The following is a 56,878-nucleotide window of genomic DNA, read 5'->3' on the forward strand; positions in this document are numbered from 1 at the left end:
CGGCGGTCGGCGGTCGGCGGTCGGCGGTCGGCGGTCGGCGGTCGGCGGTCGGCGGTCGGCGGTCGGCGGTCGGCGGTCGGCGGTCGGCGGTCGGCGGTCGGCCAACGGTCCCGCGGGACGGCGGGACGGCGGGACGGCGGTCCGCCGGTATTCCCGCCGGAACGGCGGCTCAGCGGTCGGCCAACAGTCCCGTCAGCACGGCGATCTCCGGGCTGTCGGTGCCGTCGAGTGCGTCCAGGGCGCAGTGCCACTCCTCGTACGCCTCCGCCTTGAGGCCCTGCACATGCAGCAGCAGGCCCTTCTGCTGGCGGGCCAGGCCCTCCGTGAAACGGTCGGCGCGCTGCGCGGCGAGGTCCAGGAGCAGATCGCACTCGCTGGTGGCGTGCTCGAAGCGCCCGAGCTCCCGCAGGGCGCGTACATGGCCGAGGCGGGACTGGGACTCCCCGTGCCAGTCGGGGTCCTCCTGGATGATGCGCAGGCTCGCCTCGAAGTGCCGTGCGGCGGCGGCCGGTTCGCCCAGGGTGAGGTGTGCGTACCCGATGTTGCACCGGGCGGTCTGCCGGATGAGGACGCTGCCCATCTCCTCGCCGAGCGCGAGGCTGCGCTCGTGGTACTCGATGGCGGTGCGGGCGTCGGTGTGCTCGTAGAGGTTGCCTAGGTGACTGAAGGTGATCGCCTCGCCGTGCGTGTCGCCGAGCTCCCGCGACAGGGCGAGGCTCTGCTGCAGGGCCTCGTCCGACTCGGGGTACCGGCCGAGGCGTTCGAGGAGCAGGCCGCGGTGGTTGAGGCCGCGGCGGATGCACGAGGTGATCCCGAGCTGCTGCCACAGGGCGAGCCCCGCGTCGTTGAGGGCCAGCGCCTCGTCGCCCTGTCCCTTCATGAAGTGCAGCCCCGCGAGGTCCGTGAGTGCCACCGCCTCGCCCTCGGCGTCCCCGAGCCGCCGGGCCGCGTCCAGCGCCTGGCGGCCGAGCACCTCCAGCTCGGCGAGCCGGCCGCGGCGCTGGAGGTAGGGGAAGAGGAAGCGCACCAGCTTGGGTACGAGCGCCGACGTGTGGGCGTACCGCGCGGCGAGGGCCACGACATTGGCCAGCTCGCGGTCGGCCCAGGCCAGGGCGTTCTCGGGGGTGGGGAACGCCGGAACCGCGACGTCCGGGGTCAGCGGCTCGGCCGATCCGTGGAGCCGGTCGTCACGGGCCCAGCCCGAGGGCTCCAGGGCGAGCAGGGTCTGGCGTGCGGACTCGGTGTACCAGTGGAGGGCGGTGTCGGCAGTTGCCTGCGCGGTGCTGCCGTCGGCCTCCCCGTCGACCTCCCCGTCTCGCGCACCGTCACCTGCCGCCCGGGCCGCCGCGTACGCGGCCTCGCGGGCGAAGTCGCGTACGAGGTCATGCGGGGCGTAGCGGCCGTACGCGGTCTCCTCCAGAAGGGCCACGTCGACCAGGCGGTCGAGTGCGGCCTCGGCGCGGCGCTCGTCGGTGCGCGAGAGGTGGGCGAGCAGCGGGACCCCGTAGGCCGGGAGGTCCAGCGCGCCGATGCCGAGCAGGACCCGGGCGGCGTCCCGGTCGGTCTCACGGTCCGAAGTGCGCAGTGCCTCGTGCGCGACGGCCAGCGAGCGGCGCACGCTCAGGTCGTCGTACTCCAGATGGTGCAGCCGGCCCCCCGTCGCGGTCAGCAGGTCGGCGAGCGCGTCCGGGGTGAGTGCGCGCCGGGCGGCCAGCCGGGCGGCGACGATACGGAGCGCCAGCGGGAGCCGCCCCGCCAGGTCGACGAGGGGGTGCGCGCCGTCGAGTCCGTCCCGGCCCGAGACGGTGCGCAGCAGGGCGGCGCTGTCCTCAGCCGACAGCGGCCCGAGCGCGAAGCGGTTGGCACCGTCCAGCGCGGTCAGCGGAGAGCGGCTGGTGACGATGACGGCGCATCCGGTGCCGGCGGGCAGCAGGGGGCGCACCTGGGCGGCGCTCGCGGCGTCGTCGAGGACCATCAGGGTGCGCGTGGGGGCGAGGAGCGAGCGGAGCAATGCGGCGGCCGCGTCCTGGTGTTCGGGGATGCGGCGCGGATCGGCGCCGAGGTCCCGGAGCAGGGCGGCGAGCGCCTGCCGGGGGCTGAGCGGCTTCACGCCGGGCGTGGCACCGTGCAGATGGACGTACAGCTGTCCGTCGGGGAAGCGGTCGCGCAGCCCGTGTGCCACCTGGACGGCCAGCGCGCTCTTGCCGACGCCCGCCATACCGCTGACCACCGCGACCCGGAAGCCGTCCTCACGGGGCGCGGCCAGGGCCCGGCGCAGCTCGGCGACGAGGCACGCGCGGCCTGTGAAGTGGGCCGGAGCGGGCGGAAGTTGGGCAGGGCGGGGCGAAGTGGGACTACTGGCCCCTTTGGCAGGGGTATCACCCCCTCTGAGGACGGATGAGGCGGCCTGGGCGGTGAGGGCGCCACGGCCCGATCCGGGGTGCGCACCGCCGGACGCCCCGGACACCTGGGGCGCCGTGGAACCGTGGGGGCCCGACGCGGCGGCGGCGCTCGAGGTCCCGCCTGGAACGGTTCCGGACGCGCCTTCGTACGCGGCCCCCGGTGCGCCTGCCGAACCGGCGGCCGCCGCGGGCCGCCGGACGGTGGAGCGGTCGGCCCGGGGCGCCGCGGAGGACGGGCCGCCACGCGCGGACCCGGCGCTCACCGGCCCGGCCAGGATCAGCCGGTGCGCCTCCCGTACCGCGGGGCCGGGCTCGACGCCCAGTTCCTCGATCAGGGTGCGCCGCAGCTCGCGGTGGACCGCGAGCGCCTCGGCCTGGCGGCCGGCCTGGTGCAGCACCATCATCAGCTGGCGGTGGAAGGCCTCCCGCAGCGGATACTCCGCGACCAGTTCGGCGAGTTCCGGGGCGATCCCCGCGATCTCGGCCCCGCTGCCGAGGTGCAGCTCCGCCTCGTACCGCCATTCCAGCGCGAGGAGCCGCGCCTCGTCGAGACGCTGGGCGAGGGCGTGCCCGCCGATCTCGGCGGGCAGTCCGCTGAGCGGCGTGCCGCGCCACAGCGCGAGCGCGTCCGCCGCCTCTTGGGCGGCCCGCGCCCAGTCGCGCCCGGCGTGCGCGGCCCGCGCCGCTGCGACCCGCGCCTCGAAGACGCGCACGTCCAATTCGCCCTCACCGACATGCAGTCGGTAGCCCGGCGGCACGGCCCGCAGCCGTTCCGGGTCGTCGAGGAGGCGCCGCAGCCGGGTGACGTGGTTCTGGAGGGAGGCGTGGGCGGACGCGGGGGGCGCGCCGCCCCACAGGGCGTCCTTGAGGGCGTCGACGGACACGACCCGGCCCGCTTCGAGCAGCAGCGCGGCCAGCAGTACGCGGCCCTTCGCACTGCCCACCGGCCGGGGCTCCCCCGCCTCGTCGAACACGACGGGCGGCCCGATCAACCCGAACCGCAGCTCGCCCCGCATGCCGCCGCCTCACCGTTTCATTCCAGCCGCCGGCCAGACCTCGGCTGGACCGTTGGCCACATGTTAGCGATCCGTTGGCGTGGCCTGATGTGATCAGTTCATCGGATCTGGCCCGTCGGCGCCGCGCGTGAAACGCGTAACTCGGGGGAGTGTCGCCTCCGCGGCTGGATCCGGGATGCGAAAGCCCCGGTCGGCGGAGGTGAACGACCGGGGCTCTCGGCCGTCCGAAAACAGGGCGCCGGGCCGCGTACCGCCGGGCACACCGGGCCGCGGACGGCGCAACCACCCTCAGATCACCGGCGGTCGGCCCAGCCGCGCCATGCGCGCCACCGTTCGCCATCGCATCGGGCGCCGTTCGCCGCACGGTTGGCGCACCCCCTCGACGAATCCGCCGAACCAGGCACGCAGACCGCCGAGCGCCCGCGTACGGACGAGGGTCAGCGCGGTCCACACCCCCAGGTAGACGGGGATCAGGGGCAGCGGCAGGCGGCGCCGGGCCAGCCACACCCGGTTCCGGGCGGTCATCCGGTGGTAGACGGCATGCCGGGCCGGCGATGTCCTCGGGTGCTGAAGCAGCAGTTCCGGTTCGTAAAGGATCTTCCAGCCCGCATCGAGGGCCCGCCAGGCCAGATCGGTCTCCTCGTGCGTGAAGAAGAAGTCCGCGGGCCAGTCCCCCACCTGCTCCAGCATCGGCAGGGCGAAGGCGTGCCCGCCGCCGAGGAACGCGGTCACGTATCCGCGCCGCATCGGATCGGACGCGCGCAGCCGCGGTACGTGGCGGCGCTGGGTCTCCCCCGTCTCGTCGGCGATCCGGAAGCCGACGATGCCGAGCCGCGGATCGGCCGCGAACAGGTCCCGTACCCGCCGGAAGACGTCGCCCGCCACGAGCAGCCCGTCGTCGTCGAGTTCGACGGCGACGTCCACGTCACCGAACTCGCGCAGCCTGCGCAGGGCGACATTGCGGCCACCGGGGCAGCCGAGGTTCTCGTCGAGCTCGACGACCGTGACGTCGGTGTCCTCGCCGAAGCCGAACTCCGGGGCCGCGTAGTCGGGCAGCGGGGATCCGTTGCCCACGACGACGATCCGGCGCGCCGGTACGTCCTGCTTCGCAACGGACGCGAGGAGCGCCTCGACCTCCGCCGGGCGATTGCCCATCGTGATGACGGCGACACCCAGATGCGGTGCGGACACGGACACGGCCCCTCCCGGGCGGTTCGACGGGTGCGGGCGATCGTAGCCGTTCACCGTGGAGCCGTGTGCCGTACGTCCTGTCGTCATACCGGCCGTCCCCGGCGGCCCCCGGAACACGGACGTGGCCGCGCGAGGCCCTGGACGGGACGGATGATCGTCCTGACGCCTCAACCCGCGGCCCCGAGGTACCCCGCGGCCCCCTCTTCTCCCAACCGCTCACACCGGCGGCCCGCATCCGGCACCCTGCGGCCCACGCCCCCCGCGGGCATGCGGCAGGGACCCGGGACCCGTCTCACACGGATTCGAAAACACCGCGGAGGATCCGCCCCGACCTGGGGTTTCCCCCGAGCCGTCCCCGGCCGCCCCGCCCCTCGGGGCACCCGCGTCCGGGGGTGGACGGAGCACCCTCGGAAACTGTGTAGACTTGGCGACGCCGCGGACCTCACCATGGTCAGCACGGCACGCCGCCTTAGCTCAGATGGCCAGAGCAACGCACTCGTAATGCGTAGGTCTCGGGTTCGAATCCCGAAGGCGGCTCGGTCGAAAAGCCAGGTCAGACCTCGTCTGACCTGGCTTTTTCCTTGCCCGAGAGCCCCACCTCGATCAGCCGCACGCCCTCGTGCGGCAGCACCGCTTCCCCGCACGGCCGCGTCCGGCCCGTCGACGACGGCCGTACCGGCATCAGCAGCCGGCTGCGGCGCTCACCCACCTCCCGCGCCTTCTCCGGCCAGCCGTACAGCGCGCAGTGCGCAGTTCACCGGCCACGGCGCGCGGCGTGCAGTTCGCCGGTCTCGGCGCGCAGCATGCAGCTCGCCGGGCGCGCACGGAAAATGCGCGGCCGCCTCCGTCTCGCATTTTCCCGGGGCCGTGCAGGACGCCCCGCATTTCAGGGTGCAGGCCGCATGCATTGCGGCCGGGCGGTGCGGCGGGACTCATATGCGGTCCGCCCGGCCGGCTGCCGGGGAAGTTCACTCCGCACACGCACGGAACGACATCGATTCCCCTGACCGGACAGGCACGTTCCTCACCCAGAGATGCCTGCCTTGCGGAAAATCCTGTATGAACAGCGGGCGGCCGGGAAAGAGTGGTCACAGCATCGCGTCAAAGTCCCGCTCCCGGGGTGATGCTTCCAGGGGTCGCGACGTCCGGGCATCCGCGCTTCACCCGGCGGAGATTTCCGGTCTCTGCCCTCATCCCCGTTCCGGCCGCTCGTTCCCCCGGCCCCGCGCGTCCTGCTCCGCTCCCTCCCGGAACGCGCCCCGGCCCGGCCGGACGCGTGCGTTCCTGTACGCGTCCAGAAACCGTGCAGACCTTCCCCAGCCGGGTCGATGCACACTGGCCAACGGCTCCACGGCCAGGCGTCGACAGCCAACCGTCGCCGCGTCCGCACCGGAAGAGGGGAGGTGGTCCACACGCGTCGTCCAGTCTCTGGGACCCCGCCGAATGCGACAGCCCCTCATCGAGGAAGACCCGGTGCAGTGCCGGTGGGTGCGCATGCCGCGAGCAGTCCCTTGACCGATGTGTATCCCTTCCTGGAATTCCGTCGTGCCGAATCGGCTCCGTAGAGCCGTGAATCCGGGAGTGGGCTGCTGCGTCATCAGGTGGAAACGGCACAGGGGGAGAGTCGTTCTGCTGCGCGAGTCCGATGTCTGCAGAGTTTGATCCCCCTTCGAAAACCTTCCGGGCTCAGTCGCCCCCGAAAAGGTCCGCCCCCTGCCCAGTTGCGCACGGTACGCCGACACGCAATCCGGAGGGGCGGAGCCGAATCGGGCAAGCGTACTCCACGGCTCTTCGGGAACGACCCGGAGATCCCGGAGCCCGGCAAGCAAATTCATCGAGGGAATCGAAGAGGAAGCACACACCATGTTCGAAACTGTGAGTTCTGAGGCCGGCACCGAAGCCACTGCCCCGTACCTGTCCACCGTGGACAAGATCACCGCGTGGCTCGATTCAGCACCCGAGACGGTCGACGCCGCCCTGTCGGGCAGCGAGCGCACCGCTGTCCTCGACGACGTGGCCGGCATCAACAGGGCCGCCGCCGAGGGTGACACGGCGGCGCTGTACGCGCAGCAGTACCTCCTCGACCGTATCTACCGCCTGCACACCAAGATCCCGCAGCAGGAGACTGCCGAAGGGTCCGTCGCCGTGCACGAGATAGGCCGGCTGCTGGAGGTCGCCACCGCCGAGGCCCAGGACCGGTTGATCGAACCGGGTCTGCTCGAGGAGGCCCCCTCGGAACCGCGGGCGTACCTGTCCTGGCTCAAGCAGATGGCCCGCAACCACCGGGTGTACAAGCACCCCTACTACCACGAGTTCATCCGCGAGCAGGCCACGGAGAAGGACCTGCGGAACTACGTGATGCAGGAGTCGGTGGTGGACGGCCGCTTCGACGATCTGCTCGCCATGATGCAGGTCGGCACCGCGGGCGCGGCGAAGATGGAGATCGCCTCCAACTTCTGGGACGAGATGGGCAACGGCGACCACGCCCAGGTCCACACCACGCTCTTCAACAAGATCTACGAGGTTTTCGAGATCACGGAGGAGGAGCTCGAGCGCTCGCTCACCGCCACCTCTCTGCTCAACGGCAATCTCGCGCTGATGCTGAGCCGCTACCGCTCCATGTACCCGGAGGCCGTCGGCTTCCTCGGCATGACCGAGTGGATGGCACCCGACAGGTTCGTCCAGGTCGTGCACGCATGGGAGCGGCTCGGCCTTCCCGAGGTGGGGATCACCTACCACAAGCTGCACATCACCATCGACTCCCAGCACGCCCAGGGCTGGTTCCACAACGTGGTGCTGCCCGCCGCCGAGTCGGCACACATGCGGCGCGCCATCGCGCGCGGCATCCTGTGGCGGCTCAACTCCTCGGCCGCGTACCTGGACGAGCGGATGCCGTCCGCCGCCTGATTCCGCCATCCCGACACCAGGAGGAGAACAGTCATGCCGCTCAGCAGCCAAGGGTTCGCCGTCATCGACCTGCCGGACGCCTCGCCGGACATCCTGTCCAGCTATGACGACTGCCCGGTGGACGAGTACATGGGCAACGGCACTCGCTTCAAACGCTTCTCGCAGTACCGGCTCACCCCGGAAGGCAGCGACGGGTGGTCGTTCGAGCGACTCCCGCACCGTGACTACACCACGTACAAGAAGTTCAACTCGGTCGGCGGCGGCATCCGCCGTGTCTACGAGCCGATCGAGGTGGACTTCACCCCGCTGATCGAGGTCGGCGTCCGCGAGCTCGGCCTCGACAGGTCCGAGGCCTGGCAGATCAACGTCCACCAGAACCGGACCCGGGCCGACGGCAACAAGCCGGGTCCGCTCACCCCGGAGGGCGTGCACCACGACGGGCACGAGTTCGTGATGATCGGGATCCTCAACAAGGTGAACGTGGGCGGCGGCACCACGCGCCTGTGGAATCCGGGAGCCGACGAGCCCTTCTGGAGCGACACCCTCGAGCCCGGCCAGGCGGTTCTGCTGGACGACCGGGCGCTGGCCCATGACGTCACCGACGTGCTCTCCGCGGACGGCGGCCCGGGCCACCGGGACATCGTGATCATCGCGTTCTCCCGCTGGGCGGAGAAGTGGTACGGCGACGAGCACGACGCCGCGGCGCTCGCCAACAAGTAAGGACCGAGACGCAGGGTCGTTCCGCGGGTGAACGACGCCGGGAACGGCCCTGCTTCCGCCACGGGACAGAGACCAATCATGATCGACTTCTTCAAGTATCAGGCCGCGGGCAATGACTACTTGGTGATCGACCCCCGCCACTGCGACTTCACCGTGTCCCCCGAGGCCATCCGTCTGGTCTGCGACCGGCACTTCGGCATCGGGGCGGACGGCGTGCTGTACGGGCCGCTGGAGCAGCCCCGCCCCGGCGTACCGGTGCCGCTCGAGCTGTACAACTCCGACGGCTCCGTCTGCGAGAGGAGCGGCAACGGTCTGCGGATGTTCGCTCTCCATCTCGCCGACCGGGAGTCGGGCGCCTGGGCGGACGGCACGGAGTTCATGCTCCGGACGGCCGCGGGTGACTGCCCCGTGCGGATCCTCAACCCCGCCGCCGGGCGTGTGCAGGTCGGCATGGGCCGCCCCGGCTTCGACGCGGCCGCCCTGCCGCTGCTGAACGAGGACGGGACCCCGCTCGCCGGCCGGGCCGTCGGCGTGCCGTTGTCCGTGGACGGCGAGGTGCTGACGGTCACCTGTGTCCACAACGGCAACCCGCACACCGTCGTTCCCGTGGACAGCCCGTCCCCGGAGCTCGCCCAGCGGCTCGGCCCCCTGATCGCCCGCCATCCCCGCTTTCCCGAACGCACCAATGTGCAGTTCATGCGCATGATCGCCCGGGACGTGATGGAGATCGAGATCTTCGAGCGCGGCGCCGGATACGTGGCGGCATCCGGCAGCAGCGCCTGTGCGGCCGCGTCCGCCGCGCGTGAACTGGGGATCTGCGACGACCGCGTCGAGGTCCGGATGCCCGGCGGAAGCGTGGACATCACCATCGGGGCGGACGGAGACATCACCATGACCGGGGATGCCGAGCAGGTGGCCGTCGGATCCTTCGCGCCTCCGCTGCGCACCCGCCTCGGCCGGATGTCGGAGGTCGCCCGATGACCATCCCTCTGGAACGGATACGCGACTATCCGATGCAGCAGTGGGTGTTCGAGGACGCCGCGGGGCGCTTCGACATCGACCTCGGTGACAGCAACATGCGCCCGGGGCGTCTGGACCAGCTCTCCGTGTCCCCCGGCCTGGAACTCGACTACGGGCACGACCGCGGCATCCGCACACTGCGCGACCAGGTGGCCGGACTCTACGGCGGCACGGCCGACTCGGTCCTCATCACCCAGGGCGCGCAGCAGGCGCTCTACCTCGTCTACGCCACCCTGCTGGACCCGGGCTCCCAGGTGATCGTCTTCCGGCCCGGCTGGCAGCAGTCCTGGGACGTGCCCACCGAGCTGGGCTGCCGGGTCGAACTCGTCGGGTACCGCCCCGATCTGAGCTTCGACGTCGAGGCGGCCGAGGCGTCGGCCGGGCCCGGTCTGAAGCTGATCGTGGCCAACACTCCCTGCAACCCGACCGGCCGCCACATCGCGGAGGCCGATCTGCGCGGCCTGCTGGCGCTGGCATCCCGTACGGGTGCGTATCTCCTGCTCGACGAGGAGTACGCACTCGATCTCGCGAACTCACCCGCCGTCGGCAACGACCGGGTGATATCGGTGTCGAGCCTGTCGAAGGTGTACGGGTTCCCGGGGCTGCGGGTCGGCTGGCTGTACGGCCCCGCGGCGGTGATCGAGGCGTGCGCGAAGCGCAAGTTCCTTTCCACCATCGCCAATTCGGTGCTGTGCGAGACGCTCGCCGGCGATGTTCTGGCCCATCGGGGACGCCATCTGCGCGCCTACCACGAGATCACCGGCCAAGGGCTGGCGCTCGTCCGGGACTTCGCCGAGCGCAACGCCGACGCGGTGACGCTCGTGGAGCCCCAGGGCACCCCCTTCGCCTGGCTCTGGCTCACCACCGGGGAGGAGCCGCTGGCGATGTGCCGCAGAGCGCTGGACCTCGGCGTCCTGCTCATGCCCGGCGAAACGCTGGGAGCCTCCGACGGCTTCCGGATCTGCTTCGCGCGTGATCCCGAGGACGTGGCCGAGGGGCTGCGCCGCGTGGAGCGTGTGCTCAGACCCTCCTCCCCCTCAGCCCCTTCTGCACGTACAGCCCTCATGGAACACCCCCGCGAACAGCCGAACGGAGTCTTGTGACGATGAGCACCTCGGACGCCCCCGAGTCGCGCATGCAACTGTCCTTCGGACAGGAGCAGTTGTGGTTTCTGGACCAGATGAACCCCGGGGAGACCACCTACAACGTCACCAACGCCTACCGACTGCAGGGCACGTTGGACGTCCCGGCCCTCGAAGGCGCCGTGAATCTGCTCGCCGAGCGCCATGAGCAGCTGCGGGTGACCTTCCACGCGGCGGACGGCGTCCCCTACCAGGTCGCCGCGCCGGCGGAGCACCGGCCGCTCACGGTCACGGACTTCTCCGACCAGAGTCCCGAGGACCGGGAGAGCGCCCTGGCCAAGGAGCTCCAGGCCGAAGCCGACATCCCCTTCGACCTGGCCGCTGGGCCGATCTTCCGGTTCCGGCTGTTCCGGCTGGCCACCGACGAGCATGTGCTCTGTCTGAGCTTCCACCACATCGTCACCGACGGATGGTCCGGCGGCGTGGTCAGCCGCGAGATCTCCCAGGCCTACCGTGATCTGACCAACGGCCGGGAGCCCTCGCTCCAGGAGCTGTCGGCGACCTACGCCGACCACATCCGGCAGCAGCGGGAGCAGCGGGCCGACGGCGTCTGGGACACCGAGCTGGACTTCTGGGAGGAGCGGCTGGCCGGCCTCGAGGCGCTGGAGCTGCCGGCCGACCGGGTGCGCCCGGCGGAGCCCACTCAGAACGGCGAGACCTTCGTCGTCAACTTCCCCGCCGAACTGCTCGAACAGGCCCGCGCCATGGCGCAGGAGCAGGGCGTCTCGCTGTACATGGTGGTCGCCGCCGCACTGAACGTGGTGCTCAGCCGGTACAGCGGACAGGACGACATCCCCCTCGGCGTGCCGATGCTCGGCCGGACGGAGCCCGAGCTCGAGGACGTCATAGGCCTGTTCATCAACATGACGGTGCTGCGTTCCGACCTGTCCGGCGGCGTCACCTTCGCCGAGCTGCTCGAGCGCATCGCCGACGCCAACCTCGACATGTACGACAACCAGAGCGTGCCGTTCGACCATGTCGTCGACCGGGTGCAGCCGGCCAGGGACGCGGGTCGCAATCCGCTGTTCCAGATCGCCTGCCAGCTGCTGGGCGAGACGACCACCGGCGACGCTCTCGACCTGGAGGGGCTGACGGTCGAGTCGATTCCGGTGGCCGGCACCCGCTCCCGGTTCGATCTGTCCTTCAGCTTTGTGGAGGGTGCGGAACGGCTGCGGCTGATCGTCGAGTACGCCACGGATCTCTACGACCGCTGGCGGATCGAGGCCCTGGTCCAGCACTTCCAGACGGTGCTCGCCGCGGCTGCCGCCGCCCCCGGCACCCCGGTCTCCGAGCTGCCGCTGCTGTCCGATGAGGAACGCCGCGAGCTGCTCGAGGTGGGCCGCGGTGCCGACTTCGACTATCCGACCGAGCCGGTGCACGCCACCATCGCACGGATCGCCGAGGAGCACCCCGACCTGGTCGCGGCGGTCTGCCGCGGTGTGGAGCTGACGTACGGCGAGCTGATGCGCCGCGCCGGCAAGCTCGCCCGGTACATCCGCTCCCGCGGTGTGCAGCAGGAGCAGGTGGTGGCCATTGCGATGGACCGCGACCTGGACGCGTTGGTGGCGATTCTGGGCGTCATGGTGTCCGGCGCCGCCTACACGATCATCGACCCCTCGCACCCCAACGCCCGCCTCGACCACATGCTGCGGGACACCGGGGCGCCCCTGGTCATCACCCGGGCGGCATCGGTGAAGGACCTGCCCGACTCGAGCGGCTGGGAGAGCATCCGGATCGACTCCGAGTGGGACACCATCGAGGCGGAACCGGACGACGAGCCGCTGGAGGAGTGGGCGAACCCCACCTCGCTGGTCTACGTCCTCTACACCTCGGGGTCGACCGGGCGTCCCAAGGGCGTGATGATCGAGCAGCGCGGTCTGCGCATGTTCATCGAGGCCTACCGGCGGACCTTCGGCGAGTGGACCCACGAGGACCGGCTCCTCCAGCTGCCGGCCCTGACCTTCGACATGTCGCAGGGCGAGATCTTCGCCGGTCTGATCAGCGGCTCGGCCATGGTGCTGGTGGCGCCGGAGGACGCTTCGTCCCCCGAGGCCCTGGCCGCACTGATGCGTGAGCAGCGGGTCACGTACGCCGGTCTGTCGCCCGCGATCCTCTCCGTGGTCGAGGCGGGGCCGTACCCGGATCTGAAGTACATCATGGGCGGTGCGGAGGCGCTGCCGGCCGAGCTGGTCAACAAGTGGAACCTGCCGGGCCGGAAGTTCGTGAACCTCTACGGACCGACCGAGGCGTCGGTGGCGACCACCGAGTACCTGTGTGAGCACAAGGAATGGCAGTCGTCCCCGCCCATCGGGCGGCCCGAGTTCAGCCGTCTGCACTATGTGGTCGACAAGGAGCTCAACCTGGTGCCGGTCGGCGTTCCCGGCGAGCTGCTGATCGGCGGTGACGACGGACTGTCCCGCGGCTACCTCAACCTGCCGGAGCTGACCGACGAGAAGTTCATCCCCGACCCCTTCCTGGGCGAGGGCCGGGTCTACCGCACGGGGGACCTGGTGCGCTGGACCCCTGATCTGCAGATCGACTTCATCGGCCGGCTGGACAACCAGGTGAAGCTGCGCGGGCTGCGGATCGAGCTCGGCGAGATCGAGTCCGGGCTGCTGACTCACCCCAAGGTGCGGATGGCCCTGGTGCTGCTGCGCGAGGACGGCGGGGAGAAGCAGCTCGTCGGCTACTACACCGTGCTCGGCGACGAGTCGCCGACCGTGGCCGAACTCCGTGAGCACCTGGGCCGCACCATGCCCGAGTACATGGTGCCGACGGCCTGGGTGGAGCTGCCGGAGTTCCCGCTGACTCCGGCGCGCAAGATCAACCGGGCCGCGCTCCCCGCTCCGGTGACCAGCGTGGACGGTGACGCGGACGGCTATGTCCCGCCCGCCACCCCGACCGAGGAGAAGGTGGCCGAGGTCATCGGGACCGTCCTGTCCCTGTCCCGGGTCGGCTCGGCCAGCAACTTCTTTGCCGTCGGCGGCAATTCGCTTCAGGCGATGCGGGTGGTGAGTCGGCTGAACAAGCACTTCAAAGTCAAGATCAACGTCCGTATGCTCTACGGCGGCGCGACCGTCGGCGCGATCGCCGCGGCCATCGACAACCTGCTGGAGAAGGCTTCCGGTGCCCGTGCTTGAGGCTCTGCGAGGGACGGTCCCGGCCCAGGAGGCCGGGACCGTCGGCAGCGCATCCGCGGCAGGCTCTTCTGCCGCGCCATGGAGCGGAACCGGTGGACCGAGCGCGAACGGAGACCGGGCTCAGTGACCGAATCCCCCCTGGACAGCCTGGTCCCCCTCGGGGCGACTGGCGGCGGACTGCCTCTGTACTGCGTCCATCCGGTCTCCGGCTCGCCGTACTGCTACACGGGGCTCGCGGGCGAACTCGGGCCGGAACAGCCGGTGTTCGGCTTCGAGGCGCCGGGTTTCGACGGCATCTCCGAGCCGGCCGGTTCGATCCGGGAGCTGGCCGAGCTGCACACGGCCACCCTCAGGGCCGACCGCCCGCACGGCCCCTACCAGCTGCTCGGCTGGTCGCTCGGCGGCGTCGTCGCCTATGAGATGGCGCGGCTGCTCGCTGCGGCGGGAGAGGAGGTGCCGCTGCTCGTCATCGTCGACGCGGCGGTGCCCCGGCCCGCGCCGCTCCCGGCCGAGGACGTCATGGTGCGCTTCTTCCTGCACGACTTCCTCGGGGTCACGGGCGGCCAGGCGCCCGGGATCGACAAGGCCCTGTCGCGGCTGCGGCCGGAGGCCGGGCCGGAGGAGCGGTTCGCGGCGGTCGAGGACTCCGGCGCCGTTCCCGAGGAGTTCGACGCGGAATTCCTGCTGGAGCGTTACGCCCTGTTCCGGACGCATGTCTCGGCCCTGTGGAGGCACTCCGTCGAACCGTCCCACGACGGTCCCGCGATCCTGATCAAGGCCTCGGAGTCGGACCGGAGTCTGCTGAACTGGCAGCCCTTCCTGAGCCGGCTGACCGAGTACACCGTGCCCGGCGACCACCACTCCATCTGGCGGGACTCCGGGCTCACCGCCATCGGCCGCATCGTCAACCAGGCACTGCGTGGGGGAACTTCATCGTGAGCGGGAACAGCAGGGGCACCGAAACAGCCACCGCGACCGTGGCCGAGGCGGAAAGCCCCCCACCCAGCCTCTGGCACAACCGGGACTTCCTGGTGTTCTGGGCGGGCGAGGCACTCTCCCTGTACGGCACCCAGATCACCAACCTCGCACTGCCGCTCACCGCGGTGCTGGTCTTCGAAGTGGGTCCCGAGCAGCTGGGCCTGCTGCGATTCGCCCAGCTGGTGCCGTTCCTCGCTCTCGCCCTCGTCTTCGGTGTGTGGGTGGACCGGGTGCGCAAGCGGCCGGTGATGCTGGGGGCCAACCTGGTCCGCATGGTCCTCATCGGCCTGGTGCCCCTGCTGTACCACTTCGATCTGCTGACCCTGCCGCTGCTGTACGCGCTGGCGCTCGGGGTCGGGGTGGCCGCAGTGCTCTTCGACGTCAGCTGGATGTCGTACGTCCCGGTGCTGGTGAAGGACCGGCGGAGTCTGCTCGAGGCCAACACCAAGCTCAACGCGACGCTGTCGTCCGCCGACGTCGCGGGGCCCGGTATCGCGGGCACACTGGTGAGCGCCTTCTCGGCACCCTTCGCGATGGCCGCCAACTCCGTCTCGTACGTCGTGTCGGTGCTGTCCCTGCTGATCATCAGGGCACCCGAGCCGGCCCCGCCCGCGCCCGAAACCAAACGGCAGCTGCGCACCGAGCTGGCCGAGGGCCTGCGCTGGGTCTTCGGCAACCGCTGGTTGCGCTCGATCGCGCTCGTCGGCTGCTCCTGCAACTTCTTCCTCACCATGGTGCAGTCGCTGTTCCTGCTGTACGCGGTGCGGGACAGGGACCTGTCCGCGGCCACGGTCGGCTTCGTCATGAGTGCGGCCGCGGTGGGGGGCCTGCTGGGCGCGCTGGTCTCCGGCATGGTGGTGCGCCGGCTGACCGTGGGCACGGCCTACCGGGTCTCGGTCTCGATCATCTTCCTCGGGCCGCTGCTCGTCGCTGCGGCGGGCGGACCCCGGTGGCTGCTGGTGGGCCTGTTCGTGGCCTCGTTCTTCCTGGAGTACTTCGGCAGCAGCGTCTCGAACGTCATCATCGTGAGCCTGCGTCAGACCATCACGCCGCAGAAGCTGATGGGCCGCATGACGGCCGCGATGCGCATGCTGCTGTACGGAGGCGGCGCGCTGGGTGGCCCGGTCGGCGGTCTGCTCGCGGGAATGACGGGCCTGCACGGGGCCCTGTGGATAGCGGGTCTGCTCTCTGCCGCGATGCTGATCCCGATCATCCTGTCGCCCGTCGGCAAGCTGCGCAGCATGCCGCAGCCGCCCGAAGACACCGCGGAATGAGCCCCTACCACCGAGGTGAACGCGAGGTACAGGCACGGGCCGAGGAGAGGGAGCGGGCCGATCGCGCGGCCAGGACGATCCGGGACGGCATCAGCGAGGTGATCGCCGCATTCCTCGGGATGCAGCGGATGGCGGTGGTCGGTGCCTGCGACCCGGAGGGCCGCATGTGGGCCTCGCTCCTGACCGGCCCGCCCGGCCTGGCCCGGGCCACCGGCCCGCACACGCTCTCCCTCGCCCGGCACTGGAAGGCGGGCGATCCCCTCGCGCGGACCTTCGCGGCCGGGCCGTTCCCAGTGGGGACGCTCTTCGCCGACGTCCGCAATCGGCTGAGGCTGCGGATCAACGGCATGGCCCGGCCCACCGCGCGAGGGTTCGCCGTCGACGCCGACCAGGTCTTCACCAACTGCCCCGGGCAGCTGCGCAAGCGGGAGAGCCCGGCCCCGCCCCCGGGCGCACCGCGGCAGGGCGGCGGCTCCGGGGCGGCGCTGTCCCCCGCCCAGCAGGCGTGGATCGCGGGTGCCGACACGTTCTTCATCTCCAGCGCCTCGGACACCGGAGCCGCGGATGCCAGTCACCGGGGCGGCGAGCCCGGCTTCGTCCGGGTCATGTCCCCGACCGAGCTGAGCTGGCCGGACTACCAGGGCAACGCCATGTTCATGACGCTGGGAAACCTCGCGCTCAACCCCGGCGCCGGTCTGCTCTTCCTCGACTGGGCGCACGGGAGGACGCTTCAGCTCACCGGCACCGCTCGCACCGAGTTCACCGGCACCGACCGCACGGTCCGGTTCACCCTGACCGAAGCCGTGGAGAGCTGAGCCACCGTCGGTGGTGGCGAACAGCGGCCCGCCGAACCCCACCACGGCAGCTCCGCCGGCACGGCGCGCGCCCACGCCCGCAGCGGTGGCCCGGCCGCGACCTCGGGCGGCAGGGCTCGCGCAGTTCAGGTGCAGCGCTTCCCGGCCGGTGGCGGCGTGCCGTCGATGAGGTAGCGGTTGATCGCCGTGTCGATGCAGTCGCTGCCGCGGCCGTAGGCGGTGTGGCCGTCGCCGACGTAGGTGAGAAGCGTTCCCGAGGAGAGCTGGGAGGCGAGGGACTGGGCCCAGCGGTAAGGGGTGGCCGGATCGCGGGTGGTGCCGACGACGACGATGGGACCCGCGCCCTTCGCCTCGATGCGATGGGGCTCGCCGGTGGGACGGACGGGCCAGTACGCGCAGTTGAGCGACTCCCAGGCCAGGCTCTCGCCGAAGACGGGCGACGCCTTCTCGAAGTCGGGCAGGGCCTTGCGGACCTGGTCCGGAGAGGTGAAGGCGGGCGGCAGGTCGAGGCAGTTCACGGCGGCGTTGGCGAACATCAGGTTCGCGTAGCGGCCGTCGCTCTCCCGCTCGTAGTAGCTGTCGGAGAGAGCCAGCAGGCCCGCTCCGTCGTTGTGCTTCATCGCCGCGGTGAGCGCGCCCCGCAGCTGCGGCCAGGCCCCCTCGTCGTACAGCGCCGCGATCACGCCCGTGGTGGCGAGCGACTCGTCGAGCTTGCGGCCGTCCCGTGCACCTGTGGGGACGGGGCTGCGGTCGGCCTTCCGGAAGAACTCCCTCAGCTTGTTGCCGGCCGCCGCCGGAGTGGTACCGGGGCCCCCGAGGGGACAGTCGGCGTTCTTCACGCAGTCCTTCACGAAGGAGTCGAACGCCGTCTCGAATCCGGCGGTCTGTTCGAGGTTCATCGTGCGGGCGTCCAGTCGCGGGTCCATCGCACCGTCGAGGACGAACCTGCCGACGCGCTGCGGGTAGAGACCGGCGTACGTCGCACCGAGGAAGGTGCCGTAGGAGGCGCCGACGTAGTTCAGCTTCTGGTCGCCCAGCAGGGCCCGCAGGATGTCCATGTCCCGGGCCGCCTCGACCGTGGAGATGTGCGGGAGCGCCGTGCGCGACTTGGTCTCGCAGCCCTTGGCGAAGTCCTTGAGCTGCGTCACCAGCCGGTTGGTCTCCTGCCGGTCGTCCGGGGTGAAGTCGGTCTCGGTGAACTGGTCCATACGCTTCCCGTCGAGGCATTCGACGGGCTCGCTGCGGGCGACGCCGCGCGGGTCGACGGCCACCATGTCGTAGCGGGCGCGCACCTGGGCGGGATAGCCGAGGGCCGCGTACGACTGGAGATATCCGATCGCGGAACCGCCCGGGCCTCCCGGGTTGACCAGCAGCGAACCGAGGCGTTTCCCGGGACCGGTGGCCTTCTTGCGGGACACCGCCAGTTTGATGTCGCCGGCCGACGGGTTCGCGTAGTCCAGCGGTGCCTTCATCGTGGCGCACTCGAAGCCGGGAACCCCGCACGCATGCCAGTTCAGCCGCTGCGTGTAGTAGGGGTTCAGTGCCGTGGGCGTGGCCTTCGGCAACGCCGCCATCGCGGCCTCGGCCGTGGAGCTCCCGGCCCCCGTCGAGCACCCGGAAACGATCAGCCCGGCGGCGGCCAGGGCGACGCTGAGGCGGCGAAGGCCGCGGCGACTGGTTCTCATCAGGCGAGCCTAACTGTACGCGACACCTCGGTGACGTTCCGTGGCTGCTGCTGCCCGTAAGAGCGATTCCGAGGATGCTCCGAGTGTCCCCTCGCACCACGCGACGCGCGACCGAGCGCATGCCCCGGCCCGGACATGCACCTCTCCCGGCCCGCGCGCAGCGCGACCGAGTGCTCCCGCTCAGCCCGCGCGCAGCGCGACCGCCATGGCCTCCACCGCGAGCAGCGGCGCCACATTGCGGTCCAGGGCGTCCCGGCACGCGGCGATCGCCTCGATACGGCGCAGGGTCGACTCGGGGGTCGTCCCGCGTGCCAGGCGGTCCAGCGCGTCCTGCACCTCGACATTGGCCAGGGCCGCCTGCGAACCGAGCTGGATGGCCAGCACGTCACGGTAGAAGCCGGTGAGGTCGACGAGGGCCAGGTCCAGGCTGTCGCGCTGGGTACGGGTCCTGCGGCGCTTCTGCCGGTCCTCCAGCTCCTTCATCACGCCGGCCGTACCGCGCGGCATCCGTCCGCCCTGCGCGGCGCCGAGGGCGGCCTTCAGCTCCTCGGTCTCCTTGGCGTCGGTCTCCTCGGCGACCTGCTTGGCGTCCTCGGCGGCCGCGTCGACCAGCTCCTGGGCCGCCTTCAGGCAGCCGCCGATGTCGTCGACGCGCAGCGGCAGCTTCAGGACGGCGGCGCGGCGCTCGCGCGCCCGCTCGTCCGTGGCCAGCCGGCGGGCGCGGCCGATGTGGCCCTGCGTGGCGCGGGCGACGGCCGCGGCGACGGCCGGTTCGATGCCGTCGCGGCGTACGAGCACGTCGGCGACGGCATCGACGGGCGGGGTACGCAGCGTGAGGTGGCGGCAGCGGGAGCGGATCGTGGGCAGCACGTCCTCCAGGGACGGAGCGCACAACAGCCACACCGTGCGGGGCGCGGGCTCCTCGACGGCCTTCAGCAGGACGTTCCCCGCGCCCTCCGTGAGGCGGTCGGCGTCCTCCAGGACGATGACCTGCCAGCGGCCGCCGGCCGGGGAGAGCTGGGCGCGGCGGACCAGGTCACGGGTCTCCTTGACGCCGATGGAGAGCAGGTCCGTACGGACGATCTCCACGTCCGCGTGCGTGCCGACCAGCGTGGTGTGGCAGCCGTCGCAGAATCCGCAGCCCGGGGCACCGCCCAGCGCCCGGTCGGGGCTGGTGCACTGGAGGGCGGCGGCAAAGGCCCGCGCGGCGGTCGAGCGGCCCGAGCCCGGGGGGCCCGTGAACAGCCACGCATGGGTCATCCTCGACGCGTCGGGACGCGGCTCGCCGGCGGCCTGCGCGGTCACCAGGGCATCGGCGTCGCGCGCGGCGGCGTCCAGCTGGGTGCTCACCCGGTCCTGGCCTACGAGGTCGTCCCATACGGTCACGTGGGTCGCCGCCTTCTCGTCGTGCTTCGCCTTGCCGAGTCCATTGTGAGGGGCGGCACCGACAACGACGGCGGGCCGCCCGGCTCGGCGCCGGCGCGACCCGCCGTTCCCGTCGTCCCGACGGCGCCCGACCGCGGCGCCGGGCCCGTCCGCCGCCGCTCAGTACCGGCGGCGCCGGCCCTCGTCCTCGTCCTCCCGCGGGCCGAGCAGCTCGTCCGCCAGCGTCGGCAGATCGTCCAGCGGGGTCTCCTCCGCCCAGTCCCGGCGGGGCCGGGCAGCACGCGGCTGTCCGTGCTCGTCGACCTGCGGCAGCTCGCGGGTACGGTCCTCGCCGCCCTCGCCGCCCTGACCGGAGCCCGCCGGACGCTCGTCCCGGAAGTAACCGGGCGGCACCCGGTCGTCGGCGCGCTCGTCGCGCACGGGCGGCAGCACGGCCGTCTCGTCCGCGGCACCCGTCGGCGGCGCGGGCGGCTGCGGCAGCACCGCCGTCTCCTCGGCATCGGAGCCCGAGCCGGAGCCGGAGGACGTGCCGGTACCGGAGCCCCGACCGGTGCCGGTACCGGAGCCCCGTCCGGATCCGGACGGCCGTACGGGCGGCAGCACGGTGGTCTCGTCGATCGCGGACTGCCCGGTGGACCCGGTGGGCCGCACCGGCGGCAGCACGGCCGTCTCGTCGGCCCACGGCTGTCCCTGGGACCGGTCGTCCCGAGCCTGCGGCCGGGCGTCGTGGCCCTCGGAGCGGAAGCCCTCCGAGCGATGGCCCTCCGAGCCCTGGCCCGCACCGCCGTGGCCCGTCGACTGCGACCCGTGCGCCCCGTCCTCCGGCTGGACGACCGGCGTGGGCACCGTCGTCTCGCCGTCGGTCCCCGACCCGGTGGAGGCGGCCGTCCCGGTGGAAGCCGCCGTCCCGGTGGAAGCCGCCGCCGCGGCCTCCGCCGCCCTGCGCGCCTGCTCCGCCCGGAGCAGCGCCTCCTCGGCCTTGCGCTGCCGCTCCAGGCGCCGTTCCTCGGCCTCGGCGCGCAGCCGCGCCTCCTCCTCGGCCTGGCGGCGGCGCCGCTCCTCCTCCGCCGCGCGGGCCTGCTCCTCGGCGAGCCGGCGGGCGCGCTCCTCCTCGGCGAGCTGCCGCGCCTCCTCGGCGCGCCGGCGGGCCTCCTCTGCCTGGCGCTCCGCCTCGCGGCGCTGGGCCTCTTCCAGCTCGCGCCGCTTGCGCTCCTCCTCCTCGGCGCGCAGCTTGGCCAGCTGTTCCTGGCGCTCGCGCTCCAGCCGCTCCTCCTCGGCCTTCCGCGCGGCCTCCTCCTCGGCCTTGCGGCGGGCTTCCTCCTCGGCGGCCCTGCGGGCTTCCTCCTGGGCCTTGATCTCGGCCTCGGAAAGGGGCAGCAGCATGTCGAGACGGTGCCGGATGACGGTCGTGACGGCCTCCGGCTCCTGGCCCGCGTCGACGACCAGATACCGGCCGGGGTCGCCCGCGGCCAGCGTGAGGAATCCGGAGCGGACCCGCGCGTGGAACTCGGCCGGCTCCGACTCCAGGCGGTCCGGCGCCTCGGTGAAGCGCTCGCGCGCGGTCTCCGGCGCCACGTCGAGCAGCACGGTCAGATGCGGCACCAGGCCGTGGGTGGCCCAGCGGTTGATACGGGCGATCTCGGTCGGGGACAGATCGCGGCCCGCCCCCTGGTACGCCACCGACGAGTCGATGTAGCGGTCGGAGATGACCACGGCGCCCCGCTCCAGCGCGGGACGGACCACCGTGTCGACGTGTTCGGCGCGGTCTGCGGCGTACAGCAGGGCCTCCGCGCGGTGCGAGAGGCCCGCCGACGAGACGTCCAGAAGGATCGAGCGCAGACGCTTGCCGACCGGTGTGGCACCGGGCTCGCGGGTGACGACGACCTCGTGGCCCTTGCCGCGGATCCACTCGGCCAGCGCTTCGGCCTGGGTGGACTTGCCCGCGCCGTCGCCGCCCTCCAGGGCGATGAAGAACCCGTTCGCCGCGGGAGCCTGCGCGGGGTCGTCGCCGCCGCGCAGCGCGTCGCGCAGATCGTGCCGCAGCGGCACACCGGACCGGTCGTCGGCCTTGGCCAGCACGATCGCGGCCACCGGCAGCAGCAGCGCACCGACCAGCATCAGCGTGAAGGCGGCGCCGCCGTGCGCGAAGACGAACTTGCCGTTCTCCAGGCGGTGCGGCCCGATCGCGGCGGCCAGCAGGGGCGCCGCGACGGCACCGAGCGCCACGAAGACACGGACGACCGCGTGCAGGTGTTCCGTCGTACGGGCCTGCCGGTAGTCCTCGGCCTCCTGGTCGAGCAGCGCGTGCCCGGTGTTGGCGGCGAGACCGGCGGCGAAGCCCGCGAGGGCCATGACCAGCAGCACGGTCGTGACGTCGGGGATCAGGCCCCCGCCGAGCAGCGCGAGGCCGGTGACCGCGATCGCGAGCGCGAGCAGCCTGCGCCGCGACAGCGACGGCAGGAAGGACGGGGCGGTGCGGATCCCGACGACGGTGCCGCCGGTCAGCGCGAGCACCAGCAGGCCGTACGTCACGGGTCCGCCGCCGAGGTCGTCGGCGTGCAGCACGGAGACGGCGACCGCGGCCGAGATCGCGGCGGCGACCGAGGCGCAGGCGAGGACGAGCAGCGGGATCGCCCCGGTGCGGCCCTTGTCGACGCCGGTGCCCGACTTGGGCCGGCGCAGCCCTTCGAGGGGCGAGCGCGGACGCGGGGTCTGGGCGTCGGGCAGCTCCAGGAAGTACACCACCGACAGCGACGCGGCGAAGAGCCCGGCGGCCACGTAGGACGCGAGGGCCACCTGGTGGGCGTCGAACCAGTCGATCCCGGCGCCCAGCAGATTGCTGACCAGTGTGACCACGACGAGCACGGCGGCGGCCAGCGGCAGCGCGACGAAGCCCGTGCGCAGCGACAGCCGGCGCAGCGCGTCCATGTGGTCGGGCAGCGGGCGGACCGCGGCGCCCTCCGGCGGCGGGGCCGGCAGCAGCGCCGGGGCCGCGCTCTCGCGGCACACCGTCCAGAAGCGCTCGGCGACCCCGACGACGAAGGCGGTGACAAGGACCGCCGCGAGGGCGTTGCCGGGCGTCCAGTCGATCCACAGCGGCGCGATGATCAGCACCGCGACCCGCAGCCCGTCCGCGGCGACCATGGTCCAGCGACGGTCCAGCGGGCCGTCGGGCGAGGTGAGCGCGGTCAGCGGGCCGAGCAGGACGGCGCCGAAGAGCAGGGTGGCGAGGATGCGCGCCCCGAAGACGGCGGCGACCGCGAGGGCCGTGCCCCGGTAGCCACCGCCGAAGGAGCCCTCGTACACGGCGGCCTGCAGGGCCAGCACGACAAGGACCAGGAGGGCGAGTGCGTCGCCCGTGGTGCCGACGAGCTGGGCGCTCCACAGCCTCTTCAGCTGGGGTACGCGCAGGAGGGCGCGCACGGCGCGCTCCCGGGAATCTGCGACCAGGGCGTCGTCGGGGGCCGGGACTCCGGCCGTTGGCTGCTCGGCTCGCGTCATCCTGACAGCCTATCCGCAGGCGCCGACACCACACGGCCCCGGCCGAACAAACAGCCGCCCCGGCACCTGGGACGGTGCCGGGGCGGCGTGCGTGCTTCGAGGACCTACTCGTCGGCAGCCGGCTCCGCGGCGGTCGCCTTCGCGGCCGCCGTCTTCTTGGCGGCGGTCTTCTTGGCCGCCGTCTTGGTGGCGGTCGTCTTCTTGGCGGCCGTCTTCTTCGCGGCGGTCTTCTTCGCGGGCGCCTTCTTGGCGGCCGTCTTCTTGGCCGTCGCCTTCTTGGCGGTCTTCTTCGCCGGGCCCTTGGCGCGCTTCTCGGCGAGCAGCTCGAAACCTCGCTCCGGCGTGATCTCCTCGACGCTGTCGGCGGACCGCAGGGTGGCGTTGGTCTCGCCGTCCGTGACGTACGGGCCGAAGCGGCCGTCCTTGACGACCACCGGCTTGCCGCTGACCGGGTCCTCACCCAGCTCCTTCAGCGGCGGCTTGGCGGCCGCGCGGCCACGCTGCTTGGGCTGCGCGTAGATCGCCAGCGCTTCCTCCAGCGTGATGCCGAAGATCTGGTCCTCGCTCTCCAGGGAGCGCGAGTCCGTGCCCTTCTTCAGGTACGGGCCGTAGCGGCCGTTCTGCGCGGTGATCTCGACGCCTTCGGCGTCCTTGCCGACGATGCGCGGCAGGGACATCAGCTTCAGGGCGTCGTCGAGGGTCACCGTGTCGAGCGACATCGACTTGAAGAGCGACGCGGTGCGCGGCTTGACGGCGTTCTTGCCCGTCTTCGGGGTGCCGTCGGGCAGCACCTCGGTGACGTACGGGCCGTAGCGGCCGTCCTTCGCGACGATCGGGTGGTGCGGCGCCTCCGGGTCGGTGCCGAGCACCCGCTCCCCGCTGGGCTTGGCCAGCAGTTCCTCGGCGAGCTCGATGGTGAGCTCGTCCGGCGGCAGATCGTCGGGGATGTCGGCGCGCTGGTGGTTCTCGGAGTCCTTCTCGCCGCGCTCGACGTACGGGCCGTAGCGGCCGACGCGCAGCACGATGTCGTTGCCGACGGGGAACGACGACACCTCGCGGGCGTCGATCGCACCCAGGTCGGTGACGAGTTCCTTGAGGCCGCCGAGGTGGTCGCCGTCGCCGTTGCCGGCCTCGGCCGCGCCTCCGTGGCCCTCGCCCTCGCCGAAGTAGAAACGCTTCAGCCACGGCACCGCCTGCGCCTCGCCACGCGCGATGCGGTCGAGGTCGTCCTCCATCTTGGCGGTGAAGTCGTAGTCGACGAGCCGCCCGAAGTGCTTCTCGAGCAGATTGACGACGGCGAAGGACAGGAAGGACGGCACGAGGGCCGTGCCCTTCTTGAAGACGTAGCCGCGGTCGAGGATCGTGCCGATGATCGACGCGTACGTCGACGGGCGGCCGATCTCGCGCTCCTCGAGCTCCTTGACCAGGCTGGCCTCGGTGTAGCGGGCCGGGGGCTTGGTGGCGTGGCCGTCGACGGTGATCTCCTCGGCGGACAGCGCGTCGCCCTGGGAGACCTGCGGCAGCCGGCGCTCGCGGTCGTCGAGTTCGGCGTTCGGGTCGTCCGCGCCCTCGACGTACGCCTTCAGGAAGCCGTGGAAGGTGATCGTCTTGCCGGAGGCGGAGAACTCGACGTCCCGGCCGTCCGCGGACCGTCCGCCGATCTTGACGGTGACGGAGTTGCCGACCGCGTCCTTCATCTGGGAGGCGACGGTGCGCTTCCAGATCAGCTCGTAGAGCTTGAACTGGTCGCCGGTCAGACCCGTCTCGGCGGGCGTGCGGAAACGGTCGCCCGAGGGGCGGATCGCCTCGTGCGCCTCCTGTGCGTTCTTGACCTTCCCGGCGTACGTGCGCGGCTGCGCCGGCAGGTAGTCCGCCCCGTACAGGTGGGTGACCTGGGCCCGGGCGGCGGCGACGGCCGTCTCGCTCAGCGTGGTCGAGTCCGTACGCATATAGGTGATGAAGCCGTTCTCGTACAGCTTCTGCGCGACCTGCATCGTGGCCTTCGCGCCGAAGCCGAGCTTGCGGCTCGCCTCCTGCTGGAGGGTCGTGGTTCGGAACGGCGCGTACGGCGAGCGGCGGTACGGCTTGGACTCGACGGAGCGCACCGCGAACTGCGTGCTCTCCAGGGCGGCGGCGAGCGCACGGGCGTTCGCCTCGTCGAGGTGGAGCGTGTTCGCGGTCTTCAGCTGCCCCAGCGAGTCGAAGTCACGGCCCTGTGCGACGCGCCTGCCGTCCACCGTGGCGAGGCGGGCGACCAGCGACGACGGGTCGGACGGGTCACCGGCGCGGCCGGTCGCGAAGGTGCCGGTCAGGTCCCAGTACTCGGCGGAGCGGAACGCCATACGCTCCCGCTCGCGCTCCACGACCAGGCGCGTGGCGACCGACTGGACACGGCCCGCCGACAGGCGCGGCATGACCTTCTTCCAGAGGACCGGCGAGACCTCGTAGCCGTACAGGCGGTCGAGGATGCGGCGGGTCTCCTGGGCGTCGACGAGCTTCTTGTTCAGCTCGCGCGGGTTGGCGACGGCCTCGCGGATCGCGTCCTTGGTGATCTCGTGGAAGACCATCCGGCGGACCGGGACCTTGGGCTTGAGGACCTCCTGGAGGTGCCAGGCGATCGCCTCGCCCTCCCGGTCCTCATCGGTGGCGAGGTAGAGCTCGTCGGACTCGCGCAGCAGGTCCTTGAGCTTCTTGACCTGGGCCTTCTTGTCGGCGTTGACGACATAGATCGGCTGGAAGTCGTGTTCGACGTCCACGCCGAGACGGCGTACCTCGCCGGTGTACTTCTCGGGCACCTCCGCGGCGCCGTTCGGAAGGTCCCGGATGTGCCCGACGCTCGCTTCGACGACGTAGCCGGGGCCGAGGTAGCCCTTGATCGTCTTCGCCTTGGCAGGCGACTCGACGATGACGAGTCGGCGGCCGCCCTGTGCGGTCTCGCTGGTCGGGGACAACTTCGCTCTTCTCTCCGGTCGGCACTGTGGCTGTGCGGGCCGTACGCAGCTGTGCGATACGTACGGTGACGCTGCGGAGTGTGACGGTACATCCCGCCCCCGTGTCAAACGGGGAAAGCCCGCAACGGCCACTCGAACGGTAACCCGACTACCGCTGTTCTTGCCGCCCGGAGCGACGACCTGCCGTTTTCGGCCACCCTGCGGAGGGTGACCCCTCGCTCACTGAGGAGACGTCACGATCCACGGGGAGACGGCGCCCCGGCTGGGCACTTTCATGATCCGAGGCCCCTCCGCGGGGAGCGGCGCACGGCGTGTTCTCTCAGATCCGTGTGAAGCACCACACCCCGAGGAACAGGGCACCGGATCCGGCCAGGGCCGCCAGCGCCGCCGACGCGACCGGGTGCACACCGTGGGCGACGGGGGCACCGTGCCGCACCCTGCTTCCGGTCCAGGCCAGCAGCCCCGCCCCGAACAGTCCGAACACCGTGCCAGCGAAGATCGCCGGTCCGCTCTCCATCGGTCGCCCCTCTGCGCCGTCGAGTGCCTCGTTGGCCTCGGGTGCCTCGGGCGCCTCGGGGACCGAGCGGGTCCCCGGGTGCCGTCGGCCGCCCCGGCGCCCCGGCGGTACCGGTCGTCCCGGCCGCCCCGGCGCCTCGGAGTGCGAGGCTGGCACGGCGGGGAAGCCGGGGGGCGAACCCCGGGTGAACGGGCGCGGACGCTCGTACGGAAATGAACGGCCGCGCCCCTTTCGGCCCGGGAACCTACGGCGTGGCCGGCTCCAGGAAGCCCTGCTCGACCAGGAGCCGGATCTGGGCCGGCGTGCTGTCCCGCAGCACCACGGGGTCCTCGCCGAGCAGCTGCGCGATGGCGTCGATGATCCGCCCGGCGCTCAGCGACCCGTCGCACACGCCGGCGAACCCTGCGCCCACGGTGTCGACCTTGGTCGCGCGCCGCATCCCGCGGTGCTGGCGCAGCACGACGTGCTCGGGGTCCTCGGCCCCGGGCAGGCCGACCTGTTCCTGGACGATCTCGCCGGCGAGCGTGAAGTGCCCGGCGAGCAGGGCCGCGTCGTCGTGCGCACGCAGATAGTCCTGGCGCCGGAAGTGTGCGCGCACGGTGTCGCCGAGCGGCTGCTCCACGGGATGCGGCCACTCCTCGACGGTGATCGACGCGGGGGTCGCCGACGCCTCGGCCCCGGCGCGCTTGCGGAGGGTGATCCAGCCGAACCCGACGGCCTTGGTCTTGCGGGCCTCGAACTCGTCCAGCCATGCGTCGTAGCGGGCCGCGTATTCGGCCGGATCCGTACGGTGGTCCCCGGCATCGCGCAGCCACAGCTCGGCGTACTGCGTGACGTCCTGCACCTCGCGCTGCACGATCCACGCGTCACAGCCCCGCGGCACCCAGGAGCGGAGCCGGTCCGTCCAGTCCTCGCCCTCGACGTGCTGCCAGTTGGCGAGGAAGTGTGCGTACCCCCCTTCGTTCAGCCTGTCCCCCGCCTGCTGAACGAGCGAGCGGCACAGATCGTCCCCGCCCATGCCCCCGTCCCGGTAGGTGAGCCGGGCGCCGGGGGAGATCACGAAGGGCGGATTGGAGACGATCAGGTCGTACGTGTCGTCGCCGACCGGTTCGTAGAGCGAGCCCTCGCGCAGCTCGGCCTCGGGGGCACCGGACAGGGCGAGCGTCAGCCGGGTGACGTGCAGCGCACGGGGGTTGAGGTCGGTCGCGGTGACCCGGGTGGCGTGCCGCGAGGCGTGCAGCGCCTGGATGCCGGATCCGGTGCCGAGGTCGAGCGCCGAGGTGGCCGGGGTCCGCACGGTGATGCCCGCGAGCGTCGTGGAGGCACCGCCGACACCGAGGACGACGCCCTCCTCGCGTCGGCCGATGCCGCCCGCACCGCCGACGGCGCAGCCGAGGTCCGAGACGATGAACCAGTCCTCGCCGTCGGGTCCGCCATACGGGCGTACGTCCACGGTGGCTGCGACCTCGTCGCCGCCGGCCCGGGTCAGCCAGCCGCTCTCCAGGCACTCCTCGACGGGCAGAACGCCCTCCACCCGCGCGCGGAGCACGGGTTGCTGGAGCAGGAAGAGCCGCACCAGCGTCTCCAGCGGCCCGTCCTCGCGGGTCGCGCGCAGCGCGGGCACGGTCTCGCTGCGCGCCAGCGCGGCGTACGCCGGAGCACCCAGCAGCTCCAGCAGCCCGTCGGCCGTGAAGTCGACGGCCAGCAGGGCCTCCCGCAGCCGCGCGGCGGCATCGGGACGATCGGACGAGGGAAGCTTTGACAGGCTGGTAGCACTCACGAGCCCATTGTCACCGCAGACGGCCGTGCGTACGCCTCACGGTCCGCCACCGATCGTGTCGCCCCGGCCGGAGACGGACACTCCGCGCGCCACCGGCGCGGCGTTCCGTTCCACCGCCGGGGCGGGACTCCGGCGAATGCGCCGATCGGCGGTGCAGGGCACCAGGGCGCGACCGCCCGACGCCGACGGCGGGGACGTCAGGAGGAGGATCCGTCACCGGTGCCGGGAAGCCGCGGGCTCCCCGGCACCGGGCGCGGGCTCACCCGTTGGCCGCCCCCGACGAGGTGGACGCGCTCTTGCAGCTGCTCTGCTGCTGCATCGCCTTACCGACGTCACCCTCCTCGAGCTTCTTGAGCGCGTCGTTCCCGCTCTGCCCGAGCTTGTCGAGGTCACCGGCGATGCTCTTCAGACCGTCCGCGAACTTCGCCTGGTCCTTGGTGTCCAGTCCGTCGACCTGCTTCTTGAGGGCGGCGTACTTCTTGGAGATGCCGTCGAGCTCGTTGACGGCGTCCTGCTGCTTCTTCTTGCCGTCGGAGACGGGCGGCGCCCCGGCCTTGTTCACGGCGTCGCCGATCGCCTTGTACGCGGCGGACATGTCCTGGAAGGCCTTGGAGTCCGTCTTCTGGACGTCCGCGGGCTTGCTCTGGTCCGACGTCTCCTTCTGGATCGCGGCGTTGGCGTCCCCGATCTTCTTCGCCTGCGGCTGCACGGCGTCACAGACCGTCTTGGCCCAGGAGTTCAGCTTGTCGTTGCTGTTGTCGCTGCAGCCCGACAACGCCAGTACCAGTACCGCACCGCCGGACAGTGCGGCTGCAAGCTTCTTGTTCACCGGTTTGGTCCCTTCCATGGCTCTCGGCCCCGGAACATACACGCAGAGCGGGCGGCGATCCCAAGCCGAATATCCCTTGTGCACCCTATTGCAATGTTTTGACCCACGGGAGAGAAGGCTCACGGGAGCATCACAGGTCCGCCCCCGGACCGGCACGCGACGGGCGGGCGGCGCATCACAGCGCCGCCCGCCCGTCACACCGGCCCGACTCCGCGCCGGACCGAGGTCCGGACACGGCGTCAGGTCTACGAAACCACTGCCGGATCGGCCGACTTGGCCACCCGTTCCTCCGCACCCTCCTCGTCGCCGACGGCAATGCCGCGCCGCTTGGATACGTACACCGCACCGACGATGACGGCGAGCGCCAGCAGCGCGATCACCACCCGCACCGCAAGGCTGGCGTCGTGCCCGTAGCTGAACTTGACGACAGCGGGCGCGATGAGCAGCGCCACCAGGTTCATCACCTTCAGCAGCGGGTTGATCGCCGGGCCCGCGGTGTCCTTGAACGGGTCGCCCACGGTGTCACCGATGACCGTCGCGGCGTGGGCCTCACTGCCCTTGCCACCGTGGTGGCCGTCCTCGACGAGCTTCTTGGCGTTGTCCCACGCACCACCGGAGTTGGCCAGGAAGACGGCCATCAGCGTTCCGGTGGCGATCGCACCCGCGAGGTAGGAGCCGAGCGCCCCGACCCCGAGCGTGAACCCGATCGCGATGGGCGCCAGGACGGCGAGCAGGCCGGGCGTGGCGAGCTCGCGCAGCGCGTCCTTGGTGCAGATGTCGACGACGCGCCCGTACTCGGGCTTCTCGGTGTAGTCCATGATCCCGGGCTTCTCGCGGAACTGCCGCCGGACCTCGTAGACCACCGCCCCGGCCGAACGCGACACCGCGTTGATCGCGAGCCCGGAGAAGAGGAACACGACCGCCGCACCGGCGATCATGCCGACCAGGTTGTTGGGCTGCGAGATGTCCATGACCAGGCTCAACGGACCGCCGTCGCCCACCTTCTCGCCCACGTCCTGCGCGGCCGACACGATCGCGTCGCGGTACGACCCGAACAGCGCCGACGCCGCGAGCACGGCCGTCGCGATCGCGATGCCCTTGGTGATCGCCTTGGTGGTGTTGCCGACCGCGTCCAGGTCGGTGAGCACCTGGGCGCCCGCCCCCTGGACGTCGCCGGACATCTCGGCGATGCCCTGCGCGTTGTCCGAGACCGGACCGAACGTGTCCATGGCGACGATCACGCCGACCGTGGTGAGCAGACCGGTACCGGCCAGCGCCACCGCGAACAGCGCGAGCATGATCGACGTACCGCCGAGCAGGAACGCCCCGTACACGCCGAGGCCGATCAACAGCGCGGTGTACACCGCCGATTCCAGACCGACGGAGATACCGGCGAGCACGACGGTCGCGGGACCGGTGAGCGAGGTCCTGCCGATGTCGCGGACCGGGCGTCGGGTGGTCTCGGTGAAGTAGCCGGTGAGCTGCTGGATCAGCGCGGCGAGCACGATGCCGATGGCGACGGCGACGAGGGCGAGCACCCGCGGGTCCCCGCCCTTCGTCCGGATCGCCGCGTCCGACACGCCCGCCAGGCCGGCGTACGTGGACGGCAGGTACATGAAGACCGCGACGGCCACCAGCGCGAGCGAGATGAACGCCGAGATGAAGAAGCCTCGGTTGATCGCGGACATGCCGCTGCGGTCGGTGCGGCGGGGGGCCACCGCGAAGATGCCGATCATCGCGGTGATCACGCCGATCGCCGGGACGATCAGCGGGAACGCGAGGCCGGAGTCACCGAACGCCACCTTGCCGAGGATGAGCGCGGCGACCAGCGTCACCGCGTACGACTCGAAGAGGTCGGCCGCCATACCGGCGCAGTCGCCGACGTTGTCGCCCACGTTGTCGGCGATGGTCGCGGCATTGCGCGGATCATCCTCCGGAATGCCCTGCTCGACCTTGCCGACCAGGTCGGCGCCGACGTCGGCGGCCTTGGTGAAGATGCCGCCGCCGACACGCATGAACATCGCGATCAGCGCGGCACCCAGACCGAAGCCCTCCAGGACTTTCGGCGCGTTGGCCGCGTACACCAGCACCACACAGGAGGCGCCCAGCAGACCGAGCCCCACTGTGAACATGCCGACGACGCCGCCCGTGCGGAAAGCGATCTTCATGGCTTTGTGCGAGACGGCGGTGAGATCCTTTTCCGGCTCACCTTCCGCCGGAGTTGCCTCGCGCGCGGCGGCCGCGACGCGGACATTGCTGCGTACGGCGAGGTGCATGCCGGCATAGCCGGTGGCCGCCGAGAACGCGGCTCCGATCAGGAAGAACACCGACCGGCCGATGCGCTGGTTCCAGTCGTCGGCGGGCAGCAGCATGAGCAGGAAGAACACCACCACGGCGAATACCGCGAGGGTGCGCAACTGCCGGGCCAGATAGGCGTTCGCGCCTTCCTGGACCGCTGCCGCGATCTTCTTCATGTTGTCGGTGCCCTCGCCCGCCGCGAGTACCTGGCGCACCAGGATCCCCGCGACGACCAGGGCTGCCACGGCGACAGCGCCGATGACCATCACGATCAGACGGTTGTGGTCCGTCAGTACTGCGGCTGCGAAGGTTGTGGGGTGGTCAAACTGATGAGGGGTAGAAAGCCCCGCCATTCGTCCTCCTTGACGCTTGGGCTGAGCTCAAGATGTGGACGGATTGTAGGGAGCTGAACCTGATCAAAACAGTGTGCCGCAAACGGAATTGGCCCGCACTTCCTCATCAGCAAATGATCGCCCCCCTGCGATTGCCCCTGAAAGGGGTAATGCCCCAAAAGCATTGACGCAGGATCAATGATCAACAAATGATCTGGGGAAATGATCGGAAAAGCAGAGAGTTCCTGTTCAGCAGCGTGGAACACGACCTCTGAGTTGCGCTTGTGACGAGAGTGTCCGGCGCCCTGGCGCGAGCCGGTCACCCGGCAGGACGGCCCGGGCCCGGAGGCGACGTCTGAGGACGGTGGCGCGAAGTGGTCGCCCCGGGAGGGCGAGGCGGAACAGTGCCGCGGGGGCGGCGGGCGCGGGTGGTTCGAGCGGGGCGGCGGGCGCGGCGCGGTTCGGGCGGGGCGGCGGGCGCGGGTGATTCGGGCGGGGCGGTCAGCGCGGCGTGGCAGGAGCGACCTGCCGGGGAGCGAGACGTGACGCCATCGAGACGGCCGGCGCGACGTGGGTGCCGCGAGGACGGCGGGCGCGACGTGATGGCGAGCGCGACGTGATGGCGAGCGCGACGGTCGGCGCGGCGTGCCGCTGGCGCGGGGTGCCGCCACCCGGACGGTCGGCGCGGCGTGTCCGCCGGGTCCGCGGGTGTGCTGTCGCCCGGCAGGGCAGGGGGCGGGAAGCAGGACAGGGGGCGGGAAGGGGTCCCATCGGGGCGACGGACGTGCGGTGGGCCGACTGCGGGACGGGCGTGAGGCGGCCCGGCGACGGAGCGAAGGCGGCCCGGTGACGGAGGCAAGCGTGAAGCGGCCCGGTCACGAGGCGAGCGTGGAGCGAACCGGCCGGCAAGGGGGCGTGAGAAGGCAGCGCGGGAAACGGCCCGGCCGGGAAACGGCGCGGAAAGCGGCGCGGCCAGGGGCAGCACGGGAAGGGCAGCCCGGCCGGGGAGCGGCGTGAAGCGTTCCGCCGGGGACGGGCCTGCGCGGAACGGGGCCGCCGGCCGGGACAGCGGTCCAGGCCGGAGGCGACCCGCTCAGGGCAGCAGCGTCGCGGGGGCCGTCGGCCAGGTCATCCGGATCAGGCCGCCGCCCTCGTCGGAGCTGACCTGAACGTCGTCGACGAGACCACTGATGACGGCGAGGCCCATCTCGTCCTCTTCCTCGGCCTCCGCATCGCCCTCGGCACCCCGGCCGGCGGGCACGGCGTGCGGCGCCTCGTCGCCGACCTCGATGGAGAACTGCTTCTCCTCCTCGATCAGCATCACCCGGACGGGTGCGGCAATCGCGTTGCTCTGATGCAGCCCGACGGCGCGCGTGCACGCTTCGCCCACGGCGAGGCGCACCTCGTCCAGGACGGCCTCGTCCACCCCGGCCCTGCGCGCCACCGCCGCCGCCACCAACCGGGCGGTGCGGACGTGCTCGGGCAGCGCGCTGAAGCGGAGCTCAACGGTGGCCATGCATCCCCCTCGGATGTACGGGCGTGCTCTCAGGGGGCCGGGCCAAGGCCCGGCCCCCCACGTATCTCACCCCGGGGCCGGCCCCGGGGAACCGGCACTCAGTCGGTGGCCGCGACGGCTTCCTCGACCGAGGTGTGGATGGGGAACACCTTGGTCAGGCCGGTGATACGGAAGATCTTGAGAATGCGCTCCTGGTTGCAGACCAGGCGCAGCGAGCCCTCGTGGGCACGCACCCGCTTCAGGCCGCCGACAAGCACGCCGAGCCCGGTGGAGTCGAGGAAGTCGACGCCCTCCATGTCGACGACAAGATGGAAATTGCCGTCGTTCACCAGCTCGACCAGCTGCTCGCGCAGCTTGGGCGCGGTGTAAACATCGATTTCGCCACCGACCTCGACGACCGTACGATCGCCGACGGTACGGGTCGACAGGGACAGGTCCACGGATCCTCCAGCACCTTGCTATCGAGCGGTCGCCCCATGGGACACCTCGGCTTTAGCCCCCGGGATGGATCGCCAGCCGCGATGGCATTCAATCACTTACCGGCAGGCGTGCACGACGCCTTGAGCCCATTGTCCGTCACGCCGGTGACACACTCGGTGCCGATGGCCAAGAATCACCGATCCGATCGACCCCCGGCGGACACCGCTGCGCGCGTGTCCCCACAGACGGTCCTGGACCGGCTCGCCCCGGGTCCGAGCCGGGCTTCGCGCATCACTCATACGGAGCACTTGCCCCCGCGACCGGGCCGCCATGCCGTCTGGCCGGATCGCATCCGCCCGGAAGTGATCGCGGCCGTCCAACAGGCGGGGATCCAACACCCCTGGGCCCATCAGGCTCTCGCTGCCGAACATGCGCTCGACGGCGATTCGGTCGTCGTCGCGACGGGCACCGCCTCGGGCAAGTCGCTCGCCTATCTCGTCCCGGTGCTCAGCACACTGCTCGACGGCGCCGAGGCCCCGAACGGCCGCGGCGCGACCGCCCTGTACCTCGCACCGACCAAGGCCCTCGCCGCCGACCAGTGCCGTGCGGTGAAGGACCTGGCCCGGCCCCTGGGCAACGCCGTGCGACCGGCCGTGTACGACGGTGACACCCCCGTCGAGGAGCGCGAGTGGGTCCGCCAGTACGCCACGTACGTCCTCACCAACCCCGACATGCTCCACCGCGGGATACTTCCCTCCCACCCCCGCTGGTCCTCCTTCCTGCGCTCCCTGCGCTATGTCGTCATCGACGAGTGCCACACCTACCGGGGTGTCTTCGGCTCCCACGTCGCCCAGGTACTGCGCCGTCTGCGCCGCCTCTGCGCCCGCTACGGCTCCTCGCCCGTCTTCCTGCTCGCCTCCGCGACCGCCGCCGAACCCTCGCTGGCCGCCGGCCGGCTGACCGGACTGCCGGTGGTCGAGGTCGCCGACGACGCCTCGCCCCGCGGCGAACTCGTCTTCGCCCTGTGGGAACCGCCCCTGACCGAGCTGCACGGCGAACGGGGCGCCCCGGTGCGGCGCACCGCCACCGCGGAGACTGCCGAGCTGCTGACCGATCTGGTCGTCCAGGGCGTCCGCACGGTCGCCTTCGTGCGCTCCCGCCGCGGCTCCGAGCTGATCTCGGTGATCGCCCAGGAACGGCTCGCCGAAGTCGACCGCTCCCTGGCCCGCCGCGTCGCCGCCTACCGCGGCGGTTATCTCCCCGAGGAGCGCCGCGCCCTGGAGCGCGCCCTGCACTCCGGCGAACTTCTCGGTCTCGCCGCCACCACCGCCCTGGAGCTCGGTGTCGACGTCTCCGGCCTGGACGCCGTCGTCATCGCCGGCTACCCGGGCACCCGGGCCTCGCTGTGGCAGCAGGCCGGGCGTGCCGGACGCTCCGGGGAGGGCGCGCTCGCGGTGCTGGTGGCCCGCGACGACCCGCTGGACACATACCTCGTCCACCACCCGGACGCGCTCTTCCGCCGACCGGTCGAATCCACCGTCCTCGACCCCGACAACCCGTACGTCCTCGCCCCGCACCTGTGCGCCGCCGCCGCCGAGCTGCCCCTCACGGACGAGGATCTGCCCCTCTTCGGCCCCGCCGCCGCCGAGCTGCTGCCGCAGCTGGAGGCCGCAAAGCTGCTGCGCCGCCGCACCAAGGCATGGCACTGGACACGCCGGGAGCGGGCCGCCGACCTCACCGACATCCGCGGCGAGGGCGGCAGACCGGTGCAGATCGTCGAGGCGGCGACCGGGCGGCTGCTCGGCACCGTCGACGCGTCCGCGGCGCACACCGCCGTCCACGACGGAGCGGTCCACCTCCACCAGGGCCGTACGTACCTGGTGAAGCACCTGGACCTGGAGGACTCGGTCGCCCTCGTCGAGGAGGCCGCCCCGCCGTACTCGACGGTCGCCCGCGACACCACGTCCATCTCCGTCCTGGAGACGGACGTGGAAGTCCCCTGGGGCGACGGCCGGCTCTGCTACGGCTCCGTCGAAGTCACCAACCAGGTCGTCTCCTTCCTGCGCCGCAAACTCATCACGGGCGAGGTGCTGGGCGAGACGAAGCTCGACCTGCCTCCTCGTACCCTCCGCACGCGTGCCGTGTGGTGGACGGTCACCGAGGACCAACTCGACGCCGCCCGCGTCGGCCCCGAGCAGCTGGGCGGCGCCCTGCACGCGGCCGAGCACGCATCCATCGGCATGCTGCCGCTGTTCGCCACCTGCGACCGCTGGGACATCGGCGGTGTGTCGGTCCCGCTGCACCCCGACACCCTGCTGCCGACCGTCTTCGTCTACGACGGCCATCCCGGCGGCGCCGGCTTCGCCGAACGCGCCTTCCACACCGCCCGGGCCTGGCTCACGGCCACGCGGGAGGCCATCGCCTCCTGCGAGTGCGAGGCCGGCTGCCCCTCCTGCATCCAGTCGCCCAAGTGCGGCAATGGCAACGATCCGCTGCACAAGCAGGGGGCGGTGCGGCTGCTCGGGGTGCTGCTGCGGGGGGCGCCTGCGCAGTGACCCCGGGCCACGTGGCTCCGGCGTGCGCGGCCCCGGGCGGCCTACGTGCCCCCGGCCGGCGCAGCCATCCACCCCGGCCGTTGCGAACGTCGGCCGACGCGGACCCGTCCGGAGCGGAGGCCCCGGAGACCCGTCGGACTCCAGTCCCGCGGGACCGATGGAACCGGCGGATCCGACGAAGCTGGAGGAACCCGCGGGACCGACAGGACCGGCAGAACCAGCGGGACCGGCGGGACCGGCGCGGGACCGGACCTCGGCAGTCAGGAGACCGACACCCGCCGATGCCGTGACGTCGGAGATCTCGCCCTCGACCGCGCACCGCACGAGCCTGGCGCCCTGTGCGCGGGCCACCCGGGCGGCCCGGGCGCATGCCTGCTCGCTCCCCTCCGTCCAGTGGTCCGCCGCCGCCAGCGCCGCGAGGTCCGCCGCTCCGCCCGCCCGGTGCCGGGCCACGACGGCCTGAGCCATCGTGAGCACCGCCCCGAAAACCAGACAGAGCGCGGCCAACACCACGACCACCCACACGGTGGCCGATCCCCGGTCGGCCCCGCCGAGCGCTCCCGGCCCGGGGGCTCCGCGTACGGGGACTCCGTGTACGGGGGCTCCGCGTACGGGTATGCCGCGGGCGGGTGCTCCGCTGACGCGCGGCACCCCGGAGACGCGTGGTGCCCCGGAGACGCGTACCCGGCAGACGGGCCGCGCATCGGAGACGGTCGGCGTTCCACCAAGGGAGGCTCCGCGGGCGCGCAACCCCCGCCGGGACGTCGGGACCGCCCGGCCCGAGCGGCACTTGCGGTCGGTGGCCGTCACATCGCCTCCCCCACGGTCTCCTCCGCCAGTGCCACCGCTTCGTGCCCAAGCCTCAGCGACAGAGGCCCCGGCCCCGGGGCCTCCGCCCGCACCGTGACCCGGACCAGGTCCCCCTCACGTCGCACCGCAACCTCGGCGCCGCGCGGAGCCGCCTGCCGCGCCGCCGCGACGACGGCGGACTCCGGGTCCTGCCGGGCCGCGGCGCGTGCCCCGGCCCTGGCGGCGTCCACGCACTGGATCTGCCCGGCCGCCGCGAGCAGCGCCCAGACCAGACCCATCGCGAACACCACCAGCACCGGCAGCACCACCGCCGTCTCGGCCGTCGCGAAGCCACGGTCCCGGCTGCGCCGCGCGCCCCGCACGCCCCGGGCGATGGGTTCAGAATCGGACATCGAGCGCCTTCTCGACGATGCCCTGGAGCGCCGCCCTGACCTGCGCGCTCGTCAGCACCTTGTAGAGCAGCCCGGCGAAGCCGACCGCCGCGATCAGTCCCATGGCGTACTCGGAGGTCACCATCCCGGCGTCCCTCCCCCGCGTACGCGCCTTACCGACCAGGGCGCACACCCGTGCCCATGCCCTCCACACCCCTGCGTTCATCTCAACCCCCGTGACCTTTCCGGCCCTACGGCCGTCGTATCCGCTTCTCGTGTTCCGTGTTCCGTGTTCCGTGTTCCGTGTTCCGTGTTCGGTGTCGCGTGTTCGGCATTCCGGTTTTCTGCGCGCCGGACCCGTGGCCGGGCGCGTCCTCGTCACCCACCACCCCCGTTCAGGAGCCCGCCCGCCAGCCCGATCAGCACCGGGACCACACCGACCGTCAGAAACGCGGGCAGGAAGCACAGCCCCACCGGAGCCGTGATCAGCACGCCCGCCCGGCGCGCTCTCGCCGTCGCCTCGCGCCCCCATGCGGAGCGCGCCTCCGCGGCCAGCCGCGCGACGGCGGCCGCGGCAGGGGCGCCGGAGTCACCGGCCCGCTCCAACAGCCTCGCCAGGCCTCCCGCGCCCGGCAGGGAGGCCAGCCTGCGCCACGCCTCCGCCGGTTCGGCCCCGAGCCGGACCTCGGCGGCGCCCTGGGCGAGCCGGGCGCCCACGGGCCCGTCCAGTGAGTCGCCGACCGCACGTGCGGCCGTCACCGGGTCGGCTCCGGCCGCAATGCATGCGGCCAGAAGATCGGCGGCCAGCGGAAGTTCGCGTGCCGCACGCGCCGCGTCGAACTCCTCGACGGGTACGGGCCGGTGCTGCCGGCGCCAGGCGCCGTACCCTGCGGCCAGCCCCACGAGGCATCCGGCGGCCCCGCCCACCAGGACGTATCCGGCGACGGCCACACCCACCACCGGCAGCCACCGCCGAACCGCCCCTGCCATCGCGTTCCCTCGGCTCGGACCGCCCGGCTCTCTTGTCCGCCGAGCCGCTGGTCGCCGCCCCTTGATCCGCTCGGCTCGGACAGGTCGGACGGACCCGCCCAGCACCGCATGCGTACGCCGCCGTATCCGTCGCTCGGCCCGCACCGCGTATGCCGTGCACACCAGCCACAGCAGCGCCGGCAGGCTCCACACGGCCGCCCCCAGCCTGTGGACGACATCCCCGCTCATCCGTCTCCGCCCTCCGGCTCTCCGTTGTGCACTCTCGACCCGCTCCGGCGCCCCGTAGGGGCGTCCCGGGCGCCTTCCCGGCCCGCTCCGTCGCCCACCGGCGTCCCCGGCTCCCTTTCAGCCCGCTCCACCGCCCGCACGAGCCCCCCGGCCCTTCTCGGCCCGCTCCAGCGCTCCCGGGCACCCGAGGGCACCCCGGGACTCCCGGGCTCCCCACACCCCCACACCGCCCCGCTCAGCGGCATTCCCGGCGCCTCCTCCGGCCGGTCCTCACCCACCGCCCTCGCCCTCCCCTCCCCGCACGATCCGCAGCGCCCACCACAGGCCCGCGCCCTCCAGCAGGCCGCCCGTCAGCAGACAGACCAGGCCGGGTGCCGTGTGCAGGAGGACCCGGAGCGGGGCGGCGCCGAGGGCGGTGCCCAGGAGAAGCCCCAGAGCCGGGAGCCCGGCGAGCAGGACCGCCGTGGAGCGTGCGCCGGACAACTGGGCGCGCAGATCGGCGCGTTGGTCCCGCTCGGCGCGCAGGGCACCCTCCAGGCGGTCCAGGCCGTCGGCGAGCCCGGCGCCACGGTCCACGGCGACCCGCCAGCAGGCCGCGAGCCCCAGGAGCCCTTCCGCACCCGGCTCCCGCGCCGCCTGCGCCAGGGAGCCCGGGACGTCCCCGCCGAACCGGGCGGCCGCCAGGACCGCGGGCTGCGCCCCGCCGAGTCCGCCCGAGTCACGAGCCGCGACCAGCAGGGCCTGCCCCGGCTGGCGTCCCGCCCGCACCTCACCGGCGAGCGCCGCACACAGCGCGATCACGGCGTCGGCCCGTCGCCCGCGCGCCCGCCGCGCGGCCCCGGCCCGCAGAGCGCGCCGCGCGAGAGGGACCCCCACGGCCCCCAGCGCCAACGGCACCAGTGACTGCCCCAGCAGGGCGACGGCCGCTCCGGCCACGACGCACCACCACTCGGGCCGCATCCTGGCCCGTATCCGGGCGAGCGCCGACCGCCACGGGTGCCCTCGCCGTTTCGCCGCGGCGCCGCCCGCGGCCTCGGCGGACGGTGCCGCCGAGGCACTCGTCCCGGCGAGCAGCAGCCGTGCCCGTCGCGCCCCGTGGTCGCCGCCGCCCATGAGCCATGCCGCGGCACCCGCGCACACCAGCGCCGCGCAGAGGGGTGCCGCACCCAGCGCCATGGTCCCGTCGGCCTCGCCCTGCCCTGCCGCCTGCGTCGCCGTCCCGCTCGTCGTCACGAGGGCCGTGCCGATCCCGTCCGTCGGTGTGCCCGTCACGACGCCCCGCCTCCGAGCAGTCCGGCCAGTCGCTCCCAGCCCCGCTCGTAACCGAAGGACTCCGGCGCCCACCGCAGCGCCGGCACCGTCACCACCAGTCCCGACGCATCGCGCTCCAGGACGTGCACCTCCGCGATCCGGCGCCGTCCAGCGCGGTCCCGTACGAGATGGAGCACCACCGAGAGCGCGGCCGCCAACTGGCTGTGCAGGGCTGCCCGGTCGAGCCCCGCGGCCGTTCCGAGGGCCTCCAGCCGGGCCGGTACGTCCGCGGCGGCGTTGGCGTGGACGGTGCCGCAGCCGCCTTCGTGGCCGGTGTTGAGGGCGGCCAGGAGGTGGACGACCTCGGGGCCGCGGACCTCGCCGACAACCAGCCTGTCGGGGCGCATCCGCAGGGCCTGGCGCACCAGGTCCTGGAGGGTGACGAGCCCGGCGCCCTCCTGGTTGGCCGGCCGGGTCTCCAGCCGGACCACGTGCGGATGGTCCGGGCGCAGCTCCGCCGAGTCCTCGGCGAGCACGATCCGTTCGTCGTGGCCGACCTGGCCGAGCAGCGCGCTGAGCAGAGTCGTCTTCCCGAACATGGGACAGAGACACCACTACGGGTGCACACTCAGGGCATGAGTCCAACTCTCCGCGCCGCCATCGACGTTGCCGCAGGCAGCCGCTCCCGCGCAGTTGTCTACGTGCGCATCAGCCAGGACCGCAGCGGCGCGCATCTCGGCGTCGACCGGCAGCGTGAGGACTGCGAGGCCCTCGCGGAACGTAACGGCTGGCAGATCGTCGAGACCTACATCGACAACGACTTGTCCGCCTACAGCGGTAAGCCCCGGCCGGGTTACCGGCAGATGCTCACGGACCTTGAGCAAGGCACGGCCACGGTCGTCATCGCCTGGCACACCGACCGATTGCACCGCTCCCCCACCGAGCTGGAGGAGTACATCGACCTGTCCGAGCGCCGCGGTGTGAACACCCACACCTGCCAGGCCGGCCCGATCGACCTGTCCACCCCGTCCGGGCGCATGACCGCTCGCATCCTCGGCGCCGTCGCCCGCCACGAGTCGGAGCACAAGGGTGAGCGCGTCGCCCGCGCCCGCCAGCAGAAGGCCATGAATGGCGAATGGGGCGGCGGCATCCGCCCGTTCGGCTGGGGCCTGCCCACTGGCCAGACGCGGACCGCCGTCGACAAGAAGACCGGCCAGGAGACAGAAGAGTCGGTCCTCGACATGAACAAGCTGGTGCCCGAGGAGGCGGCGGCCATCGAGACCGGCGTCGACATGATCCTGTCGGGCTCCTCGCTCCGCAGCTGGGTGAAGTGGCTGGCAGACAAGGGGTACACCACGACCCGCGGGAATCCGGTCGGGCACGTCGAGGCACGCGACATGCTGCTGCGGCCGAGGAACGCCGGGATCGCCGTCTACAAGGGCGAGGAAATCGGCACCGGGCAGTGGGAGCCCATCATCGACGTGCCGCGATTCCGCGCCGTTGTGGCGATCCTGACGGACCCGTCGCGTCGAACACAGGCAGGCTCACAGCCAAAGTGGCTGGGGTCGCTGCTGTACCGGTGCGGCCGCGAGGACTGCACGTCGACCGTGTACGTCACCCAGTCCGGTGGCCGGCAGTACCCGAGCTACCGGTGCCAGACCGCGCACGGCGGCGGCAGGCGAGCCGAGAAGGTCGACGAGTACGTCCAGGACGTCGTCATCGAGCGGCTCTCGAGACCGGACGCCTCCGACCTCTTGCTGCCGGGCCCGGAGGACATCGACGTCTCCGCGCTGCAGCTGGAGAGCGAGCAGATCAGACGTCGCATGACTGACCTGGCCAGCCTATTCGGCGCGGGACAGATCTCCATGAGCCAGTTCACCGAGGGCACCGACACGGCCCGCGCCCAGTTGGAGAGCGTGACGAGGCAGCTGGCACGCGCCGCGACCCGGGATCCGCTCGTTGGTCTGGTCGGCGCGCCGGACGTGCGGAAGGCGTGGTTCGCGCTGGACCTGGAGCAGAAGCGGGCAGCGCTGCGCGCGCTCGTCGACGTCACGCTCAAGACGCCACGGCCTGGGCGCATGCCTGACGGCGGGTACTTCGACTACGACGCGATCGAGTTCGAGTGGAAGCGCGGGCGTCGCTAGCCTTCTCTGCCGGGTACCGGACCGCCGAGGCTCTCCAGCTCTATCTCGAGCTCGCGGCGCTGCTTCGGAGAAAAGCCCTCCCCGCTGTCGTGCAGCTCCCACTCGATCTCCAGCCGTCGCTCAATGGTGGGGTCGTAGCCCCCATACACAGGCGTACCGGCTGGCGGCAAGAACTTCTTACGGCGTGCGGAACCAACCCACCTTGCAGCAGTTGAGTGAGGCGCCTTGAACTGGCTTGCCACTTCACGCGTGGGTGGCAAGCCAGCCCGCTCCGCGACCGAGTAGACCCGGGCAACCTTCTGCAGAAACTCGTCAGTGATTCGCACTCGTTTCCGTCGTGGATTGGGCGTCCCACGGGCTGACGCGTAGGCCTCCGCTGCATGTGACTGCAACTGGTCTAGCCACTCGATGGCCGCCTTCGGCCGGTTGCCGTATGGATCCTTATCCCCGCCTGCGGGCCAGTCGGGGGCGTTTCGCATGTGATCGGCCTCGGGCCGGCCACCTTCGTCCATGAACTGAACCAGGTACTGGGTCATGTAGTGGACACCCAAAAGCTTCCACTTCTCAGGCTTAGCCACCCGGCGAACCTTCTCCATGACAGTACCGATGTCTTGCCAGGCCGACCGAGCCTCGGTCATCTCAAGCTCGCCCTCGTAGACCTGAAAGTTCAGGAACAAGACCGGAGCATCCCAGTCCCTATCCGGCGCTTCCGAGCCATCCTGCAGAGTCCGCCAAGCGGACTCTGGCGCGATGACCAGGTGAAAGAACTCGGGCAGCAAGACCGATCCCACGCGAAGGAGGCGTGGCAGTTCGGTCGGCTCATCCATGGCGAACCACGGGAAGGCAGCAAACCTCCAGCCGGGGGGTGGCTTAAGGGACTCATCCATGCCCCCATCCTGCCCACATCGGCAATGTTACGGCAAGAGTACGGACAGTGACTGGCATAGTCACAGGCAACCCACTCATTGCGTGAATGGCAAAGCAATGGCTAGGGTGTGGGCATGGCACAAGCGAATGTCTTGCGTCTCGCTGACGTGCGCCTGGCTGTCACCAGCGGTGAAGCCGAGCGCCTGCGGGTCGCAGCGCAGCTGTCGATTGGTGAAGTGGCCCGGGCCTGCGGGGTGGATCAATCCACCGTTTGGCGCTGGGAACGCGGAGTGCGGAAGCCGCGAGGCGAGGGGGCGATCGCATACGGCGAGCTCATCAAGGCGCTTCGCGAGAAGTCCTCACTCAGCAGCGAGAGGAAAACGGCGTGACCACGGCCGGGCCGAGGGGCGCCAAAACGACGACAGCGCCGGGGTGCGACCCGGCGCCGTCTGTCGAGCAGTTCAACGAATCCGCCTACCAGCAGATCGGAAGCTCGATGACCATCCTGCCACAGACCAGCGCCGCTCCACAGGCAGACGGCGGGGCCCTCGCCGCTCTCATCGCCGAGCACAACCTGCAGATCGAGGAGTGGGACACGGCCACGCTGCCCGAGCCCCTGCGGCCGGCCTTCCTCGCCTTCTACTGCCGCCTCGACGACGGCAGCAGCATCGTCGTCGTCCCCCTCGGCCAGAACCCCGCCGAGCGCCTGACCGCCATCCGCGAACTCATCGCACACGCGGAGGTACAGGCGTGACCACCCTGGCCCACAGCCCCGCCGTCACCCGCGCCCTCGCCGACATCGAAGAGGCCAAAGCCAGCATTTCCCCCCAGGTCGCCGAGTGCCTCGACTTCATCGGCGACCTCATCAAGGAGAACGGCGACCCCGGCGGCACCTTCGACCGCGTCCTCGACATCTGCGCACGGGAGAGACTCATCGCTCTCGTCTGTGAGCACCGGATCCGCCTGGTCCAGGCCGACGGGGACAACTCAGATGCCATCGAAGCTCTCGGCGATCACGCCCACCTCGTCGGCGACATCCTGCTCGTCCCGCCCGGCCAGCGGCCGAGCGACACCCTCGACGACCTGCGCGCCGCACTCGCCGAGGCCGAGAAATGACCACGCCGACAGACGCCGCCGCGGCCGGGGACACCCCCGGCCGCCCGGCCACAGACACGGCGTACTGGGCTCGCGTCCGCGCCGTCGTCGACCAGGCCCCACCCCTCACCGACGACCAACGCGCCCGAATCCGAGCGATCTTCCACCAGCAGCACGCGACCAAGGAGGCGGCATGACGGAGCGACACCCAGGCCAGTGGCCGGTAGAAAACCCCGTCGGCCTCGACGCGGTCGAGCAGCCCAACCAGGGCGAGCTGTACGTGCAGCGTGCGGCCGAGAAGGCCCTGCACGAGATGGTCCTCGACTCCATCCGGCACGACCTCGCACAGCAGCCCAGCCCCATGACTGTCCTCACCGCCGCTCGCAATTGGTGCGCCCGCATCACCGCTGCCGCTGAGGAGATCGCTAGGGGTAAGCGGACGGCCGCCTGACCGCTGGCGGGCGCCGCCCACCCCCAACGGCGCCCGCCAGCACCCCACGAACCAACCGATCCAGCTCGTAGAAGAGAGCACGTTCGTGACCGTCGGCCTCCGCATTCCCGCCGAACTCGGCGACGCCGCATTGGCCTACGCCAGCCTCGGCATCAAGGTTTTTCGCGTCCGCCGGAACAAGACCCCTTTCGCCAACTGCCCGCGGTGCGACCGGCAGAGCAGCCTTTACATCAAGCATCGCCCCGAGGAATGCCAGTGCGGCGTGCCCACCTGCCACGGCTTCTGGGCAGCCACCACCGACCCCAGCCTCGTCCGCAAGTGGTGGGACGAGGAACCCGACGCCAACATCGGCGCGCCCTGCAAGCTCAACGGCTGGGCCGTCATCGACATCGATCCCCGGAACGGGGGATCCGAGTCGTACCAGGCACTCGAGAAGCGCGTCGGAGTCCTGCCCGGCACCACCATGCAGATCACCGGTGGTGGTGGCCTGCACATCCTGTACCGCTCCCCTGCTTTCGAGCTGCCCGGCCTCGGCGGACCCGGCATCGACTTCAAGCACAACGGATACATCCTGCTCACCCCGTCGGTGCACTCTTCCGGCGGCCGCTACCGGTGGGCAGGCGACGCGGGCTACCTCGCTCCCACGGTGGACTGGCCGGCTGCTCTGCTGCCGCGCAAACAGCGCCGCCCGGTTCCGCCGCCGCTCGCCACGCCCCGCCACCGCTTCCCCGCCCAGGAGAAGGGCCAGCAGCGGCCCGGCGGCGGACGGATGTGGACCGTGGCCGACCTCGTCCAGCACGTCATGGACACGCACGAAGGCCATCGCAACAACGCCTTGTACTTCGCCGCATGCCGCGCCCACGAGCTCGCCGAGCAGAACCTCATCGACCTCGGCGAGGCCGAGATGGGACTGCTGTCCGCCGCGTCCGCGGTAGGCCTCAGCGAGTCCGAAGCCCGCGCCTCGTTCGACAGCGCCTCAACCCGCCCGGGCGACCGAGGGTGGGCGGCGTGACGACCGACTTCGACCAGGCCATGGACGCCTACTTCGGCCCCGACGGCGACGAGCCGCCCATGGACTGGGGAGACGTGGACGCAGCGCCGCCCGCCGACAAGGAACAGGCGCCGCGCACCTGGGGCGCCCAAGACCTGCGGTCGGTCCTCGACGGCTCATACAAGCCGCCCCAGCCCACGGTCGGGCGCCGGGACGACGGCGTCGGCCTGTTCTACCCGGGCCGGATGAACAGCGTCGCCAGCGAGTCCGAGGCGGGCAAGACCTGGTTCGCCCTCATCGCCTGCTTGCAGGAGATCAACGACGGCAACCACGTCCTCTACCTCGACTTCGAGGACGACGCGGGCGGCGTCGTCGGCCGGCTCCTCTGCCTCGGCGCCAACCCGGCGGACGTCCTGGAGTACTTCCACTACGTCCGCCCTGAGAACACCCCCAGCGACATCGACCTGCTCGACCTGGCCATGGTGCTAGAGAGCAGCCCGACCCTGGCCATCGTCGACGGGGTCACCGAGGGCATGAGCCTTTTCGGTCTGGAGCTGAAGGACAACACCGACATCGCCAAGTTCGGACGTCAGCTGCTGCGCCCGCTCATGAACTCTGGTGCCGCCGTCGTCACCCTCGACCACGTCGTCAAGTCCAGCGAGAACCGCGGCCGGTACAGCATCGGCGGCGTCCACAAGCTCAACGGCCTCAACGGCGTGATGTACATCCTCGAGAACCGGCGCCCCTTCGGCATCGGCCTCACCGGCAAGTCGACCATCCGCGTCGCCAAGGACCGGCCCGCCCAGATCCGCAAGAACGGACTGCCTCACTCCAGCGGCATGCACTGGTACGCCGACCTGGTCGTCAAGTCCGAGTCCGCCGAGTTCGCCGAAGCCCACCTGTACGCGCCCATCCAGCGCGACGAGGAGGACCGCCAGGAGGACGAGGAGCGCAAGCGCCTCGACGGCATCAAGCGGAAGGTTCTCGAAGCCATCGGCAAGGCCAAGGATCCGCTCACCGGCAAGGGCATTGAGGACCGCGTCACCGGGCGGGCGGCCGACGTCCGCCGGGCCGTCGCGGATCTAGTCGACAGCGGGCAGATCGAGGCCTCGCCCGGCCCCCGGAACTCGACCCTCCACTCCATTCCCGACCCCTCTAAACCAGCCCCCGAACAGCCTGCCGCTTGACCTCGTCCCCACCTCGTCCCCACCTCGTCCGGACGAGGTGAGTGAGACCTCGTCCCTCGTCCCACTTCTTTAGGTGGGACGAGGACGAGGTCACACAGGAGGGGTTGCCTCATCAGCCCGGGACGAGGACGAGGTCACCACAACCGCAACAGGAGGCGCCTCAATGCCCGTCCCCAACACCATTCGGGCCGCGCGATGAACGTCGACGACATCGTGGCCGAGAAGATCGCCGCCGCCCGCGCCCGCGTCGAGGCGACCAAGCGTCGGCGTGCAGCCCTCGCCGCCGCCCGGCAGCGCGGCCTCGCCGCCCGCCACGCCCAGCGCCTCCGCAACCTCAACCGTGGGGACACGCCCACGGCTGACGGATCTGAAGGGGACAGCCCGTCCCCCTCGAAACGACACCAAGGAGAAATGACCATGGACCTTCAGGCCCTCGCGGCAGACCTGATCGCCCGCACCGAGCGGGCAGTGGAACAGATCGCCGGCCTCGCGGCGCACACCGGCATCACCTTCAAGACCACCGACGTCGTCGACGCCGTGGAACGGGACCTGCCTTCCGACTACCCCGCACCCACCGCGGATGGAGCTCTCACCCGCCGGGACGTCATCACGGCCATGGCAGAGGACATCCTCAGCGGCGCCGTCTACGAAGACCACGCCTGATCCGCACGACATCGGCCGGGCCCGCGGGTACCGGGCCCGGCCTCCAACCCAGCATCCCGTAGATCACTTTACGGGTGCCCGCCTACTGAAAATCCTTGTCACTTTGTCGGCACCGGCAAAGTGATCAACGAAGCCAGGAGACCCCCTGATGTCCGGAGAGACCGTCATCACGATCGTCGGCAACCTCGTCGACGACCCCGAACTGCGCTTCACCCCGGGCGGCGCGGCCGTTGCCAAGTTCCGCGTCGCCTCGACGCCCCGCGTCTTCAACAAGACCACCAACGCCTGGGAGGACGGCGACGCCCTGTTCCTCACCTGCTCCGTGTGGCGGCAGGCCGCCGAGAACGCCGCCGAGTCCCTCGCCCGCGGCATGCGCGTCATCGTGCAGGGCCGCCTGAAGCAGCGGTCCTACGAAGACCGCGACCAGGTCAAGCGCACCGTATACGAGCTCGACGTCGACGATGTCGGCGTCAGCCTCGCTCGGGCCACGGCCAAGGTGACGAAGAACCCCAGCAGCGGCAGCCAGCGTCAGGCACCGGCCGACGACACCTGGGCGTCCGCCAAGCCAGCCCCCGCGGCGGCGCCCACGCAGGGCGGATGGGGGTCCCCGGCACAGACCCCAGCACAGCCCGCCGCGCAGGCCCCGGCCGGCCACTCCGACGAGCCCCCGTTCTAGGCCAGGAGGAAAACAACCGTGAGCGACCACGACATCCAGCTGCTCGGCCTCGGCATCTGCATCGGCGTGTACCTGATGCTGTTCAGCCAGATCATCGGCGGCGCACTCGACGACCGCCGTGACCGCAAGGCCGCCCGCACCGCCGAGGCCAAGCTCGCCGCCGCGCGCGAGAGGGCCGAGGCGTGAACCAGTGCGGCCTGTGCGAGACAGAGCTGGAGCACGGCTACCTGTGCCCCGGCTGCACACTCGGCACCGCGCAGCGCCTCGACCGCATGCCCCGTCTCTGGGAAGCCCTGGCCGCTTTCCTGCAGCCCGGCGGCCGACGGCCCGAGTACGGCCGCACGCAGCCCATCGAGGCGCCGCTGCCCGTCTCCGAGTCGGTACTCAGCCTCCGCGGCCCCGGCGGCATCGTCGGAGTCCTGGAGGACTGGCGCTCGGCCATGCAGCAGGACCGCGGCTGGAACGAGCCCGTCATCGCGGGCATCGTCGGCCGGCGCATCGTCGTCGCCGCCCGCGCCCTGTCGATCAACCTGGAGTGGATCGCAGGGAACTGGCCCATGGCCGGTGCGTTCGCCGAGGAGATCCGCGACCTCGAGCGGGACGTCATCTCGATCGTCAATCCGCGCGACCCCAAGGACCGGCCGCGGCGCCTGGGCTACTGCCCGACCCTGATCGACGAGGTGCTGTGCGGGGCCGTCGTCCGCCTGTACCCCGGCCAGTCGTCAGCCGCGTGCAGCTGGTGCGGCGCCGACTGGCCCACAGAGCGCTGGCTCGAACTCGCCAAAGCGCAGCCGGAAGTCGAGGCAGCTCTCGCCCGAGCGAAGGAGGAAGCATGGCCGAGCGCATCGTGACGTGCCGCATGACGAACCGGTACGGCAACCGCTGCACGGCGGAGGCGATCACCCCGGACGGTGAGGCGGTCATCTGTGCGCGGCATGCCGCCGAGGTGATGCGGACCGTCAGTACAGTCGCCGCCAAGTCCAGGCAGCGGGAGCTGAGTTGAGTGCCCGCATGCTTGACTATCCAACCCAGGGTTGGATAGTCTGTGTGGCGATGGAAAAGCCACCCTGGCGCGAGCGAGTACGCACGGAGGACGAGCTGCTGGAACAGCTCCGAAACCAGACGTCACAAGCAGCGAAGCGCCGAGCCGAGGCCCTGATGGAGGGCGTGGCGGAGCTCGGCAGCGTGTACGCGGTCGCCAAGGAGCTCGGCAAGAGCCACACCGCCATCGACAAGGCGATCAAGAAGCACGGGTCCGCTGGAACGGACACCGGCACGAACACAACCGCATAAGCAGGACGGGAGCCGGAGCAGCAGCTCCGCCGGTGCTGGAACACCGACGGGCGCGCGCGCCACTCCGACTCCCTGACCAAGCACTTCCTGACTACACCAGGAGGCATCGGCTATGGCCGATCATTTCCCGGGCCCCAGTGCGCCCGCAAGTTCCCCGTCCGCCCGGCGCCTCGTCGCCGCCGGCGTCATCCGCCGCAGCCCCGGCCGCACCATCACCATGAACATCACGGCCGCAGGCGTCACCGGCAGCATCCGCCCGGCGGTGAAGCCGTGAGCGCGATCAACGACCCCGGCCCCGTCACGCAGGCCGTCCTCGGCCAGACCGCGGCCCTCCGCGCCGACGCCGCGCAACTCCTCGTCGCCATCGCCGACAAGATCAGCAGCTACCGGCCCGAAGACCCCATGCTGGAAGACTCCCGGCTCGCCCTCGCCTGCACCTACGCCACGAACCTCCGCGGCTTCACCGAGACCGCCGAACTCCTCGAGCGCGTCCTGCACGCGTGCATGCCACGCGTCGACCGGGACATCACCCGCGGCGAGTACGCCCTCATCCTGCGCAAGGCCGCCGAAAGCAAGGGCCCGTGACCGGGCCCCGCACCGTCACGGTGCCCACCATCGACCACGGCGACGTCACGATCACCTGCCCCAGTTGGTGCGTCGGCCACCAGGACGACGCCCCGCTCTACCGCGTCGACATCACACACGTGGGCCCCGACGAGTCTCTCGCCCTGCCCACCAGCCGCGGCCCGGCCACCCACCTGATCACCACACTGGAACAGCGGCCCTTCACCGAGCGGCCGCCCGGCATCGGCACCTTCGTCAACGTCTTCATCGACAGCGACTGGTACCCCACCGGGCCGATCGGCCTGGACGCCATGGCCGACGCCCTCGTCGAGCACGCCGCCGAACTCCGCGCTCGGGCCCGCCGTCTGTCCGCACTGTGCGCCAGGGGTGAGAGCCAGTGAGCACGCCGACTGCGCCAGAGCGCGCCGCCCGGCGCGCCGCCGTGCGCCAGCTCGCCGACGCTGAGCCGCAGCTCAGCGCCCGGCAGATCGCTGCCCGGCTCGGCCTCAGCAAGGACACCGTGCGCCGCGACCTCGACGCCCTGCGCCAGACGGCGCCAGACGCGGCGCGGACCAAGGCGCCACCTGCGCCATCCGCGCCAGACGGCGCACTGCGGCTCACCAACGCCATGCGCCAGAGCCTCGCCGTCTTCGCGGAAGCCGGCCAGGGCACCGAGACCGCGATCGAACTCGCCCTCGCCACCCTCGCCCGCGCCTACACCGGCGCCTGGAAGTTCGGTCTCTACCCGCACGGCACCCCGCCCCGGATCGACGTCGTCCGCCTGCTGCCGCAGCACCCGGAGAAGCCGTGATCACCTACCACGGCATCGGCTACTACGCCTGCCTCGCCTTCTTCCCCACCCTCCTCGCGCTCCGGGTACTGCCCGCGGGCTCAGCGGCCCGCCGCTACGTCGCCCGCGCCGCTCTCACCGCCCTGCTCCTCATCGCGGCGATCGTCGCGCTCTCGTACTGAAGGACACCCGTGAAGACCACCCTCATCGCCGCCATCGACACCGCCCGCACCCACACCATGGCCGCACCCCAAGCCCCGACCGGGCAGGGAGGATCCGTCCCCATCAGCGTGCTGCTCATCATCGGGCTGGGCATCTGGGCCTGGAACATGCACAAACACGGCAAGGACACCAAGAAGCTGCACCTCCTGCCCGGCTTCGTCTGCCTCGGTCTCGGCCTCTCTCTGTCCGGCACACAACTCGGCTCGATGATCGGCATGTTCTTCGCCAACATCGCCCGCATGCTCGCCAGCTTTGTCGGCAGCGCCTGAGCGTGGACATCGGCCCAGAGGACGACACCCTGGACCTCACCGAGCAGCTCGCGGTCCTCCGTGAGGCTCCAGGGCCGCCTTGCGACTGCTGGTGGCACCGCCGAGCCGACCACGCCACCCAGCTCACCAGCGGCGCCGCCACTCTGGCCCGCCGCCTCGGCCTCTGGCTCGCAGGCGAGGACTGGCATTCCCTCGCCCTACGGGCGCCCGCCCTCGCCTACGGCCTCGGCCACCTCACGCAGATGCTCACCGCGACATCCTGGATCGGGCCCGCCGCCAGCCTCGGCTTCACCGCCGCGGCCTGGCGCGCCGGCCGCCCTGTACCGCCGACCGTCGAGGAGCTCGAACGGGCCTTCCTCGCCAGCGTCCGCGACATGGTCGGCGATCGGCCCGCGATCTTCCTGCGCGACCTGTACGACGCGCTCCAGGCCCACCCCGCGGCCGCACACCTCGACGACGGCGCCCTGCGCGCGCTCCTCGTCCACTGCCGCATCACCATCCACAAGAGCGTCCGCATTGGAGACCAGACCGGCCGCAGCGGCATCAAGGCCGCCGACATCGACGCCCTGCTCTCCCCCACACCCGTAGACCCCCCTCTCAGCGACGTAGACGCAGGTCACGACGCCACAGAAGGGGCTGTAGACCACCCGTAGAACGGGCCGTAGACCGGCCCCGAGACACCCCGGAGACCCCATGCGACGCCACATCCATGCCCTCATCCACAGGACTGTGTACGAGTACTGCGGCATCTGCGGCTGGTGGTCAAAGCCGGACTGCGGCCACTGAGTCACAGCTACTGGAAGCGAACCGCTGCGACATCAGATAAGGGGCTCCAGAATGGGGCCACCCGCTGGCCAGAGCGACCGGAGTCCGAGTGAGCGTCCTGGAATTCATCTCCTCCCTGAAGTGGCCCCTCCTGATATTGATCTTGACGGCCTTCTCGTGGTGGCGGTTCAAGAAGAACCCACAGCTGGGCAACCACCTCCGCACAGTGCTTGAAGGCAGGTCAGTGCGGGTCAGCATCGCCGGGCAGGAGATGGAACTCAGCCACGTGGTAGAGGCGGCCGCTGTTGCCGCCAGCAGCGATGCCGAGCTGGCCCACACTGCCCATGTCAATGACCTCGGCCAAGAGGTCGACACGGTCCAGCTTCGCCGCGCGGCCGTGGAAGACCTCATGACGCACGCTGCCCACTGGGGCTGGTCCGCCGCACAGCTAGGCTTCGAGACTCCGCCAAACCCGGCGATCCAGTGGAATGAACAAGGGCAGCCCGAGATCGGTTTCGCTTCGGGCACCCTGGACCGTGCGCGCCACCAAGCCATCCTGCGCCGTCTGTCCCGAATACACCCGGCCGGACCAGGACCGGGCGCGCACAACTGAGCCACACTGAGCGCATGGAGCCCCTGTACGCCCCGCCCGGTCACCTCACTGCCCACCAGGTCGCGCAGCTGCTTGGCATCAAGCTCGGCGGCGTCCGGCAGCTCGTCCACCGGGGCCAGCTCACCCGGGCCGGCGGCACCCCTCGACAGCCGTGGTTCAAGGTCACGGACGTCGTCGCCCTCGACGCCAAGCGCCGCACCCGCGCTGCCGCTTGACGCGCAGGTCAGAGCGATGTAACGATCTCGGTGTACAGCTGTGCCCTCAACCGGCACCACCAGACGCACGACGAAGCCCCGGCTCGGTCCCCCCGGCCGGGGCTTCGCCGTGTCACAACACGGGCGAACCACTCCCCCAGCACCCCACGCAGCGCCACACTGGCCCCTCACAGCTACGTACCAGGGGGGTACCAGTGGGGTTCATCAACAACGCCAAGGCAGGGAAGGCCGGCGACGAGGCACGCAAGGCCTACGCCGAAGGACGCTCGACCCTCGCATACAAGATCATCGAGGCCAACGTCAGCAGCAAGACCACCGCTCCGATGTCCGGCGTCGGCGAACAGATCGAAGCCATCGAGGCCGAAGGCTGGGCCCTCACCAACATGGCAGCCGCTGAAAGCAAGACTCTCGGCGGCGAACGTATCGGCCTGATCTGCCTGTTCCGCCGCCGCATGTAGCACCGCCCACCCCGAAGCCCCGGCCCCGCGGCTGGGGCTTCAGCGTGAACAGGGAGGACGCATGCGACGCCAGCGCCCCTGTCTCGTGTGTAGCCGGCTCACCCGTAACCCCTCCCGCTGCGACACCCACCAGGCCGAGTGGCAAGCACAGCAGGACCGCACCCGAGGCAGCGCACACCAGCGCGGCTACACCCAAGCCTGGCGCGCAGCAGCAGCCCAGGCAGTAGCCCAGCACAAAGCCGAGCACGGCGACTGGTGCCCCGGATGGCGAGTCCCTGCCCACCCCTCCAACGACCTGACCGGCGACCACATCGTCCCCAAGGCAGCCGGCGGAACCAACGACCCCGAGAACATCCAGGTACTGTGCCGCGGCTGCAACAGCAGGAAGCACGCCCAGCAGGCGTGACACGCCCACGGTGACAAGCCGTGACCATCGAAGCCGCCCGCGCGCCGCGGACGGGGGCGGGGTCGATCTTGGAGCGGTGATCGTCGTCGGACCCGGCCCCCCATCCCCCGCACGGCGACGCGAAATTGGGCCCGTTTTTGACCTTGGTCGGTTCTGGGGGTGGCGATCATGCCCGCAGGACGGCCGCCAACGCCCACGGAACGTAAGCGCCGAACTGGCAACCCCGGCAAGAGGAACCTTCCTGAGCCCGTCGTGCACCTGGCCGCTGTCGCCGATATCCCGCCTGCTCCGGACACGCTCGGCGAGACCGGCATCCGAGCCTGGGAACGGCTGTGGACTGCTGGGCAGGCCTGGCTGTCGCCGACGACTGACCTGGATCTGCTGACGCGGCTGTGCGAGGCACACGACGAGCGCGAGGCGATGCGGGATCAGGTGGCGCAGGACGGCTACATGGTGCCCGGTTCCATGGGGCAGCGGCGTGCGCATCCGCTGCTGTCGGAGATCCGGGCGATCGAGTCACAGATGACCAAGTGGGAGTCGCTGTGCGGCTTCACGCCGACGGACCGGGCTCGACTCGGGTACGCGGAGGTGAAGCGTGCCAGCAAGCTCGAGGAACTCGCCCAGCGGCGGCAAGCGCGTCTCCAGGGCGGCGGGTAGCTGGCCGCCCCGGTTCCTGACGCCGGTCCCAGCCGCGGATGTCCGCCGGGGCGACGGACCGGACGTCGCCGACTTCATCGAGACGCTGTGCGTCGTCACGAAGGACACGTTCGCCGGGCCCTCGGGGTCGCCGCTGCAGCTGCGGCCGTGGCAGCACCGGCTGCTGGGCCACGTCTTCGCCCGGCGGAAGGACGGACGGCGCCGGCACCGCGTGGCGCTGATCGGCGAGCCCCGCAAGAACGGCAAGAGCGGCCTGGGTGCCGGGGTCGCGCTGGACGGCCTCTTCGAGGGCACGGGCGCCGAGGTCTACTCCTGCGCGGGCGACAAAGAGCAGGCCCGCATCGTCTTCGGCGACGCGCGGCGCATGGTCGAGAACAGCCCCGATCTGTCCGAGGCGATCCGGTGCTACAAGGACGCCCTCGAGGTCACGGCCACCGGCAGCGTGTACCGATGCCTGTCGGCCGAGGCATTCACCAAGGAGGGCCTGAGCCCTACTCGGGTGCTGTTCGACGAGCTCCACGTGCAGCCGAACCCGGACCTGTTCAGCGTGATGGCGCTGGCCGCGGGAGCCCGGGTCGACCCGATCCTGATCGGGATCACGACGGCCGGGGTCAAGACGGACTCGTCCGGCAAGGACTCCATCTGCTACCAGCTGTTCCAGTACGGGCAGAAGATCGCGGCGGGCGAGGAAGTCGACCCGTCGTTCTTCATGGCCTGGTGGGGCGCCCCGGACGACGCCGACCACCGGCTGCGGGCCACGTGGGCGACGGCGAACCCGGCGTTCGGCGACCTCATCGACCCGGAGGACTTCGAGGCGGCCGTGCGGCGCACGCCGGAGGCCGAGTTCCGGACGAAGCGGCTGAACCAGTGGGTCAACACGGCCGAGGCGTGGCTGCCCGCCGGGGCCTGGGACGCATGCCGCGGTGAGCAGGACGCGATCCCGGACGGCGACGAGGTGTGCCTCGGCTTCGACGGCAGCTTCAACGGCGACTCCACTGCCCTGGTGGCCGTCTCCTGCGGCGAGGTGCCGCATCTGGACGTCGTGGCGGCGTGGGAGAAGCCTTCGGACGCCGGCCACGACTGGACGGTGCCGATCCTCGACGTCGAGAACGAGATCCGAGCCGCGTGCCGCCGCTGGCAGGTCCGGGAGATCGTCTGTGACCCGTACCGATGGGGCCGCACGTACCAAGTGCTCGAGGACGAGGGCCTGCCCGTTGTGGAGTTCCCGCAGTCCCCGGCCCGCATGATCCCGGCGACGACGCGGTTCTACGAGGCCGTCATGAATCGGTCGTTGACGCACTCCGGTGACCCGCGGCTGGCCCGGCACCTGGCGAACTGTGTGATCAAGACCGACTCGCGCGGCTCGCGGCTGTCCAAGGACGCCAAGAACTCCCCGCGGAAGATCGACCTTGCCGTGGCCGCAGTGATGGCCCACGAACGGGCCTGCCAGGAACCCGAGCCCGAGCCCACTCCGCAGTTCTTCAGCTGGGCCGACCTGTAGGAGGTGCCGTGAAGCTGCCTCGCCTGCGCCGGCCGCGCCGCACGCTCACTGACCTGATGGACGTGACCGGCCTGGGGTGCCTGGTCGGCGCCGCCTGGTGGTGGCAGCCCCTCGTCGGGCTCGTCGCGCTGGGCCTGGCGCTGCTGCTGATCGGATGGGCGGTGGACCAGTGAGCCTGTTCCGCCGCGCGGCCGAGCGCCGCACCATCACCCAGTTCGGCGACAGCTCGATCCCTACGAACGGCTCGCTGCTGGCGCCGACCGAGTCGGGGATGCCGGTCAACGACCAGACCGCGATGCAGCTGGTAGCCGTCTGGTCATGCGTGCGCATCCTGTCCTCGGCGATTGCACGTCTGCCGCTGATGTCCATGGTCACGCGTGACGGCATCCAGGTGCCCACCTCAACGACGCCGACGATCGTGGCCGATCCGTTCGGCGGCACCGGTTCCACGCGCTTTCCCACCCGGCGGGCAGGGATCAAGCAGCTGGCCATCTCGCTGCTGCTGCGCGGTGACGGCTACGGCATGGTCACCGCCCGGGACTACCTCTACCGCCCGTCTCGCATCAAGATCCTGCACCCGGACCAGGTGCGGGTGACGATGAACGACGACGGCGGCCGCGACTACGAGGTCAACCGGCAGCCGGTCGACGCGGTCAACATGCTGCACCTGACCGGGATGTGCATGCCCGGCTCGCCGACGGGGATGTCCCCGATCAGCTACGCCCGGCAGGCCATCGGCCTGGGCCTGGCCGCCGAACGGTTCGGTGCCGGTTTCTTCGGCAAAGGTGCGCACCTGTCCGGCGTCATCACGGTGCCCGGGGATCTCGACAAGGCCCGCGCCAGGCAGATGAAAGAGGCTTTCGACGCCTCGCACTCTGGCCTGTCCAACGCGCACGCCATCGGCGTCCTGTCCGGCGGCGCCGACTGGAAGCAGATCAGCGTGAGCCCGGAAGATGCCCAGTTCCTACAGACCCGGGCAGGGCAGAACCTCGACATCGCGATGCTGTACGGCGTTCCGCCTCACAT

General features: G+C 71.3%; 56 protein-coding genes, 1 tRNA gene and 2 pseudogenes (1 of these 59 cut by a window edge). 39 read left to right on the forward strand and 20 right to left on the reverse strand.

What is annotated here, in order from left to right; translation table 11 throughout:
- Positions 1-169: 169 nt before the first annotated feature.
- Entirely contained in the window at positions 170-3,418 is a 3,249-nt protein-coding gene (locus ACWCP6_RS17750; protein ID WP_450933376.1) for a BTAD domain-containing putative transcriptional regulator, read from the reverse strand.
- A 288-nt stretch (positions 3,419-3,706) separates the two neighbouring features.
- A complete protein-coding gene (locus ACWCP6_RS17755; RefSeq protein ID WP_450933377.1) occupies positions 3,707-4,609 on the reverse strand; it encodes a glycosyltransferase family 2 protein in 903 nt (300 codons plus the stop codon).
- A 463-nt stretch (positions 4,610-5,072) separates the two neighbouring features.
- Here ACWCP6_RS17755 and ACWCP6_RS17760 point away from each other — a divergent pair.
- A tRNA-Thr gene (locus tag ACWCP6_RS17760) sits at positions 5,073-5,146 on the forward strand.
- A 16-nt stretch (positions 5,147-5,162) separates the two neighbouring features.
- Here the strand turns inward: ACWCP6_RS17760 and ACWCP6_RS17765 are convergent.
- Positions 5,163-5,318, reverse strand: coding sequence for a hypothetical protein (locus ACWCP6_RS17765; RefSeq protein WP_450933378.1), 156 nt, complete (start codon positions 5,316-5,318; stop codon positions 5,163-5,165).
- A 1,154-nt stretch (positions 5,319-6,472) separates the two neighbouring features.
- On the opposite strand from ACWCP6_RS17765, the gene ACWCP6_RS17770 reads away from it, so the two are divergent.
- The 8 genes from ACWCP6_RS17770 (at position 6,473) to ACWCP6_RS17805 (ending at position 16,605) form a co-directional block, all read left to right on the forward strand.
- On the forward strand, positions 6,473-7,516 hold the full coding sequence (locus tag ACWCP6_RS17770) for an iron-containing redox enzyme family protein (RefSeq protein ID WP_450933379.1): 1,044 nt from the start codon (positions 6,473-6,475) through the stop codon (positions 7,514-7,516).
- A gap of 33 nt (positions 7,517-7,549) precedes the next feature.
- Positions 7,550-8,236 carry a 2OG-Fe dioxygenase family protein gene (locus tag ACWCP6_RS17775; RefSeq protein WP_450933380.1) on the forward strand — a complete coding sequence of 229 codons (687 nt, stop codon included), beginning with the start codon at positions 7,550-7,552 and terminating at the stop codon, positions 8,234-8,236.
- Between the two features lie 78 nt (positions 8,237-8,314).
- Complete coding sequence (dapF, locus tag ACWCP6_RS17780; protein WP_450933381.1) at positions 8,315-9,217, forward strand: diaminopimelate epimerase; 903 nt, start codon at positions 8,315-8,317, stop codon at positions 9,215-9,217.
- Complete coding sequence (locus ACWCP6_RS17785) at positions 9,214-10,359, forward strand: aminotransferase class I/II-fold pyridoxal phosphate-dependent enzyme (RefSeq protein WP_450933382.1); 1,146 nt, start codon at positions 9,214-9,216, stop codon at positions 10,357-10,359. The genes dapF and ACWCP6_RS17785 overlap by 4 nt, the downstream gene beginning before the upstream one ends.
- 2 nt (positions 10,360-10,361) lie before the next feature.
- A complete protein-coding gene (locus ACWCP6_RS17790; protein WP_450933383.1) occupies positions 10,362-13,538 on the forward strand; it encodes a non-ribosomal peptide synthetase in 3,177 nt (1,058 codons plus the stop codon).
- A gap of 123 nt (positions 13,539-13,661) precedes the next feature.
- On the forward strand, positions 13,662-14,477 hold the full coding sequence (locus ACWCP6_RS17795) for a thioesterase domain-containing protein (protein WP_450933384.1): 816 nt from the start codon (positions 13,662-13,664) through the stop codon (positions 14,475-14,477).
- Entirely contained in the window at positions 14,474-15,790 is a 1,317-nt protein-coding gene (locus tag ACWCP6_RS17800) for an MFS transporter (RefSeq protein WP_450933385.1), read from the forward strand. Before ACWCP6_RS17795 ends, ACWCP6_RS17800 begins: the two co-directional genes overlap by 4 nt.
- Complete coding sequence (locus tag ACWCP6_RS17805; RefSeq protein ID WP_450933386.1) at positions 15,787-16,605, forward strand: pyridoxamine 5'-phosphate oxidase family protein; 819 nt, start codon at positions 15,787-15,789, stop codon at positions 16,603-16,605. The genes ACWCP6_RS17800 and ACWCP6_RS17805 overlap by 4 nt, the downstream gene beginning before the upstream one ends.
- Before the next feature lie 125 nt (positions 16,606-16,730).
- On the opposite strand, the gene ACWCP6_RS17810 is transcribed toward ACWCP6_RS17805, so the two are convergent.
- The 10 genes from ACWCP6_RS17810 to bldG form a co-directional block, all read right to left on the reverse strand.
- Positions 16,731-18,290 carry an alpha/beta fold hydrolase gene (locus ACWCP6_RS17810; protein ID WP_450933387.1) on the reverse strand — a complete coding sequence of 520 codons (1,560 nt, stop codon included), beginning with the start codon at positions 18,288-18,290 and terminating at the stop codon, positions 16,731-16,733.
- Positions 18,291-18,470: 180 nt separating this feature from the next.
- Positions 18,471-19,676 carry a DNA polymerase III subunit delta' gene (locus ACWCP6_RS17815; protein ID WP_450933388.1) on the reverse strand — a complete coding sequence of 402 codons (1,206 nt, stop codon included), beginning with the start codon at positions 19,674-19,676 and terminating at the stop codon, positions 18,471-18,473.
- Positions 19,677-19,835: 159 nt separating this feature from the next.
- Complete coding sequence (tmk, locus tag ACWCP6_RS17820) at positions 19,836-23,177, reverse strand: dTMP kinase (RefSeq protein WP_450933389.1); 3,342 nt, start codon at positions 23,175-23,177, stop codon at positions 19,836-19,838.
- Between the two features lie 104 nt (positions 23,178-23,281).
- On the reverse strand, positions 23,282-26,128 hold the full coding sequence (gene topA, locus ACWCP6_RS17825) for a type I DNA topoisomerase (RefSeq protein WP_450933390.1): 2,847 nt from the start codon (positions 26,126-26,128) through the stop codon (positions 23,282-23,284).
- A 319-nt stretch (positions 26,129-26,447) separates the two neighbouring features.
- The gene (locus tag ACWCP6_RS17830; RefSeq protein WP_450933391.1) at positions 26,448-26,645 is read right to left on the reverse strand and encodes a hypothetical protein; all 198 of its coding nucleotides are present in this window, start codon (positions 26,643-26,645) and stop codon (positions 26,448-26,450) included.
- A gap of 244 nt (positions 26,646-26,889) precedes the next feature.
- Entirely contained in the window at positions 26,890-28,425 is a 1,536-nt protein-coding gene (locus ACWCP6_RS17835; protein ID WP_450933392.1) for a DUF7059 domain-containing protein, read from the reverse strand.
- A 259-nt stretch (positions 28,426-28,684) separates the two neighbouring features.
- Positions 28,685-29,272 (reverse strand): small secreted protein, encoded by a 588-nt coding sequence (locus ACWCP6_RS17840; RefSeq protein ID WP_450933393.1) that lies wholly within the window; start codon positions 29,270-29,272, stop codon positions 28,685-28,687.
- A gap of 227 nt (positions 29,273-29,499) precedes the next feature.
- Positions 29,500-31,905 carry a sodium-translocating pyrophosphatase gene (locus ACWCP6_RS17845; RefSeq protein ID WP_450933394.1) on the reverse strand — a complete coding sequence of 802 codons (2,406 nt, stop codon included), beginning with the start codon at positions 31,903-31,905 and terminating at the stop codon, positions 29,500-29,502.
- A 1,072-nt stretch (positions 31,906-32,977) separates the two neighbouring features.
- Positions 32,978-33,400, reverse strand: a complete 423-nt coding sequence (locus tag ACWCP6_RS17850; RefSeq protein WP_450933395.1) for an ATP-binding protein — start codon at positions 33,398-33,400, stop codon at positions 32,978-32,980.
- A 98-nt stretch (positions 33,401-33,498) separates the two neighbouring features.
- Positions 33,499-33,840, reverse strand: coding sequence for an anti-sigma factor antagonist BldG (gene bldG, locus ACWCP6_RS17855; protein WP_010986038.1), 342 nt, complete (start codon positions 33,838-33,840; stop codon positions 33,499-33,501).
- A gap of 81 nt (positions 33,841-33,921) precedes the next feature.
- On the opposite strand from bldG, the gene ACWCP6_RS17860 reads away from it, so the two are divergent.
- Positions 33,922-36,375 (forward strand): DEAD/DEAH box helicase, encoded by a 2,454-nt coding sequence (locus ACWCP6_RS17860; RefSeq protein ID WP_450933396.1) that lies wholly within the window; start codon positions 33,922-33,924, stop codon positions 36,373-36,375.
- Between the two features lie 291 nt (positions 36,376-36,666).
- Here ACWCP6_RS17860 and ACWCP6_RS17865 read toward each other — a convergent pair.
- The 6 genes and pseudogenes from ACWCP6_RS17865 to ACWCP6_RS17890 all read right to left on the reverse strand — a co-directional run.
- Positions 36,667-37,185: pseudogene (locus tag ACWCP6_RS17865) on the reverse strand (Rv3654c family TadE-like protein); the annotation flags it as partial.
- Positions 37,182-37,577, reverse strand: a complete 396-nt coding sequence (locus tag ACWCP6_RS17870; protein ID WP_450933397.1) for a TadE family type IV pilus minor pilin — start codon at positions 37,575-37,577, stop codon at positions 37,182-37,184. The pseudogene ACWCP6_RS17865 and the gene ACWCP6_RS17870, both read right to left, overlap by 4 nt.
- Positions 37,564-37,701 (reverse strand): DUF4244 domain-containing protein, encoded by a 138-nt coding sequence (locus ACWCP6_RS17875; RefSeq protein WP_450933398.1) that lies wholly within the window; start codon positions 37,699-37,701, stop codon positions 37,564-37,566. The genes ACWCP6_RS17870 and ACWCP6_RS17875 overlap by 14 nt, the downstream gene beginning before the upstream one ends.
- A 233-nt stretch (positions 37,702-37,934) precedes the next feature.
- The gene (locus ACWCP6_RS17880) at positions 37,935-38,546 is read right to left on the reverse strand and encodes a type II secretion system F family protein (protein WP_450933399.1); all 612 of its coding nucleotides are present in this window, start codon (positions 38,544-38,546) and stop codon (positions 37,935-37,937) included.
- Positions 38,547-39,044: 498 nt separating this feature from the next.
- The gene (locus ACWCP6_RS17885; protein ID WP_450933505.1) at positions 39,045-39,950 is read right to left on the reverse strand and encodes a type II secretion system F family protein; all 906 of its coding nucleotides are present in this window, start codon (positions 39,948-39,950) and stop codon (positions 39,045-39,047) included.
- Positions 39,951-40,042: 92 nt separating this feature from the next.
- A pseudogene (locus tag ACWCP6_RS17890) lies at positions 40,043-40,618 on the reverse strand (ATPase, T2SS/T4P/T4SS family); the annotation flags it as partial.
- Positions 40,619-40,660: 42 nt separating this feature from the next.
- Here ACWCP6_RS17890 and ACWCP6_RS17895 point away from each other — a divergent pair.
- Positions 40,661-42,169, forward strand: coding sequence for a recombinase family protein (locus tag ACWCP6_RS17895; protein WP_450933400.1), 1,509 nt, complete (start codon positions 40,661-40,663; stop codon positions 42,167-42,169).
- Here ACWCP6_RS17895 and ACWCP6_RS17900 read toward each other — a convergent pair.
- Positions 42,166-43,056, reverse strand: coding sequence for a hypothetical protein (locus ACWCP6_RS17900; protein WP_450933401.1), 891 nt, complete (start codon positions 43,054-43,056; stop codon positions 42,166-42,168). The genes ACWCP6_RS17895 and ACWCP6_RS17900 overlap by 4 nt on opposite strands.
- Positions 43,057-43,170: 114 nt before the next feature.
- On the opposite strand from ACWCP6_RS17900, the gene ACWCP6_RS17905 reads away from it, so the two are divergent.
- The 28 genes from ACWCP6_RS17905 to ACWCP6_RS18040 form a co-directional block, all read left to right on the forward strand.
- Positions 43,171-43,425: a helix-turn-helix domain-containing protein gene (locus ACWCP6_RS17905; protein ID WP_450933402.1), complete on the forward strand. Its 255-nt coding sequence runs from the start codon at positions 43,171-43,173 to the stop codon at positions 43,423-43,425.
- On the forward strand, positions 43,422-43,790 hold the full coding sequence (locus ACWCP6_RS17910) for a hypothetical protein (protein WP_450933403.1): 369 nt from the start codon (positions 43,422-43,424) through the stop codon (positions 43,788-43,790). The genes ACWCP6_RS17905 and ACWCP6_RS17910 overlap by 4 nt, the downstream gene beginning before the upstream one ends.
- Positions 43,787-44,152 carry a hypothetical protein gene (locus ACWCP6_RS17915; RefSeq protein WP_450933404.1) on the forward strand — a complete coding sequence of 122 codons (366 nt, stop codon included), beginning with the start codon at positions 43,787-43,789 and terminating at the stop codon, positions 44,150-44,152. The genes ACWCP6_RS17910 and ACWCP6_RS17915 overlap by 4 nt, the downstream gene beginning before the upstream one ends.
- A complete protein-coding gene (locus ACWCP6_RS17920; RefSeq protein WP_450933405.1) occupies positions 44,149-44,328 on the forward strand; it encodes a hypothetical protein in 180 nt (59 codons plus the stop codon). The genes ACWCP6_RS17915 and ACWCP6_RS17920 overlap by 4 nt, the downstream gene beginning before the upstream one ends.
- Positions 44,325-44,582 carry a hypothetical protein gene (locus ACWCP6_RS17925; protein WP_450933406.1) on the forward strand — a complete coding sequence of 86 codons (258 nt, stop codon included), beginning with the start codon at positions 44,325-44,327 and terminating at the stop codon, positions 44,580-44,582. The genes ACWCP6_RS17920 and ACWCP6_RS17925 overlap by 4 nt, the downstream gene beginning before the upstream one ends.
- Positions 44,583-44,667: 85 nt before the next feature.
- On the forward strand, positions 44,668-45,594 hold the full coding sequence (locus ACWCP6_RS17930) for a bifunctional DNA primase/polymerase (RefSeq protein ID WP_450933407.1): 927 nt from the start codon (positions 44,668-44,670) through the stop codon (positions 45,592-45,594).
- Positions 45,591-46,760 carry an AAA family ATPase gene (locus ACWCP6_RS17935; protein WP_450933408.1) on the forward strand — a complete coding sequence of 390 codons (1,170 nt, stop codon included), beginning with the start codon at positions 45,591-45,593 and terminating at the stop codon, positions 46,758-46,760. The genes ACWCP6_RS17930 and ACWCP6_RS17935 overlap by 4 nt, the downstream gene beginning before the upstream one ends.
- A gap of 195 nt (positions 46,761-46,955) precedes the next feature.
- On the forward strand, positions 46,956-47,423 hold the full coding sequence (locus tag ACWCP6_RS17940) for a hypothetical protein (protein ID WP_450933409.1): 468 nt from the start codon (positions 46,956-46,958) through the stop codon (positions 47,421-47,423).
- A 148-nt stretch (positions 47,424-47,571) separates the two neighbouring features.
- Positions 47,572-48,099, forward strand: a complete 528-nt coding sequence (locus tag ACWCP6_RS17945; RefSeq protein ID WP_450933410.1) for a single-stranded DNA-binding protein — start codon at positions 47,572-47,574, stop codon at positions 48,097-48,099.
- An 18-nt stretch (positions 48,100-48,117) separates the two neighbouring features.
- A complete protein-coding gene (locus ACWCP6_RS17950) occupies positions 48,118-48,285 on the forward strand; it encodes a hypothetical protein (protein WP_450933411.1) in 168 nt (55 codons plus the stop codon).
- Entirely contained in the window at positions 48,282-48,950 is a 669-nt protein-coding gene (locus tag ACWCP6_RS17955; protein WP_450933412.1) for a hypothetical protein, read from the forward strand. The genes ACWCP6_RS17950 and ACWCP6_RS17955 overlap by 4 nt, the downstream gene beginning before the upstream one ends.
- The gene (locus ACWCP6_RS17960; RefSeq protein WP_450933413.1) at positions 48,932-49,102 is read left to right on the forward strand and encodes a hypothetical protein; all 171 of its coding nucleotides are present in this window, start codon (positions 48,932-48,934) and stop codon (positions 49,100-49,102) included. The genes ACWCP6_RS17955 and ACWCP6_RS17960 overlap by 19 nt, the downstream gene beginning before the upstream one ends.
- Before the next feature lie 50 nt (positions 49,103-49,152).
- The gene (locus ACWCP6_RS17965) at positions 49,153-49,392 is read left to right on the forward strand and encodes a hypothetical protein (RefSeq protein ID WP_450933414.1); all 240 of its coding nucleotides are present in this window, start codon (positions 49,153-49,155) and stop codon (positions 49,390-49,392) included.
- A gap of 112 nt (positions 49,393-49,504) precedes the next feature.
- Positions 49,505-49,666 carry a hypothetical protein gene (locus ACWCP6_RS17970; protein ID WP_450933415.1) on the forward strand — a complete coding sequence of 54 codons (162 nt, stop codon included), beginning with the start codon at positions 49,505-49,507 and terminating at the stop codon, positions 49,664-49,666.
- The gene (locus ACWCP6_RS17975; protein ID WP_450933416.1) at positions 49,663-49,977 is read left to right on the forward strand and encodes a hypothetical protein; all 315 of its coding nucleotides are present in this window, start codon (positions 49,663-49,665) and stop codon (positions 49,975-49,977) included. Before ACWCP6_RS17970 ends, ACWCP6_RS17975 begins: the two co-directional genes overlap by 4 nt.
- A complete protein-coding gene (locus ACWCP6_RS17980) occupies positions 49,974-50,357 on the forward strand; it encodes a DUF6907 domain-containing protein (RefSeq protein WP_450933417.1) in 384 nt (127 codons plus the stop codon). The genes ACWCP6_RS17975 and ACWCP6_RS17980 overlap by 4 nt, the downstream gene beginning before the upstream one ends.
- Positions 50,354-50,767, forward strand: coding sequence for a helix-turn-helix domain-containing protein (locus ACWCP6_RS17985; protein ID WP_450933418.1), 414 nt, complete (start codon positions 50,354-50,356; stop codon positions 50,765-50,767). Before ACWCP6_RS17980 ends, ACWCP6_RS17985 begins: the two co-directional genes overlap by 4 nt.
- Positions 50,764-50,928 (forward strand): hypothetical protein, encoded by a 165-nt coding sequence (locus ACWCP6_RS17990; RefSeq protein ID WP_450933419.1) that lies wholly within the window; start codon positions 50,764-50,766, stop codon positions 50,926-50,928. Before ACWCP6_RS17985 ends, ACWCP6_RS17990 begins: the two co-directional genes overlap by 4 nt.
- Before the next feature lie 9 nt (positions 50,929-50,937).
- The gene (locus tag ACWCP6_RS17995) at positions 50,938-51,237 is read left to right on the forward strand and encodes a hypothetical protein (RefSeq protein WP_450933420.1); all 300 of its coding nucleotides are present in this window, start codon (positions 50,938-50,940) and stop codon (positions 51,235-51,237) included.
- A gap of 2 nt (positions 51,238-51,239) precedes the next feature.
- Entirely contained in the window at positions 51,240-51,890 is a 651-nt protein-coding gene (locus tag ACWCP6_RS18000) for a hypothetical protein (protein ID WP_450933421.1), read from the forward strand.
- Positions 51,891-52,111: 221 nt separating this feature from the next.
- Positions 52,112-52,615 (forward strand): hypothetical protein, encoded by a 504-nt coding sequence (locus ACWCP6_RS18005; RefSeq protein WP_450933422.1) that lies wholly within the window; start codon positions 52,112-52,114, stop codon positions 52,613-52,615.
- A gap of 14 nt (positions 52,616-52,629) precedes the next feature.
- Positions 52,630-52,830: a hypothetical protein gene (locus tag ACWCP6_RS18010; RefSeq protein WP_450933423.1), complete on the forward strand. Its 201-nt coding sequence runs from the start codon at positions 52,630-52,632 to the stop codon at positions 52,828-52,830.
- Positions 52,831-53,024: 194 nt separating this feature from the next.
- Positions 53,025-53,288 (forward strand): hypothetical protein, encoded by a 264-nt coding sequence (locus ACWCP6_RS18015; RefSeq protein ID WP_450933424.1) that lies wholly within the window; start codon positions 53,025-53,027, stop codon positions 53,286-53,288.
- 61 nt (positions 53,289-53,349) lie between these two features.
- Entirely contained in the window at positions 53,350-53,694 is a 345-nt protein-coding gene (locus tag ACWCP6_RS18020; RefSeq protein WP_450933425.1) for an HNH endonuclease, read from the forward strand.
- A 168-nt stretch (positions 53,695-53,862) separates the two neighbouring features.
- Entirely contained in the window at positions 53,863-54,351 is a 489-nt protein-coding gene (locus tag ACWCP6_RS18025; RefSeq protein WP_450933426.1) for a phage terminase small subunit P27 family, read from the forward strand.
- On the forward strand, positions 54,290-55,852 hold the full coding sequence (locus ACWCP6_RS18030; protein WP_450933427.1) for a terminase large subunit domain-containing protein: 1,563 nt from the start codon (positions 54,290-54,292) through the stop codon (positions 55,850-55,852). Before ACWCP6_RS18025 ends, ACWCP6_RS18030 begins: the two co-directional genes overlap by 62 nt.
- Positions 55,853-55,860: 8 nt before the next feature.
- Positions 55,861-56,025 (forward strand): hypothetical protein, encoded by a 165-nt coding sequence (locus ACWCP6_RS18035; protein WP_450933428.1) that lies wholly within the window; start codon positions 55,861-55,863, stop codon positions 56,023-56,025.
- Positions 56,022-56,878, forward strand: partial view of a phage portal protein gene (locus ACWCP6_RS18040; RefSeq protein ID WP_450933429.1) — the 5' portion only. The gene runs 373 nt beyond the window's last position; 857 of the gene's 1,230 nt are visible here — the first part of the coding sequence; the start codon lies at positions 56,022-56,024; the stop codon falls past the right edge of the window. Before ACWCP6_RS18035 ends, ACWCP6_RS18040 begins: the two co-directional genes overlap by 4 nt.

Source organism: Streptomyces sp. NPDC002004 (genome assembly GCF_053593975.1).

Excerpts from the sequence above, each read along its gene's own strand:
- ACWCP6_RS17785 (WP_450933382.1), top strand. The coding sequence starts at position 9,214 with ATGACCATCCCTCTGGAACGGATACGCGACTATCCGATGCAGCAGTGG.
- ACWCP6_RS17810 (WP_450933387.1), bottom strand. The coding sequence starts at position 18,290 with ATGAGAACCAGTCGCCGCGGCCTTCGCCGCCTCAGCGTCGCCCTGGCC.
- ACWCP6_RS17770 (WP_450933379.1), top strand. The coding sequence starts at position 6,473 with ATGTTCGAAACTGTGAGTTCTGAGGCCGGCACCGAAGCCACTGCCCCG.
- ACWCP6_RS17840 (WP_450933393.1), bottom strand. The coding sequence starts at position 29,272 with ATGGAAGGGACCAAACCGGTGAACAAGAAGCTTGCAGCCGCACTGTCC.
- ACWCP6_RS17870 (WP_450933397.1), bottom strand. The coding sequence starts at position 37,577 with ATGTCCGATTCTGAACCCATCGCCCGGGGCGTGCGGGGCGCGCGGCGC.
- ACWCP6_RS17830 (WP_450933391.1), bottom strand. The coding sequence starts at position 26,645 with ATGGAGAGCGGACCGGCGATCTTCGCTGGCACGGTGTTCGGACTGTTC.
- ACWCP6_RS17750 (WP_450933376.1), bottom strand. The coding sequence starts at position 3,418 with ATGCGGGGCGAGCTGCGGTTCGGGTTGATCGGGCCGCCCGTCGTGTTC.
- ACWCP6_RS17880 (WP_450933399.1), bottom strand. The coding sequence starts at position 38,546 with ATGGCAGGGGCGGTTCGGCGGTGGCTGCCGGTGGTGGGTGTGGCCGTC.
- ACWCP6_RS17885 (WP_450933505.1), bottom strand. The coding sequence starts at position 39,950 with ATGGCGCTGGGTGCGGCACCCCTCTGCGCGGCGCTGGTGTGCGCGGGT.
- ACWCP6_RS17940 (WP_450933409.1), top strand. The coding sequence starts at position 46,956 with ATGAACGTCGACGACATCGTGGCCGAGAAGATCGCCGCCGCCCGCGCC.
- ACWCP6_RS17875 (WP_450933398.1), bottom strand. The coding sequence starts at position 37,701 with ATGGTGACCTCCGAGTACGCCATGGGACTGATCGCGGCGGTCGGCTTC.
- ACWCP6_RS17790 (WP_450933383.1), top strand. The coding sequence starts at position 10,362 with ATGAGCACCTCGGACGCCCCCGAGTCGCGCATGCAACTGTCCTTCGGA.
- ACWCP6_RS17850 (WP_450933395.1), bottom strand. The coding sequence starts at position 33,400 with ATGGCCACCGTTGAGCTCCGCTTCAGCGCGCTGCCCGAGCACGTCCGC.
- ACWCP6_RS17805 (WP_450933386.1), top strand. The coding sequence starts at position 15,787 with ATGAGCCCCTACCACCGAGGTGAACGCGAGGTACAGGCACGGGCCGAG.
- ACWCP6_RS18025 (WP_450933426.1), top strand. The coding sequence starts at position 53,863 with ATGCCCGCAGGACGGCCGCCAACGCCCACGGAACGTAAGCGCCGAACT.
- ACWCP6_RS18010 (WP_450933423.1), top strand. The coding sequence starts at position 52,630 with ATGGAGCCCCTGTACGCCCCGCCCGGTCACCTCACTGCCCACCAGGTC.
- ACWCP6_RS17845 (WP_450933394.1), bottom strand. The coding sequence starts at position 31,905 with ATGGCGGGGCTTTCTACCCCTCATCAGTTTGACCACCCCACAACCTTC.
- ACWCP6_RS17920 (WP_450933405.1), top strand. The coding sequence starts at position 44,149 with ATGACCACGCCGACAGACGCCGCCGCGGCCGGGGACACCCCCGGCCGC.
- ACWCP6_RS17905 (WP_450933402.1), top strand. The coding sequence starts at position 43,171 with ATGGCACAAGCGAATGTCTTGCGTCTCGCTGACGTGCGCCTGGCTGTC.
- ACWCP6_RS17970 (WP_450933415.1), top strand. The coding sequence starts at position 49,505 with ATGGCCGATCATTTCCCGGGCCCCAGTGCGCCCGCAAGTTCCCCGTCC.
- ACWCP6_RS17775 (WP_450933380.1), top strand. The coding sequence starts at position 7,550 with ATGCCGCTCAGCAGCCAAGGGTTCGCCGTCATCGACCTGCCGGACGCC.
- ACWCP6_RS17945 (WP_450933410.1), top strand. The coding sequence starts at position 47,572 with ATGTCCGGAGAGACCGTCATCACGATCGTCGGCAACCTCGTCGACGAC.
- dapF (WP_450933381.1), top strand. The coding sequence starts at position 8,315 with ATGATCGACTTCTTCAAGTATCAGGCCGCGGGCAATGACTACTTGGTG.
- ACWCP6_RS17925 (WP_450933406.1), top strand. The coding sequence starts at position 44,325 with ATGACGGAGCGACACCCAGGCCAGTGGCCGGTAGAAAACCCCGTCGGC.
- tmk (WP_450933389.1), bottom strand. The coding sequence starts at position 23,177 with ATGACGCGAGCCGAGCAGCCAACGGCCGGAGTCCCGGCCCCCGACGAC.
- ACWCP6_RS17900 (WP_450933401.1), bottom strand. The coding sequence starts at position 43,056 with ATGGATGAGTCCCTTAAGCCACCCCCCGGCTGGAGGTTTGCTGCCTTC.
- ACWCP6_RS17895 (WP_450933400.1), top strand. The coding sequence starts at position 40,661 with ATGAGTCCAACTCTCCGCGCCGCCATCGACGTTGCCGCAGGCAGCCGC.
- ACWCP6_RS17860 (WP_450933396.1), top strand. The coding sequence starts at position 33,922 with ATGGCATTCAATCACTTACCGGCAGGCGTGCACGACGCCTTGAGCCCA.
- ACWCP6_RS17960 (WP_450933413.1), top strand. The coding sequence starts at position 48,932 with ATGGCCGAGCGCATCGTGACGTGCCGCATGACGAACCGGTACGGCAAC.
- ACWCP6_RS18020 (WP_450933425.1), top strand. The coding sequence starts at position 53,350 with ATGCGACGCCAGCGCCCCTGTCTCGTGTGTAGCCGGCTCACCCGTAAC.
- ACWCP6_RS17965 (WP_450933414.1), top strand. The coding sequence starts at position 49,153 with ATGGAAAAGCCACCCTGGCGCGAGCGAGTACGCACGGAGGACGAGCTG.